The following is a 54,835-nucleotide window of genomic DNA, read 5'->3' as shown; positions in this document are numbered from 1 at the left end:
GCTGGAACGCTCCACCCTCATCGCCGACAGCCTGGAGGAGATCGCCCTCATCCAGCGCCTCGCCGCGGCGCGGCGGATCACCGCCAAAATAGGGGTCCGCATCAATCCCGGCTTTACCTTTGCGGGGGACGGCGGCCAGCCCTCCAAATTTGGGATCGACGAGGCCCTGGCCTTTCAGGCGGTCCCGGCGTGGAAGGCCCTTCCCAACGTCAGGATCGCGGGCATCCACGTCCATTTGCGCAGCCAGGAGCTCCACGCCCCGGTGCTGGAGGGCTATTACCGCAGGGTCCTCGCCCTGGCCGCCGCCTTTCAGAAGGCCCTGGGGGAGAAGCTGGAATTTGTCAACCTGGGCTCCGGCCTGGGCATCCCCTATGGGGAGGGGGACCGCCCCCTGGACACCAAGGACCTGGGCAGGCGGACCGCCCGGCTGGCGGAGGCCTTCCGGGAACGGCTGCCCGGGGCCCGGCTTATTTTGGAGACGGGCCGCTACGCGGTGGGCAAAAGCGGGTACTATATCACCAGGGTGCTGGACCGGAAGGAGTCCATGGGGACCACCTTCCTTATCCTCAGCAATACCCTCAACGGCTTCCTCCGCCCCTGCCTGGCCCAGCTGGTGGCCAATTACGCGGGGGACGGCGTCCCCGCCGGGAGCGAGCCCCTCTTTACCGCCGTGGACGCCTTTCCCTGTGAGGCGCTGACCGGCGAAGGGCCGGAGGAGACCGTCACGCTGGTGGGGAATCTGTGCACCGCTTCGGACGTGATCGCACGGGACGTCACCCTGCCCAGGCTCCTGCGGGGAGACCTGGTCGTGGTCAAGAACGCCGGGAGCTATGGGGCGGTGCTGTCCCCCATGCAGTTCTCCTCCCAGCCGCCCCCGGCCCAGCTCTTCCTCTCCCGGGACGGCGTTGTGACCGGGTAAAAAACGGCGGCGGCCGCTCAAGCGGCCGCCGCGGTCAGAAAAGACGGGCTCCGGATCAATACCGGCCCAGGGACGCCGCCGTATCGGCGTTGGCGCTCTGGCCGAAGTGGAAGTCGTTGCCGGGGAGGACGGCGTTGAGGGCGATGCCCGCGATTGCCGCGATGGCAAGGCTGGTCAGGGTGATGGTGGCCCCGCCCACGGTGAAGGTGAGCCCCCCGGTGAAGCCCAGGCCGCACACCAGGATGACGGCGGCGATGATGAGGTTGCGGGAGTTTGTGAAGTCCACCTGGTTCTCCACCACGTTCCGCACGCCGATGGCGGAGATCATGCCGTAGAGGATGAAACTCACCCCGCCGATGATGGCGGAGGGGATGGAGCTCACCAGGGCGGCAAAGGCCGGGGAGAAGGACAGCACCACGGCGTAGAGGGCGGCCAGACGGACCACACGGGGGTCGTGGACCCCGGAGAGGACCAGCACACCGGTGTTTTCACCGTAGGTGGTGTTGGCGGGGCCGCCGAAGAGGCCGGCCAGGGCGGTGGCGATGCCGTCGCCCACCAGGGTGCGGTGCAGGCCCGGCTCCTCGATGAAGTTCTCCCCCACGGTGGCGGAGATGGCGGACATGTCGCCGATGTGCTCCATCATGGAGGCCACGGCGATGGGAGCCATGACCAGGATGGCGGAGAGGTCAAACTTGGCCACGCTGCCGGAGAAGTTGGTGAGGAAGGGCTGGAAGCCCACCAGATCCGCGGCGGCAACCCCGGAGAAGTCCAGCAGGGGCACCGCGTTGCCCAGGCTGTCCAGGGCGGTGGCTCCCATGGCGTTGGCGATGAGGGCCACCAGATAGGGCACCACCACGCCCAGAAGGATGGGGATGATCTTGATCATGCCCCTGCCCCAGATATTGGCCACCACGATGACGGCGATGGACACCAGGGCCAGCCACCAGCAGGTGGAGGCGTTGGACACGGCGGAGGGGGCCAGGTTGAGGCCGATGAGGATGATGATGGGCCCTGTGACCACCGGGGGCAGGAAATGCATGACCTTATGGACCCCTACGGCCTTGATGATGAGGGCCAGTGCCACGTAGAGGAGCCCCGCCACCACGATGCCGCCGCAGGCGTACTGGAGCTTTTCCCCCGCGGCCATGGCGGCGTACCGGCCCGTATCCATGTTCGCCATGGCGGAGAAGCCGCCCAGGAAGGCGAAGGAGGAGCCCAGGAAGGCGGGCACCTTCAGCTTGGTGCACACGTGGAAAAAGAGGGTCCCCACCCCGGCGAAAAAGAGGGTGGTCTGGATGGACAGGGGCAGGCCGTAGCCCTGGACCAGGATGGGCACCAGCACGGTGGCGCCGAACATGGCGAACATATGCTGGAGGCCCAGGATCAGCATCTTGGGCAGCCCCAGGGTCCGGGCGTCCCGGATGGGGGCGGCGCGCTTGGTGGTTTCGTTCATCGTCATTCTCCTTTCAACTCACACACATGGGCAAAAAAAATACCGGCATTACTGCCGGTACGCCACGCAAAAGGGAAAAAGAAAAGAAAGGCCCCGCCGAGCCGCCGTCCAACGCGTCCGCTCCGCCATGGTCCATTCCCCCTTTTCTCTCCATTGTCGAATATTATACAAAAAGCCGGGGCAGATTGCAAGAGGAAAAACTTGAGGAGGCGTTTTTTATGATCTTATCCTTTGAGCGGGTGGGCGCGTTGCTGGACGAGATGGCGGAGGAGTTCCCGCCGGAATTCTTCGAGGGGCTCAACGGCGGCATTATTTTGGAGCCCCAGGCGATGAAGGACCCGGACTTCCCCGACGACGAGCTCTATTTCATGGGGGAATACTGCCGGGACATGCTGGGCAACCACATTAATATCTACTACGGCTCCTTCGCCGCCCTGGCCGAGCTGGAGGACTGGACCCAGGAGGACTGGGCCGACGAGCTCCACACCACCCTGGCCCACGAGCTGACCCACCACGTGGAGGGCCGCGCGGGGGTGCGGGACCTGGAGGTGAAGGACGAGGCGCAGATGGAGGGCTTCCGGGAGCGGTTTGAGAAGGAATAGTGCAAATGCTCTCTCCGCCCGGAACCGGGGCGCGTCCCGACAGCCGTTCCCGGAATGGCCGCCCGGGAACGGGAGGCAGACTACATTCAGCCCCGCGGAGACGGCGGAATATGAAAAAAGGGGAACGGCGTGGGCCGCTCCCCTTTTTATATCCTCTTATTCCCCCGCCGGGAGAGTGACGGTGAAGGTGCTGCCCCGGCCGGGGGCGCTGTCCAGGGTGACGAAGCCCCCGTAGAGCTGGCAGATGTGCTTGACGATAGCCAGGCCCAGGCCGGTGCCGCCGTTTTTTCGGGCCCGGCCCCGGTCCACCCGGTAGAAACGCTCAAAGACCCGCTCCTGGGCCTCGGGGGGAATACCAATGCCGTTGTCGGCCACGGTGATGGTCATGGTCCCGGCCCCCTTGGTCACGGCCACCTCCACCTTCCCGCCGGGCTCGGAGTACTTGACGGCGTTCTCCATCAGGTTCATCAAAAGCTCCTTGAGGCGGCCGGAGGCGATGCGGGCCAGCCCCGGTTCACCACACACGGAGAGGGTCACCTGGGCCTTCCCGGCCTCGGGGGCCAGGAGTTTTTCCACCTCCCGGGCGGTGTCCAGGGGGGAGGCGGTCTCCCCCGCCTGCTCGATGGCCACGCTCTCCAGCTCGGAGAGCTCCAGGATGTCGTTGATGAGGTCGATGAGCCGGTCCACCTCCACCCCGATCATGGTGAGGAACCGCTTCTGGTCCTCGGGGCTCTGGACCATGCCGGTGGAGAGCATGTCGGTGAAGCCCTTGATGGAGGTAAGGGGGGTCTTGAGCTCGTGGGAGACGTTGGCGGTGAACTGGCTGCGGATGCCCTCGGCCTTTTTGAGCTCGGTCACGTCGGAGATGAGCACCGAGGTGCCCACGTTCTCCCCCTCGTACCGGCGGCCCGAGACCGGGGAGAGGAAGATGCGCAGCTCCCGGTCCCCCAGGGCTGGGTCTGTAAAGTCCAGCACCGCGGGGGTGTGGTTTTGATGGGCCTCGGTCATGGCCTGGCGGATCTTCCTGCCCCGGAGAAGGACCTGGATCCCGCCGTCCCGCTCCCCCTCGGGCAGGCCGAAGAGCTCCCGCGCGGCCCGGTTGATGGCCAGGATATTGTCCACCTCGTCCAGGAGGATGAGGCCCTCGTCCATGCAGTCCAGGATGAGGCCCACCTTGTCCCGCTCGGCCTTCACCTGGTCCAGATATTCCCCCAGGCGGCCGATGAGCTTTTCCAGATAGCGCAGGATGGGCCGCAGCTCGTCGTCGGCCTGGTAGCGCTCCAGCTCCCCGGCGGTGGTGCCGCCGTCCAGCACCCCCTGGAGGGCGTCGCCCACTACGTTCAGGGGCTCCAAAAGCCGCCGGGCCATCCGGCCCGAGAGGAGGAAGGCCAGCAGGAGGGCCACCCCGGAGGCGATCAGAAGGGGGATGAGCCCGGAGCGGACCAGGGTGTCAATGGAGGACAGGGGCATGGCCGCCCGGCCCACCACCCCGTCGGTGAAGGTCTTGGCCACGTAGAGGAGGGGCACCCCCACCGTCTCGGAGGGACGGGTGGCCTCCCCCCAGCCGGCGGCCAAGGCCTGCTGGAACTCGGGGCGGTTGGCGTGGTTCTCCCTGGTGCCGCTGTCCGTATCCAGCAGCACGGAGCCGTCGGGGCTGATGAGGGTGAGGCGCTTGGCCGGGGCGGCGGCGGCAAATACCTCCAGAGCCCGCTGGGGATCGGTGATTTGGTTCTGGGCGTCCACCATATTCAAAAGCTCGTGGAGGCTCTGACGGGCGGTGTCCATCTCCCGCTGGTGGAGGCTCCACACCCCCACGGCGGTGGACACCAGAAGGGCCAGCACCACGATGAGCATGGTGCCCGCCGTCAATCGTCTTTTCATGGGCAATCCTTCCCTAAGGGCCGGGGGCCGGCCCTTATCCTAAGAAATCTTGTAGCCGACCCCCCGGACGGTGGTGATGATGTCCTCCCCCAGCTTTTGGCGGAGGGCCTTCACGTGCATATCCACCGTGCGGGTCTCGCCGGTGTAGTCGTAATCCCAGACCGCCCGCAAAATCTCGTCCCGGGTCAGGGCCACGCCGGGACGGGAGCACAGCAGGCGCAGGAGTTCGAACTCCTTGTAGGTCAGCTCTACCTTCTCCCCCGCCCTGCGGACCTCGTGGGCGGCGGGGTCCACCTCCAGGTCCCCCCGGCGGAGGATCTGGCCGGTCCGGCCGGGGGCGCGGCGGAGGACCGCCTTGACCCGGGCCTGGAGCTCCATGATGCCGAAGGGCTTCACCACATAGTCGTCCGCCCCCGCCTCCAGCCCGGCCACCCGGTCCATCTCGGCGGTGCGGGCGGTGAGGAAGATGACGGGGGTCTGGGCGGTGGCCGCTCCCGCCCGGAGGCGGCGCAGGATCTCCACCCCGTCCATGCCGGGGAGCATGATGTCCAGGATATAGAGGGCGGGGGGCGGCGCGTCCCCCTCTCCGGCGAAAAGGGCCTCCCCGGAGTCGTAGCCCCGGAAGGCATAGCCCACCGTCTGGAAGTAATAGCGCAGCATCTCACGGATGCTCTCGTCGTCCTCCACCGCCACGATGGTGTCCGCCATGGGACCGCCTCCTTATTATGTCAACTTATTTGGGGTTTTCTTGGGGCGCCGTATGTCTGGGGAGGTTCCCCTCATCCGCCCCAGTCTGAGGACTGGGGCACCTGGAGGTGAATTGCCCCGCAGGGGCAAGAGAAGCCACCCTGGGGTGTCCCCCGAGGGGAAGGCTTTCTTGGAACCGCTCGTTTCAGCCTACCAGCTCGCCGGTGACGCAGTAGATGGCCCACTGGGCGATGTTCACGGCGTGGTCGGCGATGCGCTCCAGATACTTGGCGATGATGATGAGGTCGATGGCCCGGTCGGCCTCCTCCCGGTTGCCCACCAGCAGCTCCACCAGCTCCTTTTTCACCTGCTGGAAAAGCTCGTCCACCTCGTCGTCCAGGGCGATGACCTCCTTGGCGGAGTCCACGTCCCGGTTGGCGTAGGCGAAGATGGAGCGCTTGACCATGACGGCGGCCTTCTGGCTCATGGAGCGGATGTCCGCCAGGTCTTGGGCCTTCTGGACGTTGCCGGGCCAGAGGAGGGAGAGCTCGGCGATGTTGGCGCACTGGTCCCCGATGCGCTGGAGGTCGGTGACCATCTTCAGCGCCGCCGACACTGTGCGCAGGTCCCGGGCCACCGGCTGCTGCTGGAGGAGGAGGCGGAAGCAGTGGTTTTCGATGTCCCGCTCCATCTCGTCCATGGTCTTGGTCAGCTCCATGGCCTCGTGGGCGGCGTCGGGGGCGTCGGAGGAGAGGGACTCGGTCACCGTGTCGATGGCGTCCTCGGCGGCGGCGGCCATGTTGATCATCTCGTAGTTGAGCTCCTGGAGCTCGGCGTCAAAGGTCTTGCGCATCAGCCAAACCTCCCTGTGATATAGTCCTCGGTCCGCTTGTCCTTGGGGACGGAGAAGAGCTGGGTGGTGTCGGCAAACTCGATGAGCTCCCCCAGCAGGAAAAAGGCGCACTTGTCGGAGACCCGGGTGGCCTGCTGCATGTTGTGGGTGACAATGATGATGGTGTATTTCTCCTTCAGATCGGAGATCAGGTCCTCGATCTTGGAGGTGGAGATGGGGTCCAGGGCGGAGGTGGCCTCGTCCATGAGGAGGACGTCCGGCTCCACCGCCAGGGCCCGGGCGATGCACACCCGCTGCTGCTGGCCGCCGGAGAGGGAGAGGGCGGACTTTTTCAGCCGGTCCTTCACCTCGTCCCAGATGGCGGCCCCCCGGAGGGACTTCTCCACGATGTCGTCCAGCTCGGCCTTGCCCCGCACCCCGTGGGTGCGGGGGCCGTAGGCGATGTTGTCGTAAATGGACATGGGGAAAGGGTTGGGCTTTTGGAACACCATGCCCACCTGCTTGCGCAGCCAGGTCACGTCCACCTGGGGGTCGTAGATCTCCTGGCCCCGGTAGGTGACGGAGCCGGTGATCTTGATGCCGGGGACCAGGTCGTTCATCCGGTCCAGAGTTTTCAAAAAGGTGGACTTGCCGCAGCCGGAGGGGCCGATAAGGGCGGTGACCTTTTTTTCCGGGATGTCCATATCCACGCTGTGAAGGGCCTGGGACGCACCGTACCACAGGTCCAGGCCCCGGGTGGCGATGATAGGGGTTTGATCCATTTCTCTCTGCCCCTCCTTACTGTTTTTTCAGTTTTCCGCCCAGCCATTTGGCGGACAGGTTGATGATCAGGGTCAGGATCATGAGGATAGAGGCGATGGCGAAGCCCGTTTCAATCTTGCCCCGCTCCATGGTGTACATATAGAGGGCCACCGTCAGGCTGCCGCCGGAGGTGGCGAAGTAGTTCCCCACGCTCTGGGCCAGGGCGGGGATGCTGTCAAAGCTGAGGCGGACCAGCACCGAGGCCGAGCCCGCGGTGTAGAGCAGGGCGGCGGACTCCCCCACGATGCGGCCGATGGAGAGGATACAGCCGGTGACGATGCCGTCGATGGAGCAGGGCAGCACCACCGTGCGGATCATCCGCCACTTGCCGCTGCCCAAACCCAGGGCGGCCTCCCGGTAGGACTGGGGCACCGTCTTGAGGGACTCCTGGGTGGTGCGGACGATGGTGGGCAGGATCATGATGACCAGGGTGAGGATGCCCGCCCGGATGGAGCCGCCCCAGCCAAGGGTCTGGACGAAGAAGAGCATGCCCACCAGGCCGTAGAGGATGGAGGGGATGCCGGTCAGGGTCTCGGTGGCGAACTCGATGACCTCCACCACCCGGCGGCTCTTGGCGTACTCCGTCAGGTAAATGGCGGCCCCCACTCCCAGGGGCAGGACGATGAGGAGGGTCCCGGCAATCAGGGCCAGGGTGTTGATGATGTTGGGCAGGATGCCCATCACATCCCGGAGGACGCTGGGCTCACTGGTGAGCATCTCCCAGGTGACCTCCGGCAGGCCCCGGACAAAAATATAGCCGATCAGCACCACCAGCAGGGCGCAGGTGAGGAAGGCGGAGAAGTACAGCAGGAACCGCAGCACCCTGTCATAGGCCACCCGCCGAGGGGATCGATGTTCCATTTGCATTGATTATACCATCCATTTCTCCCGGTGCCTACATGTTTTATCCCCGGCGGGCAAAACATGTCACGGGGCCGTTCCGGCCGCGGCATCTGATTTTGAGCGCCCGCTCCGCGGGCGGGGGCTAAGAGAACACCGCGGCGTTATTTTTTGTTCTTCTTGAGGAGGGTGTTCAAGAGGATATTGATGAGCATGATAAAGAGGAACAGGACCAGGGCGATGGAGAACAGGGCGTTGCGCTGAAGGCTCCCCACCGAGGAGTAGGACATCTCCGAGGCGATGGCGGTGGTGAGGAAGCGCACGCTTTTGAAGAGCCCCGGCATGTTGGCCACGTTGCCCGCCACCATCATGATGGCCATGGCCTCCCCAATGGCCCGGCCGATGCCCAGCACCACGGCGGCGGCGATGCCGCTGGAGGCGGCGGGGGCGCTGACCCGGAAATAGGTCTCGATCTCGGTGGCCCCCAGAGCCAGTGAGGCCTCCTCATACTCCTTGGGCACGGCGTTCAGTGCGGTGGCCGACACCGAGATGATGGAGGGGAGGATCATCACCGCCAGCACCACCATGGCGGCCAGAAGGGTGGCCCCCGAGGCCAGGTCAAAGGCCACCCGGATGGCGGGGACCAGCACCGTCATGCCGATGAGGCCGTAGACCACCGAGGGGATGCCCGCCAGCAGGTCCACCGCCGTGCGGATCACCGCCGCCGCCTTGGGGTTGGCCAGCTTGGAGAGGAATACGGCGGTGAGGAAGCCGATGGGCACGCCGATGAGGATGGCCCCGGCGGTGCCGTAGACGGAGGTGAGGATAAAGGGCAGGATGCCGAACTGGGGGTTCTCCTTGGCCGTAGAGGCCCACTGGGTGCCGAAGAGGAAATCGGTGAGGCCGATCTCCCGGATGGCGGGCAGGCCGGAGATGACCAGATAGACCGTGATGAACACCACGAAGGCCACCGCCACCAGCCCGCACAGGAAGAAGAGGCCGTTCATGCCCTTTTCCAGCAGCTCCCGGAGCCCCCGCCGCTTGACCAGGGGGCTGTTTTGCTCCGCGGCCGTTTCCGACACGCGCGCCATAGGCGTCTCCACCTTTCGTAAACATTTGGTAAAGTTCGCTGACTCGAGTTCGGCGCTCCCAAGCCCGGGGCCGGGGAGCGCCGTATCTCAAAGAGGGGGAAACCTGGTTTTAACTGTTGGCGGGCACCACGCCGGCGGCGACGTAGAGATCGGCGTTGGCGGGATCCATGGCGAAGTCGAAGAAGGCCTGGGCGGCCTCGCTGAGGGAGCCGTCGGTCTTGGTGGCAAAGACGAAGGGACGCTGGATGGCGTAGGTGCCGTCCAGGACGGTGGCCTCGGTGCACTCCACGCCCTCCACCTTCACGGCCTTGACGGAGTCCTCCACGCTGGACAGGGAGGCATAGCCGATGGCGCCGGGGGTGGTGGACACGGCGGTGATGACGGCTCCGGTGGAGGTCAGCTCCTGGGTGTACTTGCAGGCGTCGCCGGTCTCAGTCAGCTCCTCGAAGGCGCCCCGGGTGCCGGAGCCGGCCTCACGGCCGATGAAGGCGATCTCGGCGTCGGCGCCGCCAACCTGGGACCAGTTGGTGATCTCGCCCTTGGCGATCTGGGCGATCTGCTCCACGGTCAGGTCCTCCACGGTGTTGGCGGGGTTCACCACGATGGCGATGCCGTCCTTGGCCACCACGGTCTCGGTGAGGGAGGCCTTCTCCTCCTCCTTCAGGCCCCGGGAGGACAGGCCGATGTCGGCGGAGCCGTTGGAGGCGGCCTCGATTCCGGTGCCGGAACCGGTGGGGTCATAGGTCACGGTGACGCCGGGCTCCACGGTCTTGAACTGCTCGATGAGGGCGCCGATCACCTTTTCCATGGAGGTGGAGCCGTTGGTGGAGACGGTGCCGGAGAGGCTGGCGGCCTGGCTGGGGGCGGCGGCGGAGGGAACCGCTTCGGAGGGGGCGGCGCTCTCGGCGGCGTTGCCGCCGCAGGCGGCCAGCAGGCCCACGCACAGGGCGGCGGACAGAAGCACAGAAACAGACTTCTTCATTCTTTTCATTCTCCAATCATACTTTCAAATCTTCGGGGCTTTCCCCGGAACGCTTTTCAGTATACTTGCCCATTGTAAAGTTGTCCCACAGGCTTTTGTAAAGTCTGTGTAAAGCCCTTGTTTTTTCTTTACATTTGCCCCCTATGGGCAGAAAAAATGCGCCGGACTGGGCGAAAACGTCCAGTCCGGCGCATTTTTCTTCCATCAGGGCCGTTTCTCAGCCCGCAGGAGATAGGAGAGGGGAAAGCCCTTTTGATCATATGCGTCGGTCAGGCCCACGTCATAGTCGTACTCGTCCAGCCGGACAAAGGTCAGCCCCGCGCCGCTGACGGCGTTGAGGATGGCGGCCATGGTGTGGGAAAAGCTGGTGAAGGTCTTGGAGGGGTACTGCTCCGACAGGTAGCCCATCCCCTCGTTCTCCAGCCAGGGCTCGGTCCGAAAGTAGGAGTGGGCCACCCGGTTCAGATCCCCGGCGTCAAATTCCGGCTCCCCGGGCAGGGGCAGCATGTTCATGACAGGGTGAAAGTCGTGGATGAGCAGGACTCCGCCGGGCTTGAGACAGTCGGAGACCACCCGGAACAGGGGGTTCAGATCCTCAAACCAGGTGATGGCGCCGATGGTGAAGAAAATGAGGTCGAACCGGCCGTGGTACTCCGGGGGGATATCCAGGATATTGCAGGCGACGAACCGGCAGTTTCGGACCCCCGCCTTTTCCGCCGTATCCACGGCCTGGGCGATGATGTTCTCCGCTATGTCGAAGCCCACGCCCTCCGCCGGGCCCAGCCCCATGAGGGAGAGCAGCTCCCGGCCGTTGTTGCAGCAGAACTGGGCCACGGCTCTGCCTGTATAGTCCATCCTCCGCAGCTCCTTCGCCACGTCGGGGCAGAAAAAAGGAAGGCTCTCCCCCAGCAGCCGCTCGTGGTCCTTCTCGCCCCAGCCGGGGCGCCGATGCTCAAAGGCCTCTTCCCAGGCCGCTTTGTTCTCTTCGATATAGCTCATATGCGCTCCCTCCCTCCGGCGGCTCAGACCCCCAGCCAGCGCTTCAGCTCCAGCAGGTCGGGGGCGATGTGGACACTGGGATAGCCCGCGAAGTCCTCCGCCGGGGTGGTTCCGTTCAGGACGGCGGCAAAATCCACCCCCGCGTTCCGGGCGGTGCCGGCGTCGATGGTGGTGTCGCCGCAGTAGAGGACATACGCCTTTTCCACCCCCAGGGCGGCGATGCCGGCGTTGAGGCCCTCCGGGTCGGGCTTGGGCAGGCCCACCAGGTCTCCGCCCACGGTGAAGTCCAGCTGGTCCAGCACCCCGTGACGGGCGAGGATCTTCCGCAGGGTGTCGTTGCGCTTGCTGGTGACGATGCCCAGCTGGACCCCCCTTTGGTGGAGGGCCCCCAGCAGCTCCTCCGCCCCGGGGAGGAGGTCGGTCTTTTCCGCCTGGGTGTCGGCCACCTTCTCCTGGAACCAGCGGCGGAACTCGGCGCGCTGGGCCGGGTCCTCCACCCCGGTGAGCATGGTGAACTCGTCCTCCAGCATATGGCCCACCGTACGGCGCACCGCCTCCCGGTCGGGCCGGGGGTAACCCATTTTCTCAAAGGCGTAGCAGAAGCCCTCGTAGATGGAGGCCGTGGCGTCCCCCAGGGTGTAGTCAAAATCGAACAGGATTGCTTGGTATTTCATATCGTGCCGCCTTTCAAAAAGGCTTCCCCCTGACGGGGGAAGCTGTTGAAGAAATCGGGCGGGGGCGGCGCCTCGTAAGGGGCCCCCAATCCGCCGACGCCTTTCCCCCAGGGGAAAGGCCGTTTCATTTTTTGCGCCCGGAGGCGTTGGGGATGTTCAGTTCTTCCCGGTACTTGGCCACCGTCCGCCGGGAGATGGCGCAGCCCCGGCGGCCCATCTCCTCGCTGAGCTTCTGGTCGGAGAGAGGCTTGCTCTCCCTCTCCACCAGCTCCCGCAGGAGGGCCTTGGCCGCCTCCGGAGAGGCGTCCTCCCGGCCCAGGGGGCGAGAGAAGAAGTAGCTGAGGGGATAGACCCCCCGGTCACACTGGAGGTATTTGTCCTTCACCGTCCGGCTGATGGTGGACTCGTGGACCCCAAGGCTCCTGGCCACCTCCCCCATGGTCAGGGGGCGCAGGTGCCCCGGCCCCTGGCGGAAGAAGGCCTCCTGCCGCTCCACCACCCACCGGGCGCACTGGAGCAGGGTGGTACGGCGCTGCTCGATGCTCTTGACCACCCATTTCGCCTGATTGGCCTTGCCGCTGAGGTACTCCCGCACCTCCTGGTCCCCGGTCTCCCGCATGAGCTGGGTGTAGTAAGAGCTGAGCTTGAGCCGGGGGATGGCGGTGTCGTTGGCGGTGATCTCAAAGCCGTCCTCCAGAGTGGTCACCACCAGGTCGGGGGTGATGTACACCAAATTTTCCCGGGCGGCGAAGCCGGTGCCCGGGCGGGGGTTCAGGGTGCGGATGAGGTCGCAGGCCGACCGGACCTCCCGCTCGGCCGCCCCCAGGTCCCGGCTGATGGCGCCGTACCGGCCCCGGGCCAGCTCGTCCAGGTACCGCTCGGCGATGACCTCGGCCAGGCGGTGGTCCCCCGCCCGGCGCTGGATCTGGAGCCGCAGGCACTCGGGCAGGCTCCGGGCCCCCACACCCGCGGGCTCGGCGGCCTGAAGCTCGGTAAGGGCCCGGGCCATGGCCCGCTGGGAGAGCCCAGCGGCCTGGGCCAGGACGGGCAGCTCCTCGTCCAGCCAGCCGTTCTGATCCAGCTGCTCCACCAGGAATTCCAGGGCCTCCATGACCTCCGGCTCCAGGTCGGTGCCCATGAACTGGGAGAGGATGTAGCGGTTCAGGTCATCCTCCTCGTCCAGGAAACAGCCCACGTTGGCCAGGGGGTCGGAGTCCTCCCCTTCGGCGTCCTGGAGGTGATAGTAGGCGTTCTGGCGGTCGTTGGCCTCCAGCCACTCCAGCTTGCGGGCGAAGTCCTCCTCCCTCCGGGGCTCCTCTCCCGGCTCGGGCAGCTCCAGCACCGGGTTTTCCTGGATTGCCTCCTCGATGTACTCCCGCAGCTCCTGAAGGCCCATCTGGAGGATCTTCATAGACTGCATCATCTGGGGAGAGAGCACCTGGCTCTGTTTTTGGCTCTGGCTCAGTTCCACAAAGACGCCTCCTTCCGAATCACATTGTGCTTATTTTAACATATCCCGGCTCCGCTTTCAACTCACTTCCCGCCGGGGCGCGGCAAAAAAAGCGCCCCGCGCCGGGGATGGGGCGCGGGGCGGCTCTTATTCAAAAAATTTGACCGTGTACTCGATGGAGGTCGTGCCCCCGCCGGCGCGCTTGACGTTGTCGATCTTGACGTGGTACACGTCGCCGTGGGCGTAGCCCTCCACCTCCGGGCGGAAAATGATGGCGGGGCCGTAGCCGTAGCCGACGGTATCCACGTGGCAGTAGGCCCCGGCCTGGGGATCGTCCATGCTCAGATCCAGTTCAAACACCGCTCCGTCCCCTTCCCGGGTCAGGGTAACGGTCAGCCCCTTGGAGGCTCCCAGGTCATACATCCCCGGCTTCGGAGTGCAGCTCCAGCCCAGGCCGGCGTCCGCCAGCTCCACCGGGAATACCCCCTGGGCGGGCCAGCACACCATCTCCGGGGTGAGGGAGGGGGTCCGGCTGTGGTCAAAGACCTTGGTGGTGGTCATGTTCTCCACGTAGCCCAGGCCCACCAGCTTCAGATCGGGGTTGAGCAGCCACCGGCGGTGGCCTACCCGGTCCAGGTTCCCGGCGTCCGAGTCATCCGTGCAGCTCAGGACAAACCCGCTGAGGGTCCTGTGCCCGTAGCCGATATTGGAGCTGGAGGTGGCGGCGTAGCCCGCGTCGTAGAGCCCCTTCTCCATCCCGTCGGGCCGGTGGGGGTAGTGGCTGAACTCGCTGGCGGCCAGGAGCAGGGCCCCTTCCTGGGCGTTGGCGTTGAGCTCATCGGTACAGCGCACGTCCGCCGGCAGGCCCGCCACGGCCCGGACATAGTTGATGGTGGCCAGTCCGTCCTGGACAAAGCCCTCCTCCAGCGCGCCGGGGGCAAAGGAGGCGGGGGTCAGGTTCGGCGCTTGGGTATAGGGGCTCTCCCCCTGGTAGCGCCCGGCGTCCATCTCGTCCTTCATGGCCTTCAGCTCGGCGGCGCGCTCCCGTTCGGCCTGGGTGAACACCGTCTGCCAAAGGGCCTCCTTGGCCTGCCGCTCGCTCTCCCGGGCGGCCTCTTCGGCCAGACGCCGGCTCTCCTGAACCGCGTCGTAGGTCCGCAGACAGAGGAGGACGGCCTGCTCCCGGGTGGTGGTCTCGCCCAGGGCGTAGCCGTGCTCGGTGCCCTGCATCAGCCCCGCACCCACCACGGTCTTGACCCCCGCCGCGGCCCAGTTATCCACGGTCCCCTCGCTTCCGGCGGCCAGGGCTGCGGCCTCGGCGGCAAAGGGCTCCTCCAGCTCCGCCTCCAGAACCCCCAGGGTCCGGGCCAGCAGGACGCAGATCTCCAGCCGGGTCATGGACCGCCGGGGGGCGAACTCGGTGTCCGACACCCCCTGCATCAGGCCCAGGCCCCAGGCCATGTCCACGTAGCTGTTGTTCACGTCGGTGAAGGGCGCCTCCCAGCTCATGTACTTGTAATCCTGCTGGACGGCGGTGTAGAGCTGATCCGCCAGGGCGGCAAACTCTTCCCGGGTCGCGTCGGCCTGGTAGTCGACGAAGTTGTCGAAGGGGTCCAGCCCCAGGCTCCGGGCCCGGTCGATGTCCTCCACCGCCCACGCGCTGGCCTTCTGCCGCCAGGGCTCGCTCCACTCATTCATCGACCAGCCGTCGGCCTCCCGGCGCCTGGACTCGCCATCCTCCTCCGCCAGGGCGGGCACTCCCGCGCACAAGGCCAGGGCCAGCAGGCCGGCCGTCAGGCGGACGCCGTCTCTCCTCTTCATGGGTTTCACTCCTCGTTCCAAGTTTTGTTCCGCCCCCGGGGCGCTCCCACCGGGGCGAAGCGTGTGTATCAGGTGCATTCTAACATGTTTTCCGCCTTTGTTCAACTTGTTCCCCACAGAAGAGGCCGAAAGCGGGAGAGGGGTGAAACGCCCCTCTCCCGCTCAGGCTGTCGAAAAAGTCCTTCGGACTTTCCCGACAGCCTTCACAATGCCGTTACTTTTCCGGGGCAAAGCCCCGGGAAAGTCCTCGCTTCGCTCGCCGAACGCCTGCTAACGCAGGCTTTTCGGGGCATTTGATCCCATGCGAGGCGGGCTGCCGCCCCCTCGCGCTCCCCCGCCGCAGACAGGAAGAAATTCCTGGAATACAGGTTTTCCGACAAGCTGAGCGGGAGAGGGGCGAAACGCCCCTCTCCCGCTGGATGGCTCTATGTTGCTCAGACCTTCTTGAAACGGACTTCGCAGATGTCGTCGCCGGCGGCGATGGTCTTGCCCAGGTGGAAGTCGAAGTGAGGGAAGGTGGAGGCGATACCCCGGTCGCCGTCCATGGCGATCTGGCACAGCTCGGCGCACTCCTCGTCGGTGGCGCCCAGCTTCTTCCAGGCCGCCACCAGGGGGCAGTAGTGGAAGTCGATGGCCATCTCCTCGGGGGTGGTGGTCACGTCCATCTGGAAGATGTCCACCACGTTCTGGTTGGCGAACTCGGGGGCGAAGGCGGTGAGGTCGTCGGTCTTGGTGTACTTATTGTCGCCGTGGAAGCAGCCGCAGGCCTTGATGGCGTCATGGGCGAAGGAGTAGTCCAGGCCCCGCTTTTTCGCCTCCTTGATGAGCAGGTACATCCAGCTGGCCCGGTGCTCGATGGCCCCCCGCATGTCCTCAATGTGCTCGCTCTTCTTCTCGGGAACGTTCTTGATCATGATAAATCTCTCCTTTTCATTTTGCGTTGCAATTTATGTGAATTGGTATTGCTTGATTTTTCGGTAGAGGGTCGCCCTGCTGATGCCCAGCAGGCGGGCGATCTCCTCTTTGGAATAGCGCAGGTCCAGCATCTCCCGGATCTTTTCCCGCTCCATCTCCTCCACCGACTGTACCGGGCGGGGGTTGAAGCCGGGCAGGCCCTCCAGGCTCTCGGCGGTGATCTCGCTCCCCGCCAGGCGGACCAGCCGGTCCAGCACTTGGTCCAGCTCGGTCAGGTTCCCCGGCCAGTCGCAGCGGCACAGCCGCTCCATGGCCCGGGGGGACACCGTCAGATCCGGCTTGTGGTAGCGGCCCTTGTAAAAGCGGATGCCGCCCTCCACCATCCGCCGCAGCTGCTCAGGGTCGGACCGGATGGGCGGGATGCGCACGGTGTACTCCGAGACACGGTAGTAGAGCTGCTCCAGAAAGGCCCCGGAGTCGGTCATGGCCTTCAGGTCGGCGGTGGTGGAGCAGATGACCCGCACGTCCACCCGGACCTTGCCGCCCCCCTCGTGGCTGAGGACCCCGTTGCGGAGGAACTCCACCAGCTTTTCCTGGAGGTACCAGGGCAGCAGGTCCACGTTCTGAAAGAACACCGTGCCCCGGTTGGCCAGGTGGAGCTGTCCCAGCTCCCCGAAGATGGCCTCCTCCCGCAGGTCCCGGGCGTAGCCGCAGTCCACAGTGACAAGGCCCAGGCGGCTGCGGTCGGAATAGTTGTGGATGCACCGGGCCAGCAGGTTGGCCCCCGAGCCGGGAGGGCTTTCGATGAGGACGGTCTGGCCCCCCACCGCCAGGCGCTTGGCCTCGTCGGTGACCGAGCGGGGAAAGGTCTGGTCCTCATACCGGCTGAAGGCGGCCTGGTTGTCCGGGCGCACGATCTCGGCGAAGTCGGAGTTGATCTGGGACACCGGCTTGAAGATGAAGAGGGCCCCGGTGCGCTGGCCCCGGATGGTGATGGTGTTGCAGGTGGCCAGACCGTAAAAGGACTCGGCGCCGTTATCCGTAAAGATGAGCTTGTTCTCCACCCGGACCTGGCGGCCCAGGAAGTCGGTGATGACCTTGTGGGGAATAAGCTCATAGAGGGGCTTGCCCACGCAGCTCTTCTCCTGGTGGAAATACTCCAGAAAACGCCTGTTATGGTAGTTGACCACCCCCAGGTTGTCAGTGGAGACGATGGCGTACTCCACCTCGTCCATGAGGATCTCCCGCTCCTGCTTGATCACGTCCAGAGCGGAGTAGTCGTCGCTGTCCTGAAGCTTGCTGGAGAGCAGGGAGGCCATATTCTGGAGAAACTCGATGGAGTTGTTCACGTCCCGGAAAATGGCCGCCACCTTCTGCTGGGGGATGATGAGGGCGATGGCCCCCACCACCGTATCCTTGTAGACGATGGGCACGGCGATGAGCCCCCGCATCTCGCAGGTCTCGTACTCCGGGCAGGCCTGGCATGTGCTGAACTTCCGCCGATCCTCGATGGACACCACCTCCCGGGTGGTCATGCACTGGCCGATGATGGAAACCCGCCGGATCACGTCGTACTGGTCGAAGTAGCGGAAGGTGGAACCCACTACCTTCAGGTTGCTGTCCACGATGAGCACATCCACGTCCAGCATTTTGGAGATGGTGTTCGCAAATTTGGAAAGGGCTCCCTTGATTCTCGCCAGCAGCATGGTTCCTCCTTTGTCAGCCCTCCAGCTTGGAGGCAATACAGTCCATCAAAGTATCCACCTGGTAGTACATGGTCACGGCGCCGGGGTCCAGGTGGCCCACGCCCTTGTTGGCCTGGTAGTAGGCCCGGCCCCGGACGGCCTCCATGTCCATGGTGGACTGGTAGCCCGCCTCGGCGGCCGCCTTGACCTTTTCGCAGGTAGTCTTTTCGTCGGCGCCCTCGGCCAGGCACGCCTTGTAGCACTCCACCACGGGGGCCAGGGTGTCCAGCATGGTCTTGTCGCCGGGGTGGGCCTTGCCCCGGGTCATGATGCCGTTCATCATGGCCTCCAGGATGGCGCACACGTCGGCGCTTTCCAGCGCTTCCTTGCCCTTGACGGTCTTGGCCGCCTCCATGTAGGCGCTGCCGTAGAGAACCCCGCCGCTGCCGCCGATGACGCTCATCATGATCATGCTGATCTTCTTGAAGGCGGAGAAGAGGTCCATGGCCTCCAGCTCCGGGGCGGCCTCCACCAGCTTCTCGAAGCCCATGTTGATGTTGGTCCAGTGGTCGCCGTCGCCGGTGGCGGAGTCCAGCTCGGTGATGTAGTCGCCCTGGGCGTGGATGCGCTCATAGGCCTTTTTGATGTAGTCCACGTAATCCTTGGTGGTCAGTTGAAATCCCATGTTCGCCGCCTCCTTACAGCACTTTCAGGGCCGGGGTGTCCGCGGGGGCGTCCAGCAGGGCCTTGAGCTCGTCGTCCAGCTTCATCAGGGTGAGGGAGCAGCCCGCCATCTCGATGGCGGTCATGTAGTTGCCCACGAAGGTCTTGTAGACCTTGACCCCCGCCTGGTCCAGCAGGGCCTGGACCTCGTTGTTGAGGATGTAGAGCTCGGCCAGGGGGGTACCGCCCAGGCCGTTGACCAGGAGGGCCACCTCGCCGCCGGCGTAGTCGTAGTCGGCCAAAATCTTGTCCAGCAGGATCTTGGCCACCTCAGCGGCGGACTTGACGGTGGTGCGCTCCACGCCGGGCTCGCCGTGGATGCCCATGCCGATCTCGATCTCGTTCTCCCCCAGCTCGAAGCCGGGCTTGCCCACAGCGGGGAGGGTGCAGGGGGTCATGGCCATACCCATAGAGCGGATGTTGGCGATGGCCTTCTCGGCGGCAGCCTTCACCTCCTGGAGGGAGGCGCCTGTCTCGGCCTTGGCCCCCGCGATCTTGTGGACAAAGACGGTGCCCGCGATGCCCCGGCGGCCGGTGGAGTAGGTGGAGTCGGGCACCGCCACGTCGTCCCGGACCACCACGGCCTCCACCTCGATGTCGTCCATCTCGGCCATGTCCTTGGCCATCTCGAAGTTCATGATGTCGCCGGAGTAGTTCTTGATGACCAGCAGCACGCCCTTGCCGCCATTGGCCTCCTCAATTCCCTTGATGATGCGGTCGGGGCTGGGGGAAGAGAACATGTTGCCCGCCACGGCGGCGTCCAGCATGCCCTTGCCCACGTACCCGGCGTGGGCCGGCTCGTGGCCAGAGCCGCCGCCGGAGACCACACCCACCTTGCCAGGGGTCTTTTCCCGGCGGGAGATGACCTCCAGCTCGGGGGTGTATTTCAGCTCGGGGTGGGCCTTCTCCATACCCATCAGGGTCTCGGAGACCACCCTGGACGGGTCGTTGATGATTTTTTTCATAATACCGTTCCTCCTTTTCAGGGGCCTTACATGGCCAGGTAGGCCTTTTTCACCCGGGGGTCGTCGGCCAGCTCGTGGGCGTCCCCCGACATGGTGATGGTGCCCGTCTCCAGCACGTAGGCCCGGCTGGACACCGACAGGGCCATGTTGGCGTTCTGCTCGATGAGCAGGATGGTGGTGCCCTGCTTGTTGATGTCGGTGATGAGGCTGAAGATCATCTGCACGATGTTGGGGGCCAGGCCCAGGGAAGGCTCATCCAGCAGCAGGAGCCGGGGCTCGCTCATCAGCGCCCGGCCGATGGCCAACATCTGCTGCTCGCCGCCGGAGAGGGTGCCCGCCTGCTGGGTGATCCGCTCCTTGAGCCGTGGGAAGAGGTCGTAGACCCGCTGGAAGGAGGCCTCGATGGCCCCCTTGTCCTTCTTGGAGTAGGCCCCCAGGCGGAGGTTCTCCTCCACGGTGAGGGCGGCGAATACCTCCCGGCCCTCGGGGGAGAGGCTCATGCCCTGGTCCACCAGCTTGTAGGCGTGCATATTGGTAATGTCCCTGCCCTGGAAGGTGATCTTTCCCTGGGCGGCGTGGACCAGCCCGGCGATGGTGTTCAGGGTGGTGGACTTGCCCGCGCCATTGGAGCCGATGAGGGAGACGATCTCCCCCTCGTCAATCTCCATGTCGATGCCCTTGAGGGCGTGGATGTTGCCGTAATAGGTGTGCAGCCCCTCGATTTTCAGCATTTCAGGCATCTTTCTTCACCCCTCCCAGGTAGGCCTCGATAACCTGCTCGTTGGAGGCGATCTCCGCAGGCAGGCCCTCGGCGATCTGCTTGCCGTGGTCGATGACGTAGATGCGGTCGGAGATGTTCATGACCACGGACATGTCGTGCTCGATGAGAATGATGGTGTACCCTTTGTCCCGCAGCTCCCGGATGAACCGCAGCAGCTCCTCCGACTCCTGGGGGTTCATGCCCGCCGCCGGCTCGTCCAGGAGGATGATCTTGGCGTCGGTGGCAATGGCCCGGGCGATCTCGATCTTGCGCTGGTCGCCGTAGGCCAGGTTGCGGGCGTAGTTGTTGATCTGGTCCCCCAGGCCGATAGACTCCAGAATGTGGATGGCCTTGACGGTGAGCCGGGCCTCTTCCTCCTTATATTGTGGGGTGCGGAAGAGGGAGGCGAAGAAGTTGTACTTGGTGTGGATATGGGTGCCCACCAGCACGTTTTCAATGACCCGCAGGTTGGGAAAGAGCCGGATGTTCTGGAAGGTGCGGGAGATGCCCGCCTTCACGATCTCCTGGGGGGTGTGGTTGTGGATGGGCTCGCCCTCGAAGAGGATCTCGCCCTTGTCGATCTCATAGACACCGGTGAGCATGTTGAACACGGTGGTCTTGCCCGCGCCGTTGGGGCCGATGATGGAGACGATCTCCCCCTTCTCCACGTGGAAGGTGACGTTGTCCACGGCCACCAGGCCGCCGAAGACCTTGGTAATGCCTTTTACATCAAGAAAAGCCATGTTTCCGCCCCTCCTTTCAACCGTTGGCCGCCGCGGACGGCTCTTTTTCCGCGGCCAGGATGGCCTTGGCGCGTTTGGAAAGCTTGTAGGGCATCTGGGACTTCCAGCCCAGGATGCCCTGGGGGCGGAAGCGCATCATCAGCACCAGCAGCAGGCCGTACACCACGAAGCGGTACTCCATGAGGGAGCGGGAGACCTCGGGGAAGGCGATGAGGAGGGCCGCGCCCAGGAACATGCCCCGCATGGTGCCCATGCCGCCCACGATGACCACCGAGATGATGAGCACGGAGGTGTCGAAGGTGAAGGAGTTGGCGTCGATGAAGCCCACCAGGGGGGCGTAGAAGGCGCCGGCGATGCCGGTGATGAAGGCGGAGACCACAAAGGCCAGCACCTTATAGCGCATGGTGCGGATGCCCATCATGGTGGCGGCCATCTCGTCCTCCTTGATGGCCTGGAAGGCCCGGCCGGTGTTGGAGCGGATGATGGCCATGCTGGCCACCGCCACCAGAAGCACCAGGACCAGCATCATGTAGTAAAGGCCGTTGTTGGCCAGGGTCATTTCCACCCCGAAGAAGGAGGGCTTGGGGATGTTCTTCAGCCCCAGGGTGCCGTTGGTGACGGCGTCCCAGTTGACGATGATCATCTTCACGATCTCGCCGAAGCCCAGGGTGACGATGGTCAGGTAGCTGCCAGACAGCCGCAGGGAGGGAAGGCCCAGCAGCAGGCCCACGAACCCCGTCATGCAGGCCGCGGCCGCCATGGCCGCCAGGAAGGGCACGTTGAGCCGGAGCATCAGCAGGGACGCGGTGTACGCGCCGATGGCGAAGAAGCCCGCGTGGCCCAGGGAGACAAGGCCGGTGTAGCCGGTGAGGATGTTCAGGCCCATGCCCAGCATGGAGTAAATGCCGATCATGATGAAGATGCGCATGAGGTACTGGCTGAAGCCCATAAAGGGCACCGCCACCAGCAGCGCCGCCACCAGGATGCAGGCGGGGAGCTTGTATTTATCGAGGAAGGATTCCATGGCAAAGATGAAGCCCTTTCCCTCGGTCTTTTTCTCATTCATTTTCGTCATAGCCTTACACCTTTGTGATCCCTTTCTTGCCGAAAAGCCCGGTGGGACGGACGATCAGCACCACGATCAGAATGATAAAGGCGACGGAGTCCCGGTAGGTGGAGTTGATGAAGGTGGCCGCCAGGCACTCGGACACACCCACCACCAGGCCGCCCACCACCGCCCCGGGCAGGGAGCCGATGCCGCCCAGCACGGAGGCCGCGAAGGCCTTCAGCCCGGCCATGAAGCCCATGCCGGGATAGACGATCTGATAATAACCGCTGATGAGGCCGCCGGCGATGGCCGCCGAGGCCCCCGCCAGGAAGAAGGTGAAGGAGATGACGAAGTTCACGTTGACGCCCATGAGGTTGGCCGCCCTGGGGTTCTGCTCGGTGGCCCGCATGGCCAGGCCAATCTTGGTCTTGTTGATGACGATGGTCAGCACCGCCAGAAGGATGAGGGAGACCACGCACATCATCAGCTGGGTGGACTGGATCTTAAAGCCCCCGATCTCGATCATGGGCAGGTTGAAGACAGAGGGGAAGGCTTTCTTCTCGCTGCCGAACCAGATCATCAGAAGGTTCTGGATGATGTTGGACACGCCGATGGTGGTGATGAGGGAGGCGATGGGAACGGAGTTCTTTTTCCGCAGAGGCTCGAGGGCGGCCTTGTCGATGAGGATGCCCAAAAGGCCGGTAAAGACCATGCTCAGCAGGATGGCGGGCAGCACACCGATCTGGAACCCCACGAAGAGCAGCGCCGCGTGGGCGCCGAAGGCGTAGACGGAACCATGGGAGAAATTGACGAGGCGCAGGATGCCGAAGACCAGGGAGTAACCCACCGCGATGAGCGCGTAGGCCATGCCCAGGGCCAGGCCGTTCAGAACTTGTTGAACAATAAGCACTTCCGCCACGATTGCGGGCCGTTTCCGCAATACTCCTTTCTTTTGACTTTCACGCGGCGCACAACGGCCGGTCCCGGCGCGCCTGGCGCAGCTTGGCCATCTCCCAGGAAGGCCGGACGCCGGGGCGGCAACTCCGCCCCGGCGTCCGCGCAGCCTGGAGGTCAGCCTTAAGAATAACGGCGTTTGTCGGTCAGGCGTTGATTTAGAAGCTGGCCTCCACAAACTTGCCGTCCTTGACGGTCACTTTCACGAAGGACTTCTGCACATCGCCGATGTCGTTGAAGGTGGTCTCGCCGGTGACGCCCGGATAGTCGATCTTGGCCAGCTCGTCGCGGACGGCGGCGGAGTCGGTGGTGCCGGCGGCCTCGATGGCGGTGAGGAGCATGCCCACGGAGTCGTAGGCCTGGGAGGTCAGGGCGCTGGGGGCGGCGCCGTACTTGGCGGTATAGGCGTCCACGTAGTTCTTGACGGTGGGGTCCTCAGAGCCGGCGAAGAAGATGACGGGGAAGCACACGCCCTCCACGGCGTCGCCGCCCAGCTCCAAAAGCTGCTGGGAGTAGGCGTTGGAGAAGCCCACGATGGCGATGTCGGGGTTGACCTGCTTATACTGCTTGGCCACGGGGGCCAGGGTGGAGTACATGGACACGCAGATCAGCACGTCGGCGCCGGCGGCGTCCAGCTTGGCGATGGCGGGGGAGTAGTCGTCGGAGCCCTCCATGACCTCCTCGTGGGCCACCACCTTGGCGCCGGTGTCGGCCATGCCGTCGATGAGTTCTTTGACGATGGCGGCGGTGTTGGTGCCCCAGTCGGTCTTGATGGAGATGATGCCGATGTTCTTCTTGCCCAGGTCGTTGACGGCGATGTCAAGACCGGCGGCGGCCTCCACGTTGATGACGGTGTTGTTGCGGAAGATGTAGTCGCCGATGCCGGAGTAGTCGGGGTGGGAGGAGGACGGGGAGATCTCGATGATCTTGTTCTCCTGGTACACGGGGGCGGCGGTCATGCACACGCCGGAGGCGAAGTGGCCGATGACGCCGGCGATGTCGCCCTCGGAGACGATCTTCTGGGCGATGGAGGCGGCCTCCTCGGAGGAGTTCTTGTCGTCGTACTGGACGATCTCAATGGGGCGGCCCAGAACGCCGCCCTTGGCGTTCCACTCGTCGGCCATCATGGTGGCGGCGTTGTAGAAGCCCTGGCCGTACTCGGCGTTGTCGCCGGTCATGGGGGCGGCCACGGCGATCTTGACGGCCTCTCCGCTGGCGGCGGGGCCCTGGGTCTCGGCGGAGGCGCTGTTCTCGGGGGCCTTGCTCTCGACGGGCTTGTCGTTTCCGCCGCAGCCGGCGAGGAGGGAGAAGGTGAGAGACGCGGACAGGAGGATACCAAGAGTGCGTTTCCAATTCATTTTCATTGTCTGCTTCGGCCGCCTGGGTCTTTGCGGCGGCCATTCTCCTTTCTTGATCCAAATTTTTTGTGGCGCGTTTCTTAAGGCTGCTTATCAATCAGGCATGGACGGCGCCATGCCGGAGTGAACCAATGGGGTCTCAGCCGGAGACCATGATCTTCAAGATCTCGGTGTCGGTCTGGCGCATGCCCTCCCGGGCAAGCTGGCCCACGCTCTCCACCGTGGCCTCCACCCCGTCCTTGATGATGCCCTCGCCGGGGCGGAAGCAGCGGCCCTGCATGGCCATGCTCACGGCCAGGATGGCGGCGTCCACGCTGGAGGCGATCTTGGCCGCGCAGGAGGGCTTGGCGCCGTCGCAGACGATGCCGGAGACGTTGCCCAGGGTGTTGACGATGACCTTCTCGATCTCCGCCTCCCCCCCGCCGTAGAGCCAGCAGATGCCGGCCCCCGCGCCGGTGGCGGCGCTGACGGCCCCGCAGTAGGCGGAGAGCTTGCCGATCTTGGATTTCTGGTGGATGGCGGTCAGGTTGCTGACGCACAGGGCCCGGTAGAGCTTTTCCCGGCCGGCCCCCAGCTCCTTGGCGTACTCGATGACGGGCAGGGAGACCGTCATGCCCTGGTTGCCGCTGCCGGAGTTGATGACCACGGGCAGCTCGCAGCCGCTCATCCGGGCGTCGCTCCCCGCCGCGGCGGCGGCACGGGCCCGGACCTTCACGTCGTCGCCGTAGAGACTTAAAAGGGTGGGGCCCACCTGGGCGCCGTAGCCCTCGGTGAGGCCGGCGGCGGAGATGGCGGTGTTGTACTCGATCTGGCGGTCCAGCAGCTCCCTCACGTCCTCGATCTTCACCTCGTCGGCAAATTGGAGGATGCTGGCGATGGTCAGGCAGCTTCGGTCGGCCCCCTCGCCCTCCGCCTCTTCCTCGGTGTGGGGCACATCCACCAGGGCCGCGCCGTCCTTCTCCACCCGCACCACGTTGGCGTGGGCGTGGATGATCTCCACCATGGAGCTGTGCTCCCCGGCCCACATGCGGATGATGATGTGGAGCTTGGCGGGGGTGTCGAGCAGCTTTTCCTCGCACAAACCCTGGGCCAGCAGGCGGCGGACCTCCTCCACGTCGGCCGGCTTCACGGTGGAGAGGACCTCCAGCTCCCGGTCGGGGGCGCCCCCCACCGCCCCCAGGACGGCGGCGGCCCGGATGCCCCGCAGGTCGCCCGTGGTGGGGACGATGACCCCCTTCACGTTCTTGATGATGTTGCCGCTGCACTCGGCGGCCATCCGCTCGGGGAAGCAGCCCAGAGCCTCCCGGGCCCTGGCGGCGGCGTAGGCCACCGCGATGGGCTCGGTGCACCCCAGGGCGGGGACGAGCTCTTCCTTGAGAATGGCGACGCAGTTTTGGTAAACTTTCTGGTCCATTTTAGTCAATACTCCCTATCTCACCGTGGAATTTCGTCTCATTTTGAGACGTCCTATTCTCTTTACACGACGGATTATACATTTTTTTCGACGGTCTTCAAGTCAACTTGACTATTTCTAGCAGTTTATACAGAGGGAAAGGAGGCAGAATTTACAAATTGACCAATAGGTTTAGAAAAAACAGTTCATTTTGAGACACCTTGTGCAACTTGCCGGTACCGCTTGCAAACCGGGCCGTCTTGTCTTATAATGGGGGCACTTTTCCCGGCCGGAGAGGTCCTGTCCAAGCTGTCACCAATGATATATGCGCCGTCTTCTCCGGGCATGTCTCAAATCGAAAAGAAGGCGCGCATCCCACCTCGCCGCGGGATACGCGCCTTCGCATTTCTTGGAAAAAGAATACAAGTTTTTTGACCCGGCGTCAACGGGATTCTCATATTGACACAGGATCTTACGCCGTTCAAACGAGAGGGAGAGATCGATCCATGGCTCAAACCGATATGTCCCGGCAGCTGGCCCAGGCGCCGGTGCCCCGGCTGCTGCTGCGGCTGTCCCTGCCCGCCATCGCCGCCCAGCTGGTGAACGCCCTGTACTCCATCGTGGACCGGGTGTTCATCGGCAACATGCCCGGGGTGGGGGCGGACGCCCTGACGGGCCTGGGCTTCACCATGCCGGTCATCATGATCATCTCCGCCTTCAGCATGCTCATCGGCATGGGGGGCTCCCCCCTGCTGTCTATCCGCCTGGGGGAGGGGGACAAGGCCGCCGCCGCCCGGCTCCAGGGCTGCTCCTTCACCCTGCTGCTGGCCATCGGCACGGTGCTGACGGGGCTGTTCTGGTTTCTCCGGGTGCCCATCCTCACCCTCTTCGGGGCGGAGGCCAACACCCTGCCCTACGCCGCCGACTACCTGGGGGTCTATGTGCTGGGCTCGGTGTTCGTCATGATTTCCCTGGGGATGAACGCCTTCCTGAACGCCCAGGGCCGCACCGGCGTGGGCACGGTGACGGTGGTGCTGGGGGCGGCGGTGAACCTGATTTTGGACCCCATTTTCATCTATGTCCTGGACCTGGGCATCGCCGGGGCCGCCCTGGCCACCCTCATCTCCCAGGCTTTGTCCGCCCTGTGGGTCCTGTGGTTCCTCTTCTTCTCCAAGCGGCTGATGGTCCGCCTGCGGCCAGCCGACCTCCACGTTTCCTGGACCACCACGGCGGAGATCTGCAAGCTGGGGGTATCCACCTTCATCTTCGAGATCAACGAGAGCGTCGTCCAGATCGTTATCAACCTCCTGCTGCGCCGGTGGGGCGGCTCCACCGCCGTCAGCGACCTCTACATCGGCTCCATGACCATCATCAACAGCCTGCTGGCCGTCTTTTTCATGCCACTCAAGGGCATCGTCCGGGGGGCCCAGCCCATCATCGGCTACTGCTGCGGCGCCCGGGATTACCCGCGGCTGCGGGAGACGGTGCGGTGGGCCCGGGTCTTTTCCATCACCTGCGCCACGCTGATGTGGGCCTGCTTTGAACTTTTCCCCGGCCCCCTGTGCGCCATCTTCAACGACGACCCGGCCCTGACGGACCTCTCCGCCCGGCTCACCCGGCTTTTCTTCTGTACCATCTTCCTGCTGGGGCTCCAGATGGTGAACCAGCACTCCTTCATCGCCATGGGTAACGCCAAGCTCTCCTTCTTCTTCGGCATCCTCCGCAAGATCCTCCTGCTGCTCCCCCTGGCCTTCCTCCTCCCCCTCTTTCTGGGGGTGGACGGGGTCATCCTGGCCGAGCCTGTGGCCAACGTGTTCACCGTCATCATCACCCAGATCGTTTTCACCCGCTATCTGGAACAGCTCCGCCGGGAGTTCACGGCTCCTCATCCAGGAGAAACCGCTTCGCCCCGTACCTAAGGCACCGCCGCAGCCGGGCCTCCCCCCGCTTGATGGTGCGGGAGACGGTGGACTTGTCCACCCCCATCCGGGAGCCGATCTGGTTCATGTTCAGCCCCTCGCCGTAGTAGAGGAGCAGGTAATTGCGCTGCTTTTCCGTGATGTCCTCGTGGAGGGCCCGCCACAGGGCCAGCTTCACCCGGCTCAGCTCCTCGCTGTTGGTGTTCTCCTCCGACAGCATCCGGGCATACCGGGCCATATCGGCGGCGTAGAGGCCGCCTCTCCTATATCGTGTACCGCTCATTTCTCCGGTACCCCCTCTCGTAATATCGCTCGCAGATCACCGCCACGTCCCGCACGTCCCGGCGCATGGCCTCCAGGACCCGCAGCCGCTCCGCCTTCAAAAGCCGCTCCTCCGCGTCCCGCGCCGGCAGCTCCTCCACCAGCTGGATGCGGTGGCGCAGGGCGTCGGCCTGGTCGCGGTAGCTCACCGCCAACTCCGCCAATGTCATGCCTGTTCTCCATCCTCCTTGCCTGTCTCCTCCGCCCGGCAGGCCGGGCACAGGGGCCCCACCCCTTGGTAGATCTCCCCCCGGCACCGGCGGCACCAGGCCGTAGGCGCGTCCCTCTGGGGGTCCCGCAGCGGGGGTTTGACGCCTCTTTTTTCCGTCCCGCTCCCTCTTTTCAAAAACGTACAACTTTTTCTTGACAACCTCCCAAGTATCTGCTAAAATGACATTCGCTGTTGGATGATCCGCTGGTGTAGCTCAGTTGGTAGAGCAGCTGATTTGTAATCAGCAGGTCGGGGGTTCAAGTCCGTCCACCAGCTCCAGCGTCGGGACAAGCTGCGTATCCTTCGCAATCGGCCTTGGCCGGTTGCTCACTCGCTCCGCTGTCCCTCCTCTCCCCAAAAAGCCGCTTCGCGGCTTTCCGGGGGCCCCATTTAAGGGCTCTCCGGGCCCCGGGTTAAAAGGCCGTGGGGCGCACAACTGAATATGGAGGAGTTCCAGAGTGGCCAAATGGGGCAGACTGTAAATCTGTTGCGTATCGCTTCGGTGGTTCGAATCCACCCTCCTCCACCACAAGGGAAATCCCCTGTACCGCAATCGGTACAGGGGATTTTTTATGTGGTTTATAACAAGCAACAGCAAATTATATTTTAAGATTCCAATCAAAAAATTTGGGTATGTATTTGGGTATAAGGCCGGTTGCCGTGGGCCTCCTTGACAGGTCATCCAGGACCAACGAAAGGAGGTTTGATAATAATGTGTATCACCTATTTTTTATTCCAACGAAAAAAATACGCCCCGGAGATCGGCGCATACCACAGCTGTGACCTTGTGGCATACCGGGAGCTTTATCGCCCACCGGTGGCTGTTCTCCGGGACGTGACGCCAGACGGCAATCTAGCGCTTCGCATGGTCCAAGCGTTCAACAAGCATCAGCTCTCGCCCATCCACCTGAAGGACGCTGTATTGGACATGCTGGAGTAGTTTTCGCATCTAAAACAAGTTTATACAAGCCGGGCGGGGGTTACAGGCCTCCGCCCGGTTTTTACCATACGACGTACTCAAGTTGAGCCATGTTGCCTTGACCGCTTTTATAACGAGAAGACGGAATTTGGCAGACGGTGCTCACTGTTACTGAACCGGATTGTAAGTCATCAAAGAGTTTACCGAAGCTGTCTCGGTGACAGTAGATGTACCAGCCGTCAGTATAGGAACCGTTTACTGGTGCGACACGCATACAGAAATAAGTGCTTTCAATGCTAGAACTGAATCCGTAGTTATAATAGTCGGAAAGTGTTGCCGTACCGACAAGAGAAAACTTGTTGCCTACATTATTGCTCATGTTGTACTGAACGTCGCTGGCGGTCAAAGTGACGTTGTTGTCTTTGATATAATTATCAAATTTTGAGGTTGTGATACCGTCAACGCCCTTATTCTTTAAATCGGATAGCTTTGTCGAAACGCCAGCGGGAGGATCTTTTCGATAGTCAAACAACAGGCCGTTTGAAAGGTCGTTGGAACTCCAAATAAAGACCAAATCTTCTTCAACCACGTAATTAATGCTGAAGTGAGAAACTACTTCCTCCCGGCCATCAAACGCACTTTTGGTAGCGCCAGCAAAGTCAGCCGCACACGTACCAAAGTCAGCTATATTAAAAGGTTCGCCGAAGGAAACGGAAATATCCATACCGTCTTCCATTTCGCTTACTAGTACATATTTCAACCCGTCATCTTCGGTCCAGTCAACCTGGGAGAGAATAGCTTCTTTGATTTCTTTGGTCGCATCGGGTGATTGTTGCGCACTAGGCTGGCATCCCGTAAGAACCCCAATAAGGCAAAGCATTGTCCCGGCGCAGAGCAATGTATTTTTCCTCATACAATCCCTCCTTTCAGATAATGGTAGCCCACTAGAAGGGGCGAATTATGGGGAAACCTGTTGCTTTTTATATATTAGCATACTTCCATAAGTATATGAATGGACGCAATAAACAAAAATATACTTATGGAATTATACAATACTTCCATAAGTATAAGTATAATTGCCATACCGAAGGTGGGGTGTGGTAATGGCCTATTCTGAAGCTCAAAAAGAAGCTACGGCTAGGTACAATAAAAAGGCATACGACCGCATCGATTTGATTGTACCAAAGGGGAAGCGTCAAGCCATAGCTGATTATGCTAAAAGCAAAGGTGTAAGCACTAATAAATTTATAAATGAAGCTATTGACAGAGCAATGAAAGAAAAAGAGGATGGTCTGTGACAAAGCAACCTCTTTTAAGACTTGATAAGTTGCCCGCAACCCTGTTTTAGCGGACAAGGAAAACAACACATCTAAACAAATGTCCCCCACCGCCCAGAAGACGTCCCAGGCGGTGGGGGCTATTTTATTGCGCTTCCTCTCTGGCCAGCTCCGGCGGCGTCTCTCTCAAGATGTCCAAAGCGCTGTTGGTGTCCTTCACCCACGCCTCCAGCTGATCCCGCCGCAGCACTACCGGCATCCGGTCGTGGATCTCCCGCACCGATGGATTAGCGGCGGTGGTGAGGATCACGCATTTGCGCTCCCCGGCGTACTCGTTCCACAGCCCCGCCAGATAGAGGGCGCCGCTTCCAGGCAGGTTGAACAGGTATTTCGTTTTCTGTCCCGCCTCGTTCGGCCCCCACTCGTAAAACCCCGTCGTAGGGAATACGCACCGCCGCTCATAGAGGCTCTTTCGGAACATGGGCCTGTCCCCCGCTGTCTCGCTCCGGGCGTTGATGATGCTCCCCGGCTTACTGCCGAATCGGGGATACCCCCAGGACATCACCTCCGGCGCCAGCTCCGCCCCAGCCTCCATCAGCACCGGCACGTCGTTGGTCGGGAAGATCTCCCCCGTTTTGAACCGCCCTTGGATCTCCCGCAGCAACTTTTCGATCTCCGCGTTCTCCTCCGGGGCCAAACTGTACCGTCCACACATCCCTATCACCTCGCCCATAGTCTGCCACAAAACTACCAGAACTTACTCGTAGATATTTACCCACTCACCGCCATATACTTTTACTAGAACATTTGTATTGGTGGTGAGCTTGTGGAGCGGACGATCCTGCACGTGGACATGAATAATTTTTACGCCTCTGTGGAGTGCCTGGACAACCCCGCTCTCCGGGGCAAGCCGGTGGCCGTCTGCGGCGACCCTGCCGCCCGCCACGGCATCGTCCTGGCCAAGAGCTACGAGGCCAAGGCATACGGCGTCACCACAGGCCAGCCCATCTGGCAGGCCAAGCAGAGATGCCCGGACCTGCTGGTGGTTCCGCCCCACTATGACCGCTACCTGGAGGTTTCGGCGGCCGCGCGGGAACTCTATATTTCCTACACCGACCGGGTGGAGCCCTTTGGCTTGGACGAGTGCTGGCTGGACGTGACCGGCAGCCAACAGCTTTTCGGCCCCGGCCCGGTGATTGCCGACGACATCCGGGGACGGGTGCGGCTGGAGCTGGGGCTTACCGTCTCTGTTGGTGTCTCCTTCAACAAGGTTTTTGCAAAGCTGGGCAGCGACCTGAAAAAGCCGGACGCCACCACCGTCATCACCCAGGACAATTATCGGGATCTAGCCTGGCGTCAGCCGGTGAGCGACCTGCTGTATGTAGGCCCCGCCACCACCGCCAAGCTGGCCCGGTATGGCATCAAGACCATCGGCGACCTGGCCAGGATGAACGTGCACGGGCTTCACAGCCTATTTGGAAAAGTCGGGGTTATGCTCTGGCAGTTCGCCAACGGCCAGGACAACTCCGGAGTTGCCACATACACCGCCCTCCCCCTCATCAAGACTGTGGGCAACTCTACCACGGCCCCCAGGGACCTTGTGACCGATGAGGACGTGAAGATCACCCTCTACGCCCTCTGCGATTCTGTAGCCGCACGCCTCCGGGAGCAGAACGCCATGTGCTCCACCGTCCAGATTGGTATCCGGGACACCAGCCTTCTCTGGTATGAGCGGCAATCCAAGCTGACCTACCCCGCCCAAAACTCCACAGACATTTTTAACGCCGCTTTTGACCTCTTCCAGGAGAATCGCCCACGCAACCCGGTAAGAAGCCTGTCCGTCCGGGCCTGCGGCCTCTCCCCCGCCGGCCCCGTCCAGCTCTCCCTGCTCCCAGACGAGCAGAGGAGCCAGCGCCTTACCGACTTGGAGCGCACCATGGACAAGATTCGAGAGAAATACGGCAGGAACGCTGTTCGTCGGGCCGTCTCCTTGGTGGACCCGGCTCTGGACCTGGATGCTGAGGCCGAACATATTATTCACCCCATCGGGTTCTTAGGGACACTTAATTAGTTTGATCTCCTTGCTTTGTTTTCGCAAATTCAATACTACGCCCCTTTCCACCTTCCCCTCGTGCCAATTTATTTAGATCATCTGGGCCAAGCACTCTAATAAGATTTTCTATTTGCTTAGCATTAGCAATTTGATCGTGATAATATATGCGTGTTTTTGTCCTAGGGGCCAATAACAGTTTCCGCAAAACGTCACCATCTGTAACATCTAGAGAATGTCCATAGATAATTAGTTCTCTATCTTCGTCTCGTTCAAACCATTTCACATAATTATAATCCGTTTGATTAAATATCCGTTGATAATACTTTTTGAAAGCAACTAAGTCCAAATCTTTTCTTTGTTCTTCTTCAGAGAGATAGTCGTCTATCCCAAGGACCATTGTATTTCCTTGGACACGTCTCTCTTGATCTGCTTTACCATGTATATAACAGAAGTCCGTGGGCTCTTTATTATAAAGCCGACTAATGGGCCCTTTATTATACAGCCGACTATATGTATCAGTATAGTTAAAACTTAAAACTTTATCTATCCGCTTTTCATCATGTAAAAAATCTTCTTTAATCGTATCAATTTTACAGGCATACACGTCCATACAAATACAAAGATACAGTTCCAAACAACGAGTAAAATTTTTTAGCTCTTTATATAAAGCTTCTATTATCATTCGATAACATTCGTCTCCTGTTATGTGAATAGGGACCTCTACTTTAAGACCACTATCATTTAAAATCTTATATTTCAAAACAGATGAATCACTCGGTTTATTCAACTTCATTAGTGCCATTTTTATTTCTGTTTCAAAATCAATCCAGCCTTTACCAATTTTTTTCTGAATTAAAAAATATTCCAACCAAACATTATTTTTGACCAATTCTTTCAGTTCTACTAGACGAGAGTCATCAAGAATTTGCCCGCATTGCTTTTTAAGGTACTCTTTTATTTCCAGCTTTAAAAGTTTGCTATTTTTATTTATTGCTTCAAAGTAAAATTCTTTATTATCATTTAAAATTCCTGTTACTGACTGAAGTGCTCGCAAAAAATTTAAGCAATCAGTGTAAGTAGTAGGAAGCCCATGTGCTAAATCAAAACCATTTCCAACCACTAAAACCCTCATAATAACACCTCCATATTAGCGACTTTACAGCCCAACGCAAAATTTGTCAATATTTAGGAACACACAGCAATAAAAAAAGCCCCACCCAGGAACTCAATCCGGGGTGGGGCGCTCTTTTTATACCTTGTGCTCGATCATGGTGATCCTGGTCTCGTGGTCGTTGAGCTTGCCGTCCTGCTCATCGTTGTGCTCCCAAATCCGCCGGTGGGCCTCGGTGTTGTGGGTGGTCATGGTCTCAACGTCCCCCTGCACCCGCTCCACCACCACAGTGAGCTTGGTAATACTCTTAGTCAGGGAAACGATGGGCTTGACCAAGGCTGCAAGGAGCCCCACCAAGGCAATCAGGACAGTTACGACAGTCCACTCCATCATCACCCCTCCTTCCGGGTGAAGAAGTAGGTGATGATGGCTCCATAGCTGGTGCAGAACAGCGCCAGCGCTTCCTGGGGCGGCTGGTACGGGCCGAACAGCAGGGCCAGCATCCCGGCAGTCAGGCCAAGGGTAACAAGGCTCTTGACCTCGAAGAGCCGCAAGAGACGGTCAACGATCTTTTCCTTCATCTATGTATCCCCCTTCTCAATTCACAGCGGGCTTGTCCAGCAGCCCCGCCCGGTCCATCCAAACCAACGCCTGGAGATTGGCTTCCCACACCCCCGCAGCCCCGGTGTCGTCCATCTTAATGTAGCCGTTGTTGATGGCCTTCGTGGCTGCCGCTCTGGCCCACTCCGGCATCTCGGCCACATACTGGTACAACTTCATACCGTCCTCACTTTCCGGCTCTGTGAGCCTTGCTTTGAACTCCTCCCACGCCGCCGGATCGTTGACGTAGGGCGCCGGGCAGATCTTCCCTGTCACGTCGTAGTGCCGGACCACGTGGTCCACGTCGATCCCATAGCGGGCCATAATGTCCCGGGCCAGCTCCACCGTGGCGTCCACAGTCTCGTCGTCAAAGTACCATGTCCCGTCCGCCCTCCGGCGGCAGCACATCTCGATGCCGATGGAGTTGGCATTGCGGCACTCCGGATGCCTGTACCTGCCGTCTGTTCGCCCGCAGTGGGAGGCCACACAGTCCTCGGCCACGCTGGCCCAGATCTCAGCCTCGGGGGCATGTCCCACGAAGTAATGGGCAGATGCCCCGATCCCAGGCGTGGTCCCGTAATAGTAGGCGTTCTGCTCTGCATCTCCCAGCGCCCCCACGTAGTGGATCACCAGATATTTGACCCCCTGTACTCTCTTGCCTTGGTAGTTGCGTGGATGGCATGGCCAGTCCCTATGTACGGTCATCGCAGGACACCTCCGTTACAAACGCCGGATACCCGGCCGCCCTGAGTTTATCCCGGTATGCCTCGGCGTTGCTCTTCATCCCGAAGGCCCCCACCTGCACCCGCCAGAGTGGATTGGGCGGCTCCAGCCAGATCAGCAGCAGCGTATGGACCACCAGCTTCCCGCCCAGGATGTACTTGCCGCCCATGTAGCAGTTGCACGAACTCCCGCTGTCCAGTTCCAGGGCCGTCTCACAGCCCTCGGCCAGCATCAGCTCCCGGCACTTTTCCGGCGTCATGGCGTCCGCCGACCCGTCACCGGTACACAGTACCGTCAGCCCGCCCTGGCCCAGGCCGATGGCGGAGCGTCCACGCACCCCGCCGATGGCCCGCTTATCATAGTCCAGCTTCGCTTCCGGCCCATCCCAGGGATTGACCAGATCCAGGCAGGAGAGATAATTGCGGGCCTCCCCGTCGGGGAGCTGGGCCATGCGGATATCCGGCCCCTTGTCCCACGCGTACCCCCAGGCCCCCCACTTCTCGCTGGCGATCACCGTCCCATCCGCCTTGACGTGCCCCTCCGCCCGCCAGAGCCCGTTGAAGTAGGCGGCGTTGATGGCCATGTCCGGGGCCTCCCTCGCCACGATCTCCGGCAGGGACAGCTTTCCCGTGTTGACAAACAGCTTGATCTCCCGAACCCGCTCCAGCGGCACGGTCTTACACAGCTTACTCATGCCCACCCTCCCCCACGATCTCGTCGGCCTCCGCCCGGGTCAGCCGCCCAGCCTCCACCAGGGCGTCCAGCCGGGCCTTGTCCCACAGACGTGGATAGTATTTCTTCGCCATCTCGTACACGCTCACAACGCCACACCTCCCATCGCCGCCAGAAAGTCCACGTCGGCCCGGAGGCGCTCTGTCTCCGTGGGTTCCGGCGCGGGAGGCTGGGGCCGTTCGGTGGGCGTGATCCCCACCAGCTTGCCCTCCTCCAGGGTGAGCTCACAGTAGCCTCCACAGTCCCACACAGCCTGAGTCAGCTCCCCGGGCACTTCCACCCATCCCTCCAGCCAACACTCCGTACGGTGGCTCTGGCTCTGGATACCGTGACCGCCATCCGCGCGCGGCTCAAGTTCGATAATTGTCAGCAATTTTCATACCTCTCCCTCTTCGCCAAATTCTTCACCGAATGGTATGGGGTCTTGACACCAGCTTGGTCCAACAGGTTGGCCGCTCCGAACCGCAGACACCGGCGAAGGTGGGCCTCCCCCCTCTTGATGGTGCGGGAGACGGTGGATTTGTCCACACCTACCCGCTCCCCTATCTGGCTCATGTTCAGCCCCTCCGCATAGTAGAGCTGGATATACTCCCTCTGTTTGCCGGTCAGTTCCTGCCGAATTGCAATCAGAACGTTTTCCCTCAAAGTTTTCATAGTGTCGGCATTCGTATTTTCTTCGGACAGCGCCCGGGCATAGACCGCCATATCGGCGGCATAGAGCCCGCCGCGCCGGTATCTTGTGCCGCTCATTTTCGGCACCTCCTATTGAAATAAGTCTCCAGCCGCCGGAGGCCTCGATTCAAAGATCGGCAAACAGTGGACTTATTCACCCTATACCTTTTGGCGGCATCGACTTCCGTCAGGCCTTCTCCGCAGCAGGCAAAAAGGTATTCACGCTGACGCGGGGTCACATCCTCCGACAACGCCTGCCGCATGGCCCTCACCATCCAACTTCCATCCTTGTCAGAAACCCATACAGTATGGATCAGGGCCACAATATCAGAGCATGTAGCGCTCATTTCGGCAGTACCCCCTCTCATAATACCGCTCACAGATCACCGCCACATCCCGCACGTCCCGGCGCATGGCCTCCAAGAGGCGGAGCCGCTCTTCCTTCTGCACTTTCTCCTCATCTGTCCGGGCAGGCAGTTCCTTCACTATTTGGATTCGGTGCCGGATGGCATCCGCGGCCGTCCGGTAGCTCTCAGCCATATCCATCATTTTCACATCAAAGAACCTCCTCAACCGCTGAATGAAATTTCACCGGCATAAGCAGTCTCCGCCCAAAGCGTAATATTGCCGGTAGTGGAATCATAGCTCACGTCGGTACACTTGGCGCCCCAGGTGTTGGTCTTAAGTATCCCGCCCACATTGTGCTTCAGGGTGTAGCAAAACCGTTCCGTTTGACGGCCATGTTGTGTTTTTGGAATGATAAGCGTGCTGCCCAGCTCCCCGGCAGTCCAATCCGCCGCTGTAAAGGTCACTGTGGCCCCCTTAGCGGCTCCTAGCGAGCCGTTGAAGATAGACATGAGGCTTGGGTTTGCCTCCACCATGGACCGCTGCTCCGCCGTCATGGGGAAGCCAAGCGTGTACAGCCACAGGACATAGGGCAGGTTGTCCGCGGAGGGAGGGTAATAAGCTGGCTGGCCCATAAAGGCCAGAAAGGTGCGGGTGTCGGTCACCACCGCCTCGTACCCGCCCACAACTGGGGTGATGGCTACGCTGGCCAGCTCCAGGTCATAAATGTCCTCTGTCTGGATCAGCTCCTGGACCGCTACCAGCTCAAAGGCCCGCACATCGGCGGTCTTATTCATCCGGGCGGAAATCTTGCAGTCCTGTGTAATAGTGATGGTCTCGTTTCCGTCAAACTGGCACATGCGCCCTCTGACGTAGACATTTCCGGCACAGATCCGCAAGGTGTTCCCTTCCTGGACTACCACCTTGCAGGCGTCAGCATGTGTCCCCGCCATCACTCCGGCCGCCGAAAAAAACGGAGCGAAAAAGCTGGCGTGGTCGTCAGCGTCGTATTCCCGGTCGTACCCCGTGGGGTGCGTCGACAGGTCGGTTGTAGGCTCCGCATTGAAAAAATAGCTGCGCATTGTCTCAGCTCCCCTTCCTGATCTGCCGCTGAAGTCGTCCAAAAACGGTCAGCGGCGCTTTGCCAAAGGTTGCCGTCAGCGTGATGCCGCTGGCGGAGTATTGGGTTTCCATTTCGGTCAGACGGGCGTCCATGGTGACACCCCACGCAGCGTTCCGCACCGTCACCAGATCCCCGACCTCATAGTCCTCCCGGTATTTGTACCTGCCTCCCGGCGGGACTTCGCATGTAAAGCTCTCCGCGGGGCGATAGTTTTCCGCCTCGATGAGGGCCAGCCGTTTAAGTTCGTTGTACTCATCCCCCGCGGCGGGCGTATCCACCGAGAGCTCCATGTGAACTTCCCTGCGGCGGATTCCAGCCGGCTCGTCCTCTCCGTCCCGGACATAGGTCACGGTCAACGCCTCATCCTCAAATTCCGCCCCGCCCATTGTCACATAAAACAAATTACGGGCATCGCTTGTATTGTGAGCGTAAGCCTGGGCGAGAGCTGTCTTTCGAGCCACGTCGAAAACTACCCTCGTCCGGGCGCTCTGTCCACCGGTATGATTCTCTCCTGGGACCACATCAAACACCAGCTTGTGCCGGGTCAGATCTGGAACGATGTCGTAGCCCAGCCCAGACGCCTCTCCCAGAGCAGATAGAACTGTATCCAAAGGCTCATGCCGGCACATATACTTGTCATCCGCCAGCCCTCGGCCTTGGTCGGTGGCAATCTCCAGGCCAAAGACTACCCTGGCCGGCTGGTCAGCGTTGCTCATATTACCGGCAACAAAGTGTTTGATGACGGTCTCTGTGCTTCCCGTGGCGGTATCGTACCCTTGGGCACCGGACACCGCCGTACTTCCAGGCGGGATAGTAATGCGATCCGCTGTCAGCCCCTTGAGCTGACGGCCAGAGACCGTCAGAATGTCTCCCGCCGTCTCGGCCTTGTAACCCACATCGTCGACAATTCCCCAAAAGGCCCCATCCACAAGGAGGACGCGCCCTTCCAGCAGCTCTTGCGCATGCCGGGCTCCGGTGGGTACCTCCACGGTGAAATAACCAGGTATGTAGTGCCGCTCAACAAGCCGGATAGATGAAGCCCCTGTCACCAACCCCCGGCTGACAAAGAATGGGGCCTCCTCCGTTGGTAGGTCATAGATACGGATGATAACAGCCATTTTTCAAACCCCCAAACTGGGCAGCCGATAGTGAACAAACGCCCTAGGGGTGTCCTCAGGCACATCATTATAGATGGCAACCTGGTTTCCTCCCGGCTCCAGCCCCCATGGTTCGCTGTCCAAGCTCATCCAGTGGGATACATCCTCACGTTGGACATATTCACCATCTGCGCCCCTGGTCCACAGATAGGCGGTGATGTCCGCTAGGTCTACCATCAGTTTTTGGTCTGCCGCGATGGAATGCTCAATCTTGACTGCCTTTCCCGTCGTGAGGTTGGTCAGCGTCACGTACTGGCCCGTGGTGTAGATCTCCAGGGTCGGGTAAATCCGCTCGGTGGTGGGGTTGTCCACCCTGGCAAATCGGTTGTACGCCCCCATAGGCCCTCGCACCGGCGCCCAAGGGAAATGAAACAGTTTGAGGTTGACCCCCAGACTGATGATGTACTCGTTGGCGCTCTGCCAGTAGGGGCTATCCGCCACAAAGTCGATGTCTATGGTAGAGTACGTCCCAACCTGGCCAGAAATGGTAGGCGTTGCAATGGGGCGGCAGCGGATCTGCACAGGGCCGTCTTCCCGGTAATAGATCAGCGTCCCCCACCGGTTCGGGGCAAACGCCTGGCACAGGAGCGCCCGCTGGCGGTCATACTCGGCCGGGGCCGGATTAGTCTTGCTCCCCTTGATCCACATGCCTCCCGCCAGGTTGATGCTGGGAGCATCCAGGGAGGCGTGATAAGAGGTCTGCCCATCCTGCCTGGGCGCTCGGCTAACTTCCGCCGTGGCCCCCAGCGTAGAGGTCAGTGAGGTGTAATAATATGGCCCTGCTCGGTCAAACACGATAGTCTGGCCGTTATCAGCCTGCCACGCCACAGATCGCATATCCTCACTCCTCTATCTGGACAGTTTGTCCAGGGTTTTTTGCACTGCTGCTGAGATTTGCCCGGAAGTCAGACTGGACGCCTCATTGATGGTGACATTTGCCGCGGCGTTGCGCGTAATATTGGTGGTGGTTTGAGTAACCGCCCTGGTCACGGTGTCGGCCACAGCTCCCACCGCTCTGGCCATACTGTCTGCGGCAGACTTTGCCGCCGAGGCGTAAGGCGTGTATCCATCCTCACCTTTGTGCCGTTGGTCGTTGTTATACATATCCTGCGCCACACCCAAATCCACGTCATGGGCCCTGGCAATGGCTCGTACCTCGTCAGAGTAGGTTTTCCCGCCCCCGCCGGATGAGCTCTCCCCCTTGGAGGCGTACTTAGATTCCAAGCGGCTTACCGCCGCCTGATACTCTGCTTCCAGGCGTTTGAGGGTCGCCTGGTATTCCGCCTCCAGTTGAGCCACCTTTGCGTTATAATTGCTCTCGGCCTCGGTAAGGGCCTTGTCCGCAGCGTCCTCCGCTGCGGAAATTTGCTCTCGAACGGCATCCTTCTCCGCCTCTTTCTCCCTGTAAAAGGCAGTGTCTTCTTTGTCTCGGATGGCTTCTTCCAAGGCTTCCTGAAGGCGGAGCACCTCTTTTTCCCACTGTGCCCGGTCTTCGTTCGTCCGGGCAAATTCCAGCTGGGCCTTGGCTGCTGTAAGCCGTTTTTGAGCAGCGGCGATGACAGCGTCCTGGTCCTCGTCTTCGCGTAGCTCCTTTCTGGCCTGGATCTCGGCATCGATGCCCGCAATGATAGCATTGAGCCTGTTTTTCTCCGCTGCCAGCTCGTCTTTGATCTGCTGCTTTCTAGCGTCATAGGCCTGCTTCGCGGCGTCCTTTTGTGCCTGGTAGGCCTCCTTTGCGGCAGCTTTCCGGGCCTCATAGCCGTCTTTCAGCGCATCCAGCTCGGCGTCCAAGGCTTCTTGCAGGGCCTTTAGCTGATCTTGGTACGCCTTCTCGGCGGCCTCCAGCTCTGCCTTGCGTTGATCCTCGATCCAGTCATGGAGCTCCAGTGTAGCGGAGCGCCAAGCCGCGGAATCTTGTTCCAAGTAGGAGTCACGGAGCCGGGCCAGTTCGGTATAATATTGCTGATCGTCATAAAGGCCCATTCGATGAAAATAATCCAGATCCGCTCTTTGGTCATCATAGGCATCCTGGTTATACTGCGCAATTTCCTTTTGACGCTGGCGCTCCGCCGCTAACCATTCGTCAGTACCCTCTTCGAAATATTGTTCCTGAAGCGTGTTGAGCCCGTCAAGATACTCTTCCCTGGTGATCTTTTCGTTCTCCAGCGCTTCCTTCAGTTCCGTCAGGTCACGGTCATAAGCACCCTTCTGCCAAGCATGGAGCTCTTCGTCCCATTTCTTTCGTTCATCCGCGTTCTCGGTAAGATACCGGTTCGCATATTCGCCTTTTCTGGTGTAATACTCCCGCTCAGATATCTCATCCATGGCCCGCTGGTGGTCCAGTTCCGCCACGGCGGATTTATAATCCTCCAGATCCTTCTCCGCCTGTGACTGTTCCTTTTCAGATGTCTTGCCCGAGCTCTTTCCTGAAGTCTTTGTACCGTAGTCGCGCGCAAGGGTAGCGCCCGCCCGATCCACCGTGCCCAACTTCTTCTCGGCGGCGTCCAACTGCAAAAGAGCATTGGCCGCGCTGGATTCCACTCCGCGAAGATATTTGATGGTCAGGTCGTTTTCCGTGACCTGCCGCATGTATGCCTCTCCCTTGTTGGCAAAATCGTTGCTGGATGCCAATTCGGCAAAGTGGGCGTTCATTTTGACCCTGGCCTCCGCCTGGAGGGCCTCAATTTTACGCCTGATGGCATCCGTGGTCTCGTCGATACTGGCAACCTCATCTGAGTTCTGAGTGATCAGCGCCACAGCAGCGGCCTTGGCCTCTCCCAAGGCGGTGGTATACTCCGCCTTCTGGGCGTCCATGTAATCTTCCAGCGCCCCGTTGGCCAGCCGGTAGCCTCCCTCAACCTCTTCCAGGTAGTCTTCCAATCCGGAGGAAATGAGCTTTTCTACAGTATCCAAAGTCAAATATCCGCTGTCCGCCGCCTCTCCCTGGGCCTTGGCCAGAAGTTGATATCCGTCCTTGGTATCTGCAATGACGCCCTTGAGGATTTCCATGCTGGAGGTTGTTTCCTTAGCGGCATTCCCGGAATTGCTGATGCTTTCCGCAGTCTGTTCAGCAGACCTCTGCAAGCCGTTGTATGCGGTCTCCAGCTCTACAATTTCAGCATTATTGAGCCCCTGTGCCTTTGTAACATCCTCAAAGCGCTTTTGTGCAGTCACCAGAGAATCATTAACCTCGGCGGACGCCTGCCAATATTCCTGCGTCCACATCGTTCCGTTTTGGACCATTTCGTCTTTCCGGGCCTGGGCTTCCTCCAGGTCTCGGGTGGCGGTGGCCAGCTCGTCGGCAATGGCCGCCTGATCCTGATACAGCTCGGTCAGGCGCGTCACCGCCTCCTGCCGCTCCTCCTGGTCCGCCATAGCCTGGGCATAGGCCCGGATAGCAGCAGTGGATAGGTTGAGGCTGTCCGTCTGTGCGTCATATGCTAGGGAGAGATTTGGGACGGCCTCGTTGAGCTGACCCACCAGAGACAGCATGGTCTCCTTCTGGGCGTTGGTCTTATCCTCCGTCTCTGCCAGTTGGGCCAGAGCCGTCACCATGTCCTGGGTTTTGGTGTTCTCGTCCGCTATTGCCTGCTTGGTATCTTCGTACGCCTGCCGGCTCTCATTGAGCTTGTCCGTCAGGGTTTCTGTCTTTTCCGCCGTCAGGGCCGCCGTCAAGGCGTAAGAGCCAAGGATGGCGATCAGGCTGCCGATCACTGTAATCACGGCGGTAACAGGGTTGGCCGCCATGGCCGCGTTGAGCCCTGTCTGGCTTGCCGTAGCCGCAATGTCTGCTGCTTGTTTAGCCCGCAGCGCCGTGGTAAGGGCACCATATGCAGTAACAGCCCCAGAAACTACCGTTGTCCCCATTCCGACCAATTTGAGCATGGGCCCCAGGGTGGCGGCGAAAAGCAACGCCTGGGTCACGTTTTTCCGGGTTACCTCATCCAGGTCGCCGAAGGACTGGAGCAACCCATTGACCTGTGTGATGATAGGAGTGACAATGGGGAGTAGCTCTTCTCCCGCCGTGGCGGCCAGTTCCTTTAAGCTCTCCTGGCAGACCCGAAGTTGGTTGGCCGTCCCGTCAAATGTCCGTGCGAAATCACCCTGGGCGTTCTGGGTCTGGGCGAGGACGTACTGATAGCGCAGCTGGACCTTTTCCAGCTGGTCCATACTGTCATAGGCTGTACTGTACCCCTCGGCCAGAGCATATGCCTTCAAGTTGGCTTCGGTCATTACCACGCCCAGGTTTTTAAGGGTCTCAGTCTCGCCGGTGAAAATCGCTTTGAGGGCTGTCCCAGCTTGATCGATGGAAATATTTTTAAACGATGCGAGATCTGCTGCCAGGTTTACTAGCGTGGTGGACATGGCGGCGGCCTGGTCGTCCGCAGCCCCCATGGAGGTGGCCATATCGCCGTACAACGCGGCCATGTCCAGCGCCGTCCCTTTGGCAAGGCCGATAGAGTTCAGGGTAGTGTTTGCCCACGTCTGTACGCTTCCGGCGGCAGAGCCAAAGGCCACTTCCACCTTGTTGACCGATTCAGCGGTGTCGGAGGCGAACTTCACCGCCGCGGCGCCGGCGGCCATCAGGGGCGCCGTCACCCCGGCTGACAGCCTGTTCCCTGCGCTGTCCAGCGACGTCCCTGCCTCCTGGAGCGACTTGCGGAGGTTATCCAGCTTAATGTTGTTGACCTCTTCCAGGCGCTTTTGAGCCTTCTGCGCTTCCACCTGGACATAGGACAGCTCCCGGCGGATGGCCTCGTACTGCTCCACATTTTTGCTCTCGCCCTGCTTGTCCAGCTCGGCTAGGGCCTTTTTCAGCGTTTCCGCCTTATCCTGGGTCTGTTGGAGCGCCCGCTGGGCTAGTTGCTGAGTGCGGCTGAAATTTTCAGAGTTCCACTCCAACTTCAGGCTGTTGCGCAGAGTGTCCAGCTCCGTCTGCGTGGTTTTGATGGAGCGGTTGGCGCTATCCAGTGCAGTCTTGAGCTTCGTGCTGTTCCCGCCGATCTCAATTTCGATTCCCTTGACGTACTTGGAGCCCAGCGCCATATTTTTTACCTCCAAAAATTAAAGCCGGTCCACCAGCTCTTCTATGATTTCGTCCGCCGCTTCCAGAACAATTTTTCTGATATGCGGCTGGGCCGGCTGATGCTGGTTCCCATATTCCAAGATATAAGTCAGCCACGGCTTTTCCGCATTGTAAATGACCTTTACCTTCTCGTGGTTCCGGGTGACTGTTTTGACCCGCCAGCCCTTGGCATACCCGCCCGTGTCCTTAGGACTGCGCTGTCGAAGCCTGTCCCGGATTTGTTTCGTTCTTTTTTCTATAATTTCGTCCAACGATTCCTCGGCGTTCATGGCCTCTTTCCCAAGCAGGTCTGACAATGCCTCTCCAAACTCTTCCAGGGAGATTCCATCCGCCACCGTCACCGCCTCCTCGGATAGAGCGACAACAGCTCGTCGTCCGTCATGGGTCTATACCATTTACTTTCCGGATCTCGCAGCTCCGCCGCCCGATGGGCTACCGCCACCAGATGCAAAATTGGCAGGTCATAGATCAAACAAAGATCCACTCCTATGCAGGCCAGCAAGGCCAAAACCCTGTATTCATCAAAAGCCTCTCCTGTCCCCTCCTCAGCTGACGGCAGCCCCATCTGCGGGTCTGGCGCTAACAGGGCAGCTTTCGCGACGCGGGCTTTGTCCAAAAAATCAGGATCTTTGCGGGCCAGCCTGGCAAACTCCAGCAGTTCCGGCCTATCTGCCACTGGAATCATCATGTGGCACATACGCAGCAGCCGCCCCTCTGCCTCCGCCGCTGAGACGCATCTTGCCAAATCATTTACAATGCTGTTCCCATACTCCGCCCGGTAGCGCAGAGCGGAGATGGCGGCGGGGTCCAGCCTAAAACGGACCCCGCCGATCTCCATAGCAATCATCAGCCGCCGGATGCCGGGGCAGCCATCTTAGGCACCGGAACGGTGTCTCCGAAGGTCGCATACCCATCATCTCCGGGACGTGCGGTGTACATGAAAACCTTGCGCCCCATGCCGTGGTCATCCACGTACTCCTTGGTACCATCCGGCCCCATCAGCGGGTCTCCGTACACCCGCGCAGGGTAGGTATAACTGCCGAAAGCCACCGAGCTCTCGTCAGTGGAATGAGTGCCGGAGCCCTTGCCCAGCTCCACGTTGTACATCCAGCATTTGACCATGCTGACAGCACCGTTTTCGTCCCGCTCTTTGAACTCGTAGTACATGGCCCCCCTCGCATACTGGACCTGTTCCACGCTCAAAAGGCCGGATGCACCCTCCATGGCGAAACCGGCGGCCTTGTCCAGCTCAGGGTCCGGCGCCGTGGTCCCGAACTCAACTTCATAGCCTTTGTCGTTGGGGACCCGGAAGAGCAGCCGGTCATCTGCGTACTGCTCTGCGGCCTCCAGCAAGGTCGAAGGGTTGAGACTTTTAGCATAGAGCACCTTGAGCATAGCGTCCTCAGCAGCGTACCCGCTGGACGTCTTCAGCGCAAACTTGACATTTTCCACGCCGTGGTAAGCGGCGGCTTTACTTCTATTTGCCATTTGTCATCCTCCTCATAGTTGTGTCTATGATCTGACACTCGATCATGTATCTGGTGTAACCTGTCTCAGCATCATAGCTGATTTCGGGCTCTTCTTGGTATACGCCTGACCCTTCCAACTCCCTCAGCAAGCATTCAATTCGTTGGTCGAGCTCAGACTTTGTGTAAAAATCCACCTGGATATGGTGGATTAACAACGGGCCTCCGGTTTGTCGTTGCCCCGCATATTCCTGCCAAACCACGTACCTATTTCCTGGCTGGTCCGGGGCAACTTGGTGATAAACCGGCAGGCCGGCTTTCAATAGAACAGCGGCAAATTCAGGCAAAGTCATAAGTCTCACCGTCCTCAACAGTTCGAAGGGAAAGGTCAATGGACAGTGGCCGCACAGCGGCTGGGTATTGTACCTGTACGATGATATACTGGTCACCACTCCCCAATATCGCTACCTGGTCCGTTTTAAGCACTCCACACCTGGGAACACGAATAACCCGGTCGACCCTTGCTTGTGCTGCCTTGGCCGCATAAAAGCGGGTCACTCCAACAGTTCTCTCCTGATAGCGCAAGGCACACTTTTTAACAAGCCCTTTGACCGGTCGAAAGCCAGCCTCGCCGACATTGTCAACATCACATATGGTCACCAGACCATCGTTATATGTTTGAACTTCGCTACGGCTCATCCGGCTCCCTCCTGCGGTATTGATCCATCACAGAAAGTCTGGATGCTCTTTTTCATGGCGCTTCACCTCATACTCCGCATTCAGCGTGTTCAGCTCCGTGGAGAAGTCTGCGGCGAAGTCCTGGGAGGCCCCCGCCAGGTCATACCGGGCAAAGTCGAACAGGAGCTTACGGGGCTGTCCCTCTTTTTCATAGTACAGAAATTCCCCGGCAATCCGATCCAGGTAGGCCATCCCACGCTCCAGGATGCCGGTCAGCTTTCGGTCCGCGGCCTCGTCCGCCCAGGTATAATCCAGGTAGTTCCGGGCCGCCTCCAGCAGCGTGTCGCTCATCGTCTCGCCTCCAAGATTGCCGCAGTAATCTCAGCCTTCGTGTTCTGGGCGCCGACCCCTTCCGCCCCAACCTCTCCGGCCATGGCCAAGAGCTGGGCCTTGGTCATGGTCTGGAGGTCGGCGGCGGAATAGGAAGGCTCAACGGTCTGCGCCCGCCTCAGTTTCCCGAGACCGCAGCCTCGGTCTTTACCGTCAGCACGTAGGGCTTCAGGCCGGAAATGTCGAGGTACACAAAGGCGTTCTCGTCCATGGCCCGGCCATAACCATAGAGGAAAATGGCGTACATACGGGTCCGCTCCAGGAACTTGTAGCTGTCGTCATACTCGATCTTGCCGCCGCTCTGAGTGCCAACCCCCATGAAATACTTGCTGGCAATCCCCATGACGGCCTTCCCGGCGGGGACGGCGGCGGACTGAATAACAGTAGTGGGGAACGGGAACACGTCGTGGTTGAAGGTCCCGTCGGTGGCCCGCACAGTGGTGGCGGGGAACACCTTGGTAAAATAGTCGCTGGGGTTGACCACCAGGACAACGGAGGGCACCGTCCGGCGCACACCGTTGGGCCCCTGGGTCAGCGTATCCAGAAGGCTCCCGTAGGTCTCAGGGGACAGGTCAGTGACCATCACGGCGTCCTTCACGGAATAGACGCCGTCCACCGCCCCGGTCAGCTTGCGGTCCATTCCGATGGGCATATCCTTGCCGGTGCCGTCCACGATGCCCACTTCCAGCTGAACAGCCAAGGCCTCGGTCAGCAGTTCACGGACATAGCGGTCCAGCCAGGCGGGACCCAGATCCAGCATATACCGGCTCACGGGGATGTAGGCGGTCAGAATGGCCAGGGAAAGGTCCAGCTCCAGGAAGTTGGCGGACAGTTCCCCGTCGAAGCCGCTGCCGATGGGGCCCCACTTGGCCGCCCCGCCGGTGGTGGAGAGGATGATCTTGACGAGGGCGCCGGTATTCTGGAACCGGATGGCGCTAAGAAGGGGGTGGCTCGCCTTGATGTCCTCAAACACCGCATCGATGACGGTCTCCGGCAGAACGGTGTCGATACCGGTCAAGGCCTGCTTGGGCAGCTCATTTTTCATGGCCTCGATGACCTTCTCGTAATAGCCCTTCTCCTGGGAGGTCAACACCCTGCAGCCCCGGGCGGCCAGAATGCCATTATCCTGCTGAAGCTGCGTCTCCCGCACGTCACCCAGAATGCGCTCCTGGATACTGTCGGCCAGGTCGCTCCACGCCTGGGCAAAGTCCTCCGATTTGTTCTCCCGCACGGCCTCGGCCATGCGCTGCATGATGTCGTTGCGCTCCTTCTGGAGCTGGTCAAGGTTTTTCATTGTTACGCTCTCTTTCCCGCGCACAGCGCGTCAAAAAATGTGGATACGGTCTTTTCCTCCGGCTCCGGGCCGGGGGAAGGTTCCGGACCTTCCTTGGCCGGTGCGGTCAGGCGGTCAAAAACTAGGCCTCGGGCCGACTGGCTGGGGACCTTGGCCTTGGCCTGCCCCTGGATGGCTGTCGCAAATCCCATCGCCAGGGCGTCGGCGGGTTTGATCCAGGTTTCCTCCGCCAAAAGCCGCTCCAGCTCGGCATCCCCGATAGATACCTGCTCCCGATAGACGTTGGCCGCCGTCTCGCTGATGACCTCTAAATCCTCCGCCGCCTTACGAAGCTCCTCGGCGTTCCCTTCCGCACAGGTCCAGGCGTTGTGGATCATGAGCAGCGATGCGCTGTTCATCACACGCTCCTCCCCCGCCATGAACACAACAGAGGCGGCGGAACAGGCAAAGCCATCGCACACCGTCTTGACCCTGGCCTTGTGTCGCTTCAGGGCGTTGTAAATTGCCAGCCCTTCGGCCACCTCTCCGCCATAGGAATTGATGTACACGTTGATGCGGTCCACGTCCAGGCCCGCAATCTCCTGGGACAGGTCATAGGCGCTGACGTCGCTCTCCATCCAGGGGAACGAGGTGATATCCCCATAAAGGGAAAGGTCCGCCTCTCTGGCCGCCTCGTCGGTCACAAGCTGATAATACTTTCTCATACTGTCTCACCTCCTTCCAATGCCTTTAAAAGCTCCTCTACCGTTGCGTAGTTTTTGGTGATGAAATGCTCCCAGGCCCACGGCTCATTGATAAGCGGCTGGCCCAGCAGCCCCCGGATATCGTTGATGCACACCACACCGGAGGAGACCAGCTTGTCGATGTTCCCAGAGGAGGAGAGCAGGTCGATATGCTTGATGGCCGATGTATCCACCCGCAGGTAGTTCCCCCGCAGATACCCCGCCTTTCCATACCGCTTGCGGTTGATCTCCTCCTGGATGTTGTCCGCCAGCGGGTCCACACAGAAGGTCAGGAGCTGATCGGTGGCCGAGCTCACGTCCTGAACAGAGCCGTTCAGCAGGGCGGGCGGAATACCGAACCCCCTGGCGGTGAAGTCAGTCACATCGTCGATCATGCTGCGGATGTCCCGGGTGCTGTCAGCGCTGTACGTCTTGCTCGAAATAGCGGTATAATCCATTCCCTTGTAGACCGGCAGTATCGCATTCTCCGCCTCGGCGAAGCGTCTGAAGTCCGCGTTCTGGATGGCCTCATACCGTTTCCGAAAGTCAGCGTTGCTCATCATCTGCACATCCAGGGACATGGTGCCCTTTTCGCCTCTCGACTTCTGGTAGCCCTTCATCCCGTAAGCGATGAGCTTGCCGTAGGACAGATAGAGCCCGTTTGTGATGCGCCGCATATTCTCTTGGGTCAGCTCAAAGAACAATACCTCCGACTGGGAAAAGGTCCGACCAAAGGTAAACTCCCCTACTGTCACCTGCTCAAAAAGGTCCTCGTACAGGGCATACTCCCGACGGACATAGCTGTCGGCCACGTAGAGCTTCCCGCCCTGATCCACCACAAGGGCAGTCCTGGTGTTGTAGAGCTGGTGGACCAGCTTGTGGAGAAAGGCGGTGCTGTTCTGGTTCTGGTTGGGCTCGATGTTCCACAGGTAATACTCCGCGCCCTTTTTCTCCACGTCTCCCTCAAAGGTCTTAAACTCGCATTTACTCAGGGCGTTGCCCGCCAAATTGACGCAGGACTGGAAGGCCAGCTCCCGGATGTAGAGGTCGGTAGCTAAGTCAAAAAACTCGCCCTCTGTGACAGGCTTGGGCTCCTCCCCGGTTTTCCCTGTCAGCCATTTCCAAAAGTGAAACGCCATATTTCCCCTCCTCTCATCCGATGATAACGCCTAGCTCCGGCAGGTCCCCGGACAGCCCGGTCCCGTTGTCCTCCTCCACGCACATGGCAGCGGCGAGGGCCATAAAGGGATCGGTTTTTCGGCTCTTGGCCTCGATCTTGGCGTAATAAAAATTGCCCGTGTCCGTGCCTTCTCTGCGGCCGGACCGGACAAGTTTCGTGTTGTTGACCGCCCACCGCAGGGGCGGGTTGTCCCCCCAGGTGAACCAGTGATTATTGAAACAGCTGTCAATGATGGGCTGGACCTTCATGATGTCGCTTGGCCGGGTAAGGTAGACGTTCCCGAACTCTTTCGCCCCAAAGCCGATCTTGAGGAGGGCGTCCCTCATCAGGGCATATCGGAAATTATCCAGCGCCACCGTCTTGACGTAGTATTCCTGAGCGGTCCGGGCAATGTACTCCGTCAACAGCTCCGGGGCGATCTCCACGTCGTCTACCGGCGTCACCAGCCCCATATCTGCCCACGCCCGCCATGGGGCCTTGACACGGTTCAAGTCCGGGTTTCGCCGGCACAGCCAGTAGTGGCCGAAGTCTAACCGCTCGCTGCCCCGCTGAAAATGGAAATCAACCGCCGCCCAATCCCGCAGGCTGGCGTAGTCGATGCCCACGGTACATGTCAGCCCCCGTAGGTCAGGTAAAGGGGTGTTGGTGGCGGCGATATTCGCCCACTCCGTGACAGCGATTTCCATGTTGGATCGGGGTAGGTTCATCCGCTTGGTGTAGAAGTCCAGCTCCGTGCTCTTGTCATAGGCCAGAGCGGTGAACTCCTGCTCCATTTGGATGCGCAGGTTTTCCAGGTACGGTAGAGACGGGCAGGCCTTGACCCACGCCGTCTTGTCCCTCACGTCCTCCTCCCCGTCCGCCTTGTAGAGGAGCGGGCACAGGCGGCTGTCCGGAATCTCCCCGTTCAGCACGGCGTGGGCGATCTCCAGGTCCTTGTCCAGAACCCCGTCCCGCACGTAGCCGTTGGTAGTGATCTTGAACACCCGGCTGTGCCTGCGCTTTCCGAAGCCGGATTTGAATACCCGGATGCTGTCGTCGTTTTCGTACTCATGCTCCTCGTCGAAGATGAGACAGGCGGATCGCTTGCCGTCCTTGGTCCTGGCGTTGGAGGTATTGAACTTGATATAGCTACCTGTCCGCAGGGATTTGATGAGCTCCCTGGACTTGTAGAAGAAACGCTTGAGTTTGCCCCAGTTGCGCTCCAGCATTTCATAGACGTCCTCGAAGGAGGTCTTGGCCTGGTCCTCCGAATTGGCGATGATGTCCACGTTATATCCCTGGACACCGTGGTCTGGGGTAGTGAGATACCAGGCTAACCCGGAGATGAATCCGTTCTTCCCGTTCCCCCGGCCCATCATGATAAGAAATTCCGTGAACACCAGCGTGTCATCCGGGTAATAGCAGTGGACCAGGGCCAGGACGAACAGCTCCCAATCCATCAGCACCATGCCGAAGTATTTCTCGATGAGTTCCCTGGCCCGCTCCGTCTTTTCGGCGTCGATGACGACGCCGGGGGCGGTCAGCTTCCCGGCAATATACTCCGCCGCCTGCCGCATCTCTTTCGAGGACGGGCGGGCTCCGGTGCGGATGGCGTCCAGATAGACGTCGATGTACTTACAGCCGGTCCGCTTCTCCATCCCCATCACCGCCGGTATTGGTGGGCTCGTCCGTATCCAGGCCCAGGCTGTCCATGATTTTGAGCATTTGGGCGCTGACCTTCAAAAGGTCCGGGACGGAATCGTTGGTTTTCTTCCCCGTCTCCATCCCTGCGGCGGTCACCACCGGGACTTTTTCTCCCCTGTCTCGGATGTCCTCAAAGAGGCCTGTCTTGATGTCGTAGAGGCCCATGTAGTCCTCCACCAAATCCGTATAGAACTTCCCCACGGTCCCGTTGCGCTCCAACTGGTCCAGCAGGTCCTGCCGGATCTCCTCCCGCCTCTCATCCTTCTTCATCGCCTTCTTCATCTTCTCACCACCTCCTGAAACTCTCACATGCGCGTGCCTGCCTCTTTTGTCCAGGACCGTGCCGAGTAGGCCGTCCCGTCTTAAAATCCAATTTTTTGACCGGGGGGGGTGTCACCACCTCTCCATGGTCAACGGCGTTCTTGTCTCTGCTTCTCTCATCCGCTCCGGATGACAAACTGTCTCATGGCACTCCTTGCAGACGGATATGAGATTCCTCTTCCACTCCCCTGTCGCAGGGTCTTGGATGTAACGCACTAAGCCGTACTGCGGATACTCGTCCAGATGAAACATGTGGTGAACTACAACCGCCCGCCTATGCTTGTGGTGTGCTTTACAAATTTGGCACTCGTTGTTGTCATCCTTGAGGACTTCCCGTCGCAGTTTTCTCCACGCCCTGCTATCATAAAAGGCTGTTGTGCTCGTTTCTCATCACCCGCCCTCCAGTGTCTTTTACCCCAGATATCTACGAAAAGAGCCGTCCACCAAAGTGGACAGCTCAAAATTTTCATATTTATTTTCTCAAACCGCTTGACATTTACACGCTTCCGTGTTATTATAATATCAGAAAGGAGGTCAAGCATTGAGCAAGAAAAAGAAAAGCGGCAACAAGGAGCAGCCCGCCAGCTACATCACCCTTGTTACCGCCATCATCAACCTCGTGGTTTCTCTCATACTGCTGTATGAAAAGCTCACGAGTTGAGGCGAGGGGGAGCAATCCCCCTCCCCTCAAATGATAGCAAATAAGCCGCTCAATGTCAAACACTATGGATACTTTGGTTTATGTGCTCCTTGGGGTCAACATCGTTCTTTCCATCGTCGCCATCATTCTGTCCGTCAAGGCCATTCGGAACGGGAGGAAGTAAATGCCTGAATTTTTATCGGTTACGGAGTTTGCCGCCCGCCACGGGAAAGACCCAGGCAACGTCCGCCGCCTGATTCAGCAGGGACGCATACCGGCCCAGAAGGTGGGCAAACAGTGGGTCATTGCCGCCGATGTGGAACCGCCCGCAGACAAGCGGGTGAAGTCCGGGCAATACAAAGACTGGAGAAAAAAAGTGGCCAAGCCGCCGGAGGAGTGATCCCCCGGCGGTCTTTTTGGTCCTGGCCCTCACAGGTATCCAGAACACGATAATTAGCGCCACCATCAGCCTCATGCGGCCAAGAGTGACATATACCCGATGCGCCGCGTCTTATCACCGGCCAGCCCGGCCCAACCAGTCCAGACTACCTAGCTTCTCGCGCTTCCTCGCTCGCTGTCGGGCTTGGTGGATAGCGCCGGAATCGAACCGCCTTCTGCCATAGGAGCCTAGGTCTATGGCCGACATCTCCATCTGTCCCGCTATCCGCATGCCCCCGTCTTTCCGGGGCGTCAGCTCCGTGGCCTTTGGAGCGGCAAACTTATCTGCGGCTTGGAAAACCACCTTGCCGCTGCCCGCTTGGGGCCCTGACTAAGCCTCCAGGTTACTGCCAATGCCCGGATCGTGGGCTGGCCTCGCAAGGAGACAATGGAGCCGGGAGGCGGATTTGACCCGCCACACGTCTACGGCGTTGTCCATGGCCGCCGCTTCCGCTTCTGCTACCGCACCCAGCGAGTGTGCGCTTCCCGCTTAGATTGTCACACGCAGATCATAGAGGTGACATGCGCAGTTTTCAGCAGGATAGCGCCGTGGTAGTTATCGCCCTACGCAAACGTCCGGCTTTCACGGATGGGAGCGACCCAACATTCCCCATGCTGTTGTGTGCGGGGCCGTGTACTTGCCGCAACCCTGCGTCCGGTGCCGTCCGGACTTCTCTGTTTGCCCCTGCCGTCCTCATGCGGATGACTTGGGCATAGGGCCGGCGGGATTTGGATTGTCCCACCGGCGCGAGAAAGATAGGCACAATGTCGAAAAGAGGCCAACCACTCAACCTCTTCCATGATATTATTTTAAGCTATTGACATGGCTCTGAGCAATCAATCCATCAAGCCATAATTTTTAGCCACTCGTTTTATAAAATCCTGATGCCACCGCCAAGCAGTTGCAATGCCACATGGTACTGCCAGTGCCGCCCCCTCCAGCGTGTGAGACCTGTCCCACAACACCAGCCGGATCACCTTGAGCCTGTCCGCTCCATTGCGGTATTGCTCCGTAGTCTCCACGGCCCGCCGAACCGCCTCATACTCCCTCTGCCTAGTCGAAGGCAGTTCCCGGATTGCCAAGCTCTCCAGGCCACGCCCGCCTCCTCCACCCCGAGGCATCCCGGAGTAGTCCGCGGTCACGCTTTGGCTATGTAGATTGGCATACTCCTCGCACAGTGCCGGGTAGCGGCGTATCATGCCCTTTACGTAGGGCCACCAATCAAAGCGGGGTCTGCTCATGTTTCCTCCAAAACCCAATCGCCAGGGACATAAGGTCCGCACTCCATTGCATCACACATTTTGCGCAGACGGCATCCATCCTTGCAGTGTCCAGCATCTTGGGTTTCTTTACAGTATTGCTGGGCTTCTCCCACCGTCCAATCAGACAGGGGCTTGTCCATCTTCTTCATCGGCTTCTCCTCCGTTTCGGTGGCTTCACCAATATGGTCCTCCACCACCTCATAGCCCATCAGGTATGCGGCTTCGAGGGGATGCTTGTTACACCACTCTTCGGTACAGCGGTCAGGCCCAAGCGGACACACATTGCAAGGGCCCGGACACATAAATCTCACCTGTGCGTTCCTGATATCATCAAAGACCGCTCCCGTCTTGGGGTCTCGGAATTTCATGGGGTGTCCTCCTCTCCCTCCGGCAAGTCCACACGAGCGCCGTCATCACAGTACCCGTCTGTTTCCTTGTGGATATGATATTTGTGGCAGTGCATAACGCCAGCATCGTCTTCTTGCCCCCAGCGGCAGTCCCGGCAATGCACCACCGGTGCGGCGTCCACGGTGAGGGATTTTCCGATGCACAGGTCTTTTACTATGTGGAGCGTATCTCTAACCGCAATGTGCTGCGGCGTCATGAATTTATCATTGGCAAAAGGACTGCGAAGCAATCCATTGATCTGCTGGAGTACATCGTCCGCATCAATCAGTCTCATGTTTTTTCTCCCCCGGCACAAGCCGGACAAAATTGTTATTTGGGGCACACTAGCCTTGAGGTGATAGAGATGTCCTACGTCAACCCGGCTCTGCGACCCAAATTTGAAACACTGCCCATCGATCTGAAAAACGAGATCCTTGCCCGTGACGTCACCCTCAGCAATCTCAACGACCTGATCCATGTCCTCCAGGAGATCGTCGACGAGGCCAAGGCCGCCCCTTAATTGGGGT

Annotated in this window: 60 protein-coding genes and 2 tRNA genes (1 of these 62 cut by a window edge); 9 read left to right on the top strand and 53 right to left on the bottom strand. The window is 60.5% G+C overall.

The window, feature by feature from the left end; translation table 11 throughout:
• Window positions 1-919, top strand: partial view of an alanine racemase gene (locus AAEU42_RS00310; protein WP_342231515.1) — the 3' portion only. 302 nt of this gene lie to the left of the window's left edge; only the last 919 of its 1,221 coding nucleotides appear in the window; the start codon falls outside the window, past its left edge; it ends in the stop codon at window positions 917-919.
• Window positions 920-974: 55 nt separating this feature from the next.
• Here AAEU42_RS00310 and AAEU42_RS00305 read toward each other — a convergent pair whose 3' ends face one another.
• Entirely contained in the window at window positions 975-2,372 is a 1,398-nt protein-coding gene (locus AAEU42_RS00305; RefSeq protein ID WP_342231514.1) for a uracil-xanthine permease family protein, read from the bottom strand.
• A 218-nt stretch (window positions 2,373-2,590) separates the two neighbouring features.
• On the opposite strand from AAEU42_RS00305, the gene AAEU42_RS00300 reads away from it, so the two are divergent.
• On the top strand, window positions 2,591-2,974 hold the full coding sequence (locus tag AAEU42_RS00300; protein WP_342231513.1) for a metallopeptidase family protein: 384 nt from the start codon (window positions 2,591-2,593) through the stop codon (window positions 2,972-2,974).
• A 156-nt stretch (window positions 2,975-3,130) separates the two neighbouring features.
• Here AAEU42_RS00300 and AAEU42_RS00295 read toward each other — a convergent pair whose 3' ends face one another.
• From AAEU42_RS00295 to AAEU42_RS00190, 22 genes are all read right to left on the bottom strand, one after another.
• Window positions 3,131-4,855 (bottom strand): sensor histidine kinase, encoded by a 1,725-nt coding sequence (locus tag AAEU42_RS00295; protein ID WP_342231512.1) that lies wholly within the window; start codon window positions 4,853-4,855, stop codon window positions 3,131-3,133.
• Between the two features lie 39 nt (window positions 4,856-4,894).
• Complete coding sequence (locus AAEU42_RS00290; protein ID WP_342231511.1) at window positions 4,895-5,563, bottom strand: response regulator transcription factor; 669 nt, start codon at window positions 5,561-5,563, stop codon at window positions 4,895-4,897.
• A 184-nt stretch (window positions 5,564-5,747) separates the two neighbouring features.
• Window positions 5,748-6,395, bottom strand: coding sequence for a phosphate signaling complex protein PhoU (phoU, locus tag AAEU42_RS00285; RefSeq protein ID WP_342231510.1), 648 nt, complete (start codon window positions 6,393-6,395; stop codon window positions 5,748-5,750).
• Window positions 6,395-7,156, bottom strand: a complete 762-nt coding sequence (pstB, locus tag AAEU42_RS00280) for a phosphate ABC transporter ATP-binding protein PstB (protein ID WP_342231509.1) — start codon at window positions 7,154-7,156, stop codon at window positions 6,395-6,397. The genes phoU and pstB overlap by 1 nt, the downstream gene beginning before the upstream one ends.
• A 16-nt stretch (window positions 7,157-7,172) precedes the next feature.
• On the bottom strand, window positions 7,173-8,063 hold the full coding sequence (gene pstA, locus AAEU42_RS00275) for a phosphate ABC transporter permease PstA (protein ID WP_342231508.1): 891 nt from the start codon (window positions 8,061-8,063) through the stop codon (window positions 7,173-7,175).
• Window positions 8,064-8,200: 137 nt separating this feature from the next.
• On the bottom strand, window positions 8,201-9,043 hold the full coding sequence (gene pstC / locus AAEU42_RS00270; RefSeq protein ID WP_342231983.1) for a phosphate ABC transporter permease subunit PstC: 843 nt from the start codon (window positions 9,041-9,043) through the stop codon (window positions 8,201-8,203).
• A 193-nt stretch (window positions 9,044-9,236) separates the two neighbouring features.
• Window positions 9,237-10,109: a phosphate ABC transporter substrate-binding protein gene (locus AAEU42_RS00265; protein ID WP_342231507.1), complete on the bottom strand. Its 873-nt coding sequence runs from the start codon at window positions 10,107-10,109 to the stop codon at window positions 9,237-9,239.
• Window positions 10,110-10,125: 16 nt separating this feature from the next.
• Window positions 10,126-10,314 (bottom strand): hypothetical protein, encoded by a 189-nt coding sequence (locus AAEU42_RS00260; RefSeq protein WP_342231506.1) that lies wholly within the window; start codon window positions 10,312-10,314, stop codon window positions 10,126-10,128.
• Window positions 10,314-11,108, bottom strand: coding sequence for a class I SAM-dependent methyltransferase (locus AAEU42_RS00255; protein ID WP_342231505.1), 795 nt, complete (start codon window positions 11,106-11,108; stop codon window positions 10,314-10,316). The genes AAEU42_RS00260 and AAEU42_RS00255 overlap by 1 nt, the downstream gene beginning before the upstream one ends.
• 23 nt (window positions 11,109-11,131) lie before the next feature.
• Window positions 11,132-11,782 (bottom strand): HAD family hydrolase, encoded by a 651-nt coding sequence (locus AAEU42_RS00250; protein ID WP_342231504.1) that lies wholly within the window; start codon window positions 11,780-11,782, stop codon window positions 11,132-11,134.
• Window positions 11,783-11,906: 124 nt separating this feature from the next.
• Entirely contained in the window at window positions 11,907-13,253 is a 1,347-nt protein-coding gene (gene rpoN / locus AAEU42_RS00245) for an RNA polymerase factor sigma-54 (RefSeq protein WP_342231503.1), read from the bottom strand.
• 126 nt (window positions 13,254-13,379) lie between these two features.
• Window positions 13,380-15,053: a CAP domain-containing protein gene (locus AAEU42_RS00240; protein WP_342231502.1), complete on the bottom strand. Its 1,674-nt coding sequence runs from the start codon at window positions 15,051-15,053 to the stop codon at window positions 13,380-13,382.
• Between the two features lie 434 nt (window positions 15,054-15,487).
• A complete protein-coding gene (locus AAEU42_RS00235) occupies window positions 15,488-15,967 on the bottom strand; it encodes an L-2-amino-thiazoline-4-carboxylic acid hydrolase (RefSeq protein ID WP_342231501.1) in 480 nt (159 codons plus the stop codon).
• 33 nt (window positions 15,968-16,000) lie between these two features.
• Complete coding sequence (locus AAEU42_RS00230) at window positions 16,001-17,674, bottom strand: sigma 54-interacting transcriptional regulator (RefSeq protein ID WP_342231500.1); 1,674 nt, start codon at window positions 17,672-17,674, stop codon at window positions 16,001-16,003.
• Between the two features lie 13 nt (window positions 17,675-17,687).
• On the bottom strand, window positions 17,688-18,338 hold the full coding sequence (dhaL, locus tag AAEU42_RS00225) for a dihydroxyacetone kinase subunit DhaL (RefSeq protein ID WP_342231499.1): 651 nt from the start codon (window positions 18,336-18,338) through the stop codon (window positions 17,688-17,690).
• Between the two features lie 13 nt (window positions 18,339-18,351).
• Window positions 18,352-19,341 (bottom strand): dihydroxyacetone kinase subunit DhaK, encoded by a 990-nt coding sequence (gene dhaK, locus AAEU42_RS00220; RefSeq protein WP_342231498.1) that lies wholly within the window; start codon window positions 19,339-19,341, stop codon window positions 18,352-18,354.
• Between the two features lie 26 nt (window positions 19,342-19,367).
• Window positions 19,368-20,072 carry an ABC transporter ATP-binding protein gene (locus tag AAEU42_RS00215; protein WP_342231982.1) on the bottom strand — a complete coding sequence of 235 codons (705 nt, stop codon included), beginning with the start codon at window positions 20,070-20,072 and terminating at the stop codon, window positions 19,368-19,370.
• 1 nt (window position 20,073) lies between these two features.
• Window positions 20,074-20,844 carry an ABC transporter ATP-binding protein gene (locus AAEU42_RS00210; RefSeq protein WP_342231497.1) on the bottom strand — a complete coding sequence of 257 codons (771 nt, stop codon included), beginning with the start codon at window positions 20,842-20,844 and terminating at the stop codon, window positions 20,074-20,076.
• Between the two features lie 16 nt (window positions 20,845-20,860).
• Complete coding sequence (locus AAEU42_RS00205) at window positions 20,861-21,919, bottom strand: branched-chain amino acid ABC transporter permease (protein WP_342231496.1); 1,059 nt, start codon at window positions 21,917-21,919, stop codon at window positions 20,861-20,863.
• A 4-nt stretch (window positions 21,920-21,923) separates the two neighbouring features.
• Window positions 21,924-22,811 (bottom strand): branched-chain amino acid ABC transporter permease, encoded by an 888-nt coding sequence (locus AAEU42_RS00200; RefSeq protein ID WP_342231495.1) that lies wholly within the window; start codon window positions 22,809-22,811, stop codon window positions 21,924-21,926.
• A 193-nt stretch (window positions 22,812-23,004) separates the two neighbouring features.
• The gene (locus AAEU42_RS00195) at window positions 23,005-24,204 is read right to left on the bottom strand and encodes an ABC transporter substrate-binding protein (protein WP_342231494.1); all 1,200 of its coding nucleotides are present in this window, start codon (window positions 24,202-24,204) and stop codon (window positions 23,005-23,007) included.
• A gap of 139 nt (window positions 24,205-24,343) precedes the next feature.
• Complete coding sequence (locus AAEU42_RS00190; protein ID WP_342231493.1) at window positions 24,344-25,618, bottom strand: L-cysteine desulfidase family protein; 1,275 nt, start codon at window positions 25,616-25,618, stop codon at window positions 24,344-24,346.
• A gap of 485 nt (window positions 25,619-26,103) precedes the next feature.
• Between AAEU42_RS00190 and AAEU42_RS00185 the strand changes: the two genes are divergently transcribed.
• Complete coding sequence (locus AAEU42_RS00185) at window positions 26,104-27,516, top strand: MATE family efflux transporter (protein WP_342231492.1); 1,413 nt, start codon at window positions 26,104-26,106, stop codon at window positions 27,514-27,516.
• Here AAEU42_RS00185 and AAEU42_RS00180 read toward each other — a convergent pair.
• Genes AAEU42_RS00180 through AAEU42_RS00170 form a run of 3 tightly spaced genes read right to left on the bottom strand, consistent with a single transcriptional unit; the run spans window position 27,473 to window position 28,183 of the window.
• Entirely contained in the window at window positions 27,473-27,799 is a 327-nt protein-coding gene (locus tag AAEU42_RS00180; protein WP_342231491.1) for a sigma-70 family RNA polymerase sigma factor, read from the bottom strand. The two genes, AAEU42_RS00185 and AAEU42_RS00180, sit on opposite strands and share 44 nt — an antisense overlap.
• Complete coding sequence (locus AAEU42_RS00175) at window positions 27,780-28,007, bottom strand: hypothetical protein (RefSeq protein WP_342231490.1); 228 nt, start codon at window positions 28,005-28,007, stop codon at window positions 27,780-27,782. Before AAEU42_RS00175 ends, AAEU42_RS00180 begins: the two co-directional genes overlap by 20 nt.
• Window positions 28,004-28,183, bottom strand: coding sequence for a hypothetical protein (locus AAEU42_RS00170; RefSeq protein WP_342231489.1), 180 nt, complete (start codon window positions 28,181-28,183; stop codon window positions 28,004-28,006). The genes AAEU42_RS00175 and AAEU42_RS00170 overlap by 4 nt, the downstream gene beginning before the upstream one ends.
• 68 nt (window positions 28,184-28,251) lie before the next feature.
• Between AAEU42_RS00170 and AAEU42_RS00165 the strand changes: the two genes are divergently transcribed.
• Window positions 28,252-28,327 (top strand) — tRNA-Thr (locus AAEU42_RS00165).
• A gap of 165 nt (window positions 28,328-28,492) precedes the next feature.
• Window positions 28,493-28,577, top strand: a tRNA-Tyr gene (locus tag AAEU42_RS00160).
• Window positions 28,578-29,049: 472 nt separating this feature from the next.
• On the opposite strand, the gene AAEU42_RS00155 is transcribed toward AAEU42_RS00160, so the two are convergent.
• The gene (locus AAEU42_RS00155; protein WP_342231488.1) at window positions 29,050-29,880 is read right to left on the bottom strand and encodes a hypothetical protein; all 831 of its coding nucleotides are present in this window, start codon (window positions 29,878-29,880) and stop codon (window positions 29,050-29,052) included.
• Between the two features lie 190 nt (window positions 29,881-30,070).
• Between AAEU42_RS00155 and AAEU42_RS00150 the strand changes: the two genes are divergently transcribed.
• A complete protein-coding gene (locus tag AAEU42_RS00150; RefSeq protein WP_342231487.1) occupies window positions 30,071-30,265 on the top strand; it encodes an antitoxin in 195 nt (64 codons plus the stop codon).
• Between the two features lie 124 nt (window positions 30,266-30,389).
• Here the strand turns inward: AAEU42_RS00150 and AAEU42_RS00145 are convergent, their stop codons facing one another.
• On the bottom strand, window positions 30,390-30,959 hold the full coding sequence (locus tag AAEU42_RS00145; RefSeq protein WP_342231486.1) for an SOS response-associated peptidase: 570 nt from the start codon (window positions 30,957-30,959) through the stop codon (window positions 30,390-30,392).
• A gap of 111 nt (window positions 30,960-31,070) precedes the next feature.
• Between AAEU42_RS00145 and dinB the strand changes: the two genes are divergently transcribed.
• Entirely contained in the window at window positions 31,071-32,315 is a 1,245-nt protein-coding gene (gene dinB, locus AAEU42_RS00140; RefSeq protein WP_342231485.1) for a DNA polymerase IV, read from the top strand.
• Here the strand turns inward: dinB and AAEU42_RS00135 are convergent.
• The 23 genes from AAEU42_RS00135 to AAEU42_RS00025 all read right to left on the bottom strand — a co-directional run bounded on the left by AAEU42_RS00135 (window position 32,308) and on the right by AAEU42_RS00025 (window position 51,541).
• A complete protein-coding gene (locus AAEU42_RS00135) occupies window positions 32,308-33,429 on the bottom strand; it encodes an AbiH family protein (RefSeq protein WP_342231484.1) in 1,122 nt (373 codons plus the stop codon). The two genes, dinB and AAEU42_RS00135, sit on opposite strands and share 8 nt — an antisense overlap.
• A 117-nt stretch (window positions 33,430-33,546) precedes the next feature.
• Window positions 33,547-33,798 carry a hypothetical protein gene (locus tag AAEU42_RS00130; RefSeq protein WP_342231483.1) on the bottom strand — a complete coding sequence of 84 codons (252 nt, stop codon included), beginning with the start codon at window positions 33,796-33,798 and terminating at the stop codon, window positions 33,547-33,549.
• A gap of 2 nt (window positions 33,799-33,800) precedes the next feature.
• Window positions 33,801-33,989 carry a hypothetical protein gene (locus AAEU42_RS00125; RefSeq protein ID WP_342231482.1) on the bottom strand — a complete coding sequence of 63 codons (189 nt, stop codon included), beginning with the start codon at window positions 33,987-33,989 and terminating at the stop codon, window positions 33,801-33,803.
• 16 nt (window positions 33,990-34,005) lie between these two features.
• A complete protein-coding gene (locus tag AAEU42_RS00120; RefSeq protein WP_342231481.1) occupies window positions 34,006-34,713 on the bottom strand; it encodes a peptidoglycan recognition protein family protein in 708 nt (235 codons plus the stop codon).
• Window positions 34,700-35,425 (bottom strand): SPOR domain-containing protein, encoded by a 726-nt coding sequence (locus AAEU42_RS00115; protein WP_342231480.1) that lies wholly within the window; start codon window positions 35,423-35,425, stop codon window positions 34,700-34,702. The genes AAEU42_RS00120 and AAEU42_RS00115 overlap by 14 nt, the downstream gene beginning before the upstream one ends.
• Entirely contained in the window at window positions 35,418-35,552 is a 135-nt protein-coding gene (locus AAEU42_RS00110; protein ID WP_342231479.1) for a hypothetical protein, read from the bottom strand. Before AAEU42_RS00110 ends, AAEU42_RS00115 begins: the two co-directional genes overlap by 8 nt.
• Complete coding sequence (locus tag AAEU42_RS00105) at window positions 35,549-35,743, bottom strand: hypothetical protein (RefSeq protein ID WP_342231478.1); 195 nt, start codon at window positions 35,741-35,743, stop codon at window positions 35,549-35,551. Before AAEU42_RS00105 ends, AAEU42_RS00110 begins: the two co-directional genes overlap by 4 nt.
• An 86-nt stretch (window positions 35,744-35,829) precedes the next feature.
• Entirely contained in the window at window positions 35,830-36,213 is a 384-nt protein-coding gene (locus tag AAEU42_RS00100) for a sigma-70 family RNA polymerase sigma factor (protein ID WP_342231477.1), read from the bottom strand.
• Between the two features lie 249 nt (window positions 36,214-36,462).
• Window positions 36,463-36,690 (bottom strand): hypothetical protein, encoded by a 228-nt coding sequence (locus AAEU42_RS00095; protein WP_342231476.1) that lies wholly within the window; start codon window positions 36,688-36,690, stop codon window positions 36,463-36,465.
• Window positions 36,691-36,704: 14 nt separating this feature from the next.
• Window positions 36,705-37,562: a hypothetical protein gene (locus AAEU42_RS00090; RefSeq protein ID WP_342231475.1), complete on the bottom strand. Its 858-nt coding sequence runs from the start codon at window positions 37,560-37,562 to the stop codon at window positions 36,705-36,707.
• A gap of 4 nt (window positions 37,563-37,566) precedes the next feature.
• Window positions 37,567-38,721, bottom strand: coding sequence for a siphovirus ReqiPepy6 Gp37-like family protein (locus AAEU42_RS00085; RefSeq protein ID WP_342231474.1), 1,155 nt, complete (start codon window positions 38,719-38,721; stop codon window positions 37,567-37,569).
• 3 nt (window positions 38,722-38,724) lie between these two features.
• A complete protein-coding gene (locus AAEU42_RS00080; RefSeq protein ID WP_342231473.1) occupies window positions 38,725-39,597 on the bottom strand; it encodes a phage tail family protein in 873 nt (290 codons plus the stop codon).
• A gap of 12 nt (window positions 39,598-39,609) precedes the next feature.
• A complete protein-coding gene (locus AAEU42_RS00075; protein WP_342231472.1) occupies window positions 39,610-43,806 on the bottom strand; it encodes a hypothetical protein in 4,197 nt (1,398 codons plus the stop codon).
• 18 nt (window positions 43,807-43,824) lie between these two features.
• Complete coding sequence (locus AAEU42_RS00070) at window positions 43,825-44,187, bottom strand: HK97-gp10 family putative phage morphogenesis protein (RefSeq protein WP_342231471.1); 363 nt, start codon at window positions 44,185-44,187, stop codon at window positions 43,825-43,827.
• Complete coding sequence (locus tag AAEU42_RS00065) at window positions 44,184-44,693, bottom strand: hypothetical protein (RefSeq protein WP_342231470.1); 510 nt, start codon at window positions 44,691-44,693, stop codon at window positions 44,184-44,186. The genes AAEU42_RS00070 and AAEU42_RS00065 overlap by 4 nt, the downstream gene beginning before the upstream one ends.
• The gene (locus AAEU42_RS00060) at window positions 44,693-45,334 is read right to left on the bottom strand and encodes a hypothetical protein (protein WP_342231469.1); all 642 of its coding nucleotides are present in this window, start codon (window positions 45,332-45,334) and stop codon (window positions 44,693-44,695) included. Before AAEU42_RS00060 ends, AAEU42_RS00065 begins: the two co-directional genes overlap by 1 nt.
• Window positions 45,335-45,651: 317 nt before the next feature.
• Window positions 45,652-46,011 carry a hypothetical protein gene (locus AAEU42_RS00055; protein ID WP_342231468.1) on the bottom strand — a complete coding sequence of 120 codons (360 nt, stop codon included), beginning with the start codon at window positions 46,009-46,011 and terminating at the stop codon, window positions 45,652-45,654.
• A 27-nt stretch (window positions 46,012-46,038) separates the two neighbouring features.
• Window positions 46,039-46,341: a hypothetical protein gene (locus tag AAEU42_RS00050; RefSeq protein ID WP_342231467.1), complete on the bottom strand. Its 303-nt coding sequence runs from the start codon at window positions 46,339-46,341 to the stop codon at window positions 46,039-46,041.
• A gap of 157 nt (window positions 46,342-46,498) precedes the next feature.
• Complete coding sequence (locus AAEU42_RS00045; RefSeq protein WP_342231466.1) at window positions 46,499-47,674, bottom strand: phage major capsid protein; 1,176 nt, start codon at window positions 47,672-47,674, stop codon at window positions 46,499-46,501.
• Between the two features lie 2 nt (window positions 47,675-47,676).
• Window positions 47,677-48,378: a head maturation protease, ClpP-related gene (locus AAEU42_RS00040; protein WP_342231465.1), complete on the bottom strand. Its 702-nt coding sequence runs from the start codon at window positions 48,376-48,378 to the stop codon at window positions 47,677-47,679.
• The gene (locus AAEU42_RS00035; RefSeq protein WP_342231464.1) at window positions 48,375-49,535 is read right to left on the bottom strand and encodes a phage portal protein; all 1,161 of its coding nucleotides are present in this window, start codon (window positions 49,533-49,535) and stop codon (window positions 48,375-48,377) included. Before AAEU42_RS00035 ends, AAEU42_RS00040 begins: the two co-directional genes overlap by 4 nt.
• A 13-nt stretch (window positions 49,536-49,548) precedes the next feature.
• On the bottom strand, window positions 49,549-51,213 hold the full coding sequence (locus AAEU42_RS00030; RefSeq protein ID WP_342231463.1) for a terminase large subunit domain-containing protein: 1,665 nt from the start codon (window positions 51,211-51,213) through the stop codon (window positions 49,549-49,551).
• A complete protein-coding gene (locus tag AAEU42_RS00025; RefSeq protein ID WP_342231462.1) occupies window positions 51,191-51,541 on the bottom strand; it encodes an RNA polymerase subunit sigma-70 in 351 nt (116 codons plus the stop codon). The genes AAEU42_RS00030 and AAEU42_RS00025 overlap by 23 nt, the downstream gene beginning before the upstream one ends.
• Window positions 51,542-52,404: 863 nt before the next feature.
• Here AAEU42_RS00025 and AAEU42_RS00020 point away from each other — a divergent pair.
• Window positions 52,405-52,620, top strand: coding sequence for a helix-turn-helix domain-containing protein (locus AAEU42_RS00020; RefSeq protein ID WP_342231461.1), 216 nt, complete (start codon window positions 52,405-52,407; stop codon window positions 52,618-52,620).
• Window positions 52,621-53,896: 1,276 nt separating this feature from the next.
• Here AAEU42_RS00020 and AAEU42_RS00015 read toward each other — a convergent pair.
• Both AAEU42_RS00015 and AAEU42_RS00010 read right to left on the bottom strand, forming a co-directional pair.
• Window positions 53,897-54,289: a hypothetical protein gene (locus AAEU42_RS00015; protein WP_342231460.1), complete on the bottom strand. Its 393-nt coding sequence runs from the start codon at window positions 54,287-54,289 to the stop codon at window positions 53,897-53,899.
• A complete protein-coding gene (locus AAEU42_RS00010) occupies window positions 54,286-54,603 on the bottom strand; it encodes a hypothetical protein (protein ID WP_342231459.1) in 318 nt (105 codons plus the stop codon). Before AAEU42_RS00010 ends, AAEU42_RS00015 begins: the two co-directional genes overlap by 4 nt.
• 69 nt (window positions 54,604-54,672) lie before the next feature.
• On the opposite strand from AAEU42_RS00010, the gene AAEU42_RS00005 reads away from it, so the two are divergent.
• Window positions 54,673-54,828: a hypothetical protein gene (locus tag AAEU42_RS00005; protein WP_342231458.1), complete on the top strand. Its 156-nt coding sequence runs from the start codon at window positions 54,673-54,675 to the stop codon at window positions 54,826-54,828.
• Window positions 54,829-54,835: the final 7 nt, after the last annotated feature.

It is taken from the genome of Pseudoflavonifractor phocaeensis (assembly GCF_038439875.1).
Taxonomy (GTDB): domain Bacteria; phylum Bacillota; class Clostridia; order Oscillospirales; family Oscillospiraceae; genus Vermiculatibacterium.
This window is presented reverse-complemented; position numbering and strand designations above follow the sequence as displayed.

Excerpts from the sequence above, each read along its gene's own strand:
- pstA (WP_342231508.1), bottom strand. The coding sequence starts at position 8,063 with ATGCAAATGGAACATCGATCCCCTCGGCGGGTGGCCTATGACAGGGTG.
- pstC (WP_342231983.1), bottom strand. The coding sequence starts at position 9,043 with ATGAACGGCCTCTTCTTCCTGTGCGGGCTGGTGGCGGTGGCCTTCGTG.
- AAEU42_RS00190 (WP_342231493.1), bottom strand. The coding sequence starts at position 25,618 with ATGGACCAGAAAGTTTACCAAAACTGCGTCGCCATTCTCAAGGAAGAG.
- AAEU42_RS00135 (WP_342231484.1), bottom strand. The coding sequence starts at position 33,429 with ATGAGGGTTTTAGTGGTTGGAAATGGTTTTGATTTAGCACATGGGCTT.
- AAEU42_RS00260 (WP_342231506.1), bottom strand. The coding sequence starts at position 10,314 with ATGGAAGAAAAATGCGCCGGACTGGACGTTTTCGCCCAGTCCGGCGCA.
- AAEU42_RS00085 (WP_342231474.1), bottom strand. The coding sequence starts at position 38,721 with ATGGCTGTTATCATCCGTATCTATGACCTACCAACGGAGGAGGCCCCA.
- AAEU42_RS00205 (WP_342231496.1), bottom strand. The coding sequence starts at position 21,919 with ATGACGAAAATGAATGAGAAAAAGACCGAGGGAAAGGGCTTCATCTTT.
- AAEU42_RS00210 (WP_342231497.1), bottom strand. The coding sequence starts at position 20,844 with ATGGCTTTTCTTGATGTAAAAGGCATTACCAAGGTCTTCGGCGGCCTG.
- AAEU42_RS00125 (WP_342231482.1), bottom strand. The coding sequence starts at position 33,989 with ATGAAGGAAAAGATCGTTGACCGTCTCTTGCGGCTCTTCGAGGTCAAG.
- AAEU42_RS00120 (WP_342231481.1), bottom strand. The coding sequence starts at position 34,713 with ATGACCGTACATAGGGACTGGCCATGCCATCCACGCAACTACCAAGGC.
- AAEU42_RS00050 (WP_342231467.1), bottom strand. The coding sequence starts at position 46,341 with ATGAGCGACACGCTGCTGGAGGCGGCCCGGAACTACCTGGATTATACC.
- AAEU42_RS00240 (WP_342231502.1), bottom strand. The coding sequence starts at position 15,053 with ATGAAGAGGAGAGACGGCGTCCGCCTGACGGCCGGCCTGCTGGCCCTG.
- AAEU42_RS00055 (WP_342231468.1), bottom strand. The coding sequence starts at position 46,011 with ATGAGCCGTAGCGAAGTTCAAACATATAACGATGGTCTGGTGACCATA.
- AAEU42_RS00130 (WP_342231483.1), bottom strand. The coding sequence starts at position 33,798 with ATGGAGTGGACTGTCGTAACTGTCCTGATTGCCTTGGTGGGGCTCCTT.
- AAEU42_RS00020 (WP_342231461.1), top strand. The coding sequence starts at position 52,405 with ATGCCTGAATTTTTATCGGTTACGGAGTTTGCCGCCCGCCACGGGAAA.
- AAEU42_RS00015 (WP_342231460.1), bottom strand. The coding sequence starts at position 54,289 with ATGAAATTCCGAGACCCCAAGACGGGAGCGGTCTTTGATGATATCAGG.
- AAEU42_RS00255 (WP_342231505.1), bottom strand. The coding sequence starts at position 11,108 with ATGAGCTATATCGAAGAGAACAAAGCGGCCTGGGAAGAGGCCTTTGAG.
- AAEU42_RS00300 (WP_342231513.1), top strand. The coding sequence starts at position 2,591 with ATGATCTTATCCTTTGAGCGGGTGGGCGCGTTGCTGGACGAGATGGCG.
- AAEU42_RS00295 (WP_342231512.1), bottom strand. The coding sequence starts at position 4,855 with ATGAAAAGACGATTGACGGCGGGCACCATGCTCATCGTGGTGCTGGCC.
- AAEU42_RS00215 (WP_342231982.1), bottom strand. The coding sequence starts at position 20,072 with ATGCTGAAAATCGAGGGGCTGCACACCTATTACGGCAACATCCACGCC.
- AAEU42_RS00075 (WP_342231472.1), bottom strand. The coding sequence starts at position 43,806 with ATGGCGCTGGGCTCCAAGTACGTCAAGGGAATCGAAATTGAGATCGGC.
- dhaL (WP_342231499.1), bottom strand. The coding sequence starts at position 18,338 with ATGGGATTTCAACTGACCACCAAGGATTACGTGGACTACATCAAAAAG.
- AAEU42_RS00030 (WP_342231463.1), bottom strand. The coding sequence starts at position 51,213 with ATGGAGAAGCGGACCGGCTGTAAGTACATCGACGTCTATCTGGACGCC.
- AAEU42_RS00115 (WP_342231480.1), bottom strand. The coding sequence starts at position 35,425 with ATGAGTAAGCTGTGTAAGACCGTGCCGCTGGAGCGGGTTCGGGAGATC.
- AAEU42_RS00040 (WP_342231465.1), bottom strand. The coding sequence starts at position 48,378 with ATGAGAAAGTATTATCAGCTTGTGACCGACGAGGCGGCCAGAGAGGCG.
- AAEU42_RS00065 (WP_342231470.1), bottom strand. The coding sequence starts at position 44,693 with ATGATTGCTATGGAGATCGGCGGGGTCCGTTTTAGGCTGGACCCCGCC.
- dhaK (WP_342231498.1), bottom strand. The coding sequence starts at position 19,341 with ATGAAAAAAATCATCAACGACCCGTCCAGGGTGGTCTCCGAGACCCTG.
- phoU (WP_342231510.1), bottom strand. The coding sequence starts at position 6,395 with ATGCGCAAGACCTTTGACGCCGAGCTCCAGGAGCTCAACTACGAGATG.
- AAEU42_RS00265 (WP_342231507.1), bottom strand. The coding sequence starts at position 10,109 with ATGAAGAAGTCTGTTTCTGTGCTTCTGTCCGCCGCCCTGTGCGTGGGC.
- AAEU42_RS00155 (WP_342231488.1), bottom strand. The coding sequence starts at position 29,880 with ATGAGGAAAAATACATTGCTCTGCGCCGGGACAATGCTTTGCCTTATT.
- AAEU42_RS00005 (WP_342231458.1), top strand. The coding sequence starts at position 54,673 with ATGTCCTACGTCAACCCGGCTCTGCGACCCAAATTTGAAACACTGCCC.
- pstB (WP_342231509.1), bottom strand. The coding sequence starts at position 7,156 with ATGGATCAAACCCCTATCATCGCCACCCGGGGCCTGGACCTGTGGTAC.
- AAEU42_RS00090 (WP_342231475.1), bottom strand. The coding sequence starts at position 37,562 with ATGCGCAGCTATTTTTTCAATGCGGAGCCTACAACCGACCTGTCGACG.
- AAEU42_RS00035 (WP_342231464.1), bottom strand. The coding sequence starts at position 49,535 with ATGGCGTTTCACTTTTGGAAATGGCTGACAGGGAAAACCGGGGAGGAG.
- AAEU42_RS00305 (WP_342231514.1), bottom strand. The coding sequence starts at position 2,372 with ATGAACGAAACCACCAAGCGCGCCGCCCCCATCCGGGACGCCCGGACC.
- AAEU42_RS00010 (WP_342231459.1), bottom strand. The coding sequence starts at position 54,603 with ATGAGACTGATTGATGCGGACGATGTACTCCAGCAGATCAATGGATTG.
- AAEU42_RS00045 (WP_342231466.1), bottom strand. The coding sequence starts at position 47,674 with ATGAAAAACCTTGACCAGCTCCAGAAGGAGCGCAACGACATCATGCAG.
- AAEU42_RS00290 (WP_342231511.1), bottom strand. The coding sequence starts at position 5,563 with ATGGCGGACACCATCGTGGCGGTGGAGGACGACGAGAGCATCCGTGAG.
- AAEU42_RS00100 (WP_342231477.1), bottom strand. The coding sequence starts at position 36,213 with ATGAGCGGCACAAGATACCGGCGCGGCGGGCTCTATGCCGCCGATATG.
- AAEU42_RS00145 (WP_342231486.1), bottom strand. The coding sequence starts at position 30,959 with ATGTGTGGACGGTACAGTTTGGCCCCGGAGGAGAACGCGGAGATCGAA.
- AAEU42_RS00230 (WP_342231500.1), bottom strand. The coding sequence starts at position 17,674 with ATGCTGCTGGCGAGAATCAAGGGAGCCCTTTCCAAATTTGCGAACACC.
- AAEU42_RS00175 (WP_342231490.1), bottom strand. The coding sequence starts at position 28,007 with ATGACATTGGCGGAGTTGGCGGTGAGCTACCGCGACCAGGCCGACGCC.
- AAEU42_RS00025 (WP_342231462.1), bottom strand. The coding sequence starts at position 51,541 with ATGAAGAAGGCGATGAAGAAGGATGAGAGGCGGGAGGAGATCCGGCAG.
- AAEU42_RS00060 (WP_342231469.1), bottom strand. The coding sequence starts at position 45,334 with ATGGCAAATAGAAGTAAAGCCGCCGCTTACCACGGCGTGGAAAATGTC.
- AAEU42_RS00195 (WP_342231494.1), bottom strand. The coding sequence starts at position 24,204 with ATGAATTGGAAACGCACTCTTGGTATCCTCCTGTCCGCGTCTCTCACC.
- AAEU42_RS00250 (WP_342231504.1), bottom strand. The coding sequence starts at position 11,782 with ATGAAATACCAAGCAATCCTGTTCGATTTTGACTACACCCTGGGGGAC.
- AAEU42_RS00185 (WP_342231492.1), top strand. The coding sequence starts at position 26,104 with ATGGCTCAAACCGATATGTCCCGGCAGCTGGCCCAGGCGCCGGTGCCC.
- AAEU42_RS00180 (WP_342231491.1), bottom strand. The coding sequence starts at position 27,799 with ATGAGCGGTACACGATATAGGAGAGGCGGCCTCTACGCCGCCGATATG.
- AAEU42_RS00080 (WP_342231473.1), bottom strand. The coding sequence starts at position 39,597 with ATGCGATCTGTGGCGTGGCAGGCTGATAACGGCCAGACTATCGTGTTT.
- AAEU42_RS00235 (WP_342231501.1), bottom strand. The coding sequence starts at position 15,967 with ATGATCAAGAACGTTCCCGAGAAGAAGAGCGAGCACATTGAGGACATG.
- AAEU42_RS00150 (WP_342231487.1), top strand. The coding sequence starts at position 30,071 with ATGGCCTATTCTGAAGCTCAAAAAGAAGCTACGGCTAGGTACAATAAA.